Source organism: Streptomyces sp. NPDC051636, from assembly GCF_044453765.1.
Classification (GTDB): Bacteria; Actinomycetota; Actinomycetes; order Streptomycetales; family Streptomycetaceae; genus Streptomyces.
In genome coordinates, this window is record NZ_JBITDA010000019.1 from 1 (window position 1) to 57671 (window position 57671).

49 protein-coding genes and 2 pseudogenes (1 of these 51 running past the window's edge) are annotated in these 57671 nt (G+C 71.2%); 33 read left to right on the forward strand and 18 right to left on the reverse strand.

The features are described from left to right. The 3 genes and pseudogenes from ACIBBH_RS28110 to ACIBBH_RS28120 form a co-directional block, all read right to left on the reverse strand. A pseudogene (locus tag ACIBBH_RS28110) lies at positions 1-155 on the reverse strand (plasmid partitioning protein); the annotation flags it as partial. Continuing rightward, a pseudogene (locus ACIBBH_RS28115) lies at positions 151-344 on the reverse strand (hypothetical protein); the annotation flags it as partial. The pseudogenes ACIBBH_RS28115 and ACIBBH_RS28110, both read right to left, overlap by 5 nt. Before the next feature lie 357 nt (positions 345-701). Then, entirely contained in the window at positions 702-974 is a 273-nt protein-coding gene (locus ACIBBH_RS28120; RefSeq protein ID WP_399409261.1) for a hypothetical protein, read from the reverse strand. A gap of 181 nt (positions 975-1155) precedes the next feature. Between ACIBBH_RS28120 and tpg the strand changes: the two genes are divergently transcribed. Together tpg and ACIBBH_RS28130 are read left to right on the forward strand one after the other, a co-directional pair. Beyond that, entirely contained in the window at positions 1156-1710 is a 555-nt protein-coding gene (tpg, locus tag ACIBBH_RS28125; protein ID WP_399409263.1) for a telomere-protecting terminal protein Tpg, read from the forward strand. A gap of 190 nt (positions 1711-1900) precedes the next feature. Next, on the forward strand, positions 1901-2662 hold the full coding sequence (locus ACIBBH_RS28130; protein WP_399409521.1) for a VOC family protein: 762 nt from the start codon (positions 1901-1903) through the stop codon (positions 2660-2662). A gap of 365 nt (positions 2663-3027) precedes the next feature. Here ACIBBH_RS28130 and ACIBBH_RS28135 read toward each other — a convergent pair whose 3' ends face one another. Genes ACIBBH_RS28135 through ACIBBH_RS28145 form a run of 3 tightly spaced genes read right to left on the reverse strand, consistent with a single transcriptional unit; the run spans position 3028 to position 5846 of the window. Further along, positions 3028-5073 (reverse strand): NAD(+) synthase, encoded by a 2046-nt coding sequence (locus ACIBBH_RS28135; protein ID WP_399409265.1) that lies wholly within the window; start codon positions 5071-5073, stop codon positions 3028-3030. Positions 5074-5097: 24 nt separating this feature from the next. Then, positions 5098-5535, reverse strand: a complete 438-nt coding sequence (locus ACIBBH_RS28140) for an Lrp/AsnC family transcriptional regulator (RefSeq protein ID WP_399409523.1) — start codon at positions 5533-5535, stop codon at positions 5098-5100. 53 nt (positions 5536-5588) lie between these two features. Beyond that, the gene (locus ACIBBH_RS28145; protein ID WP_399409267.1) at positions 5589-5846 is read right to left on the reverse strand and encodes a hypothetical protein; all 258 of its coding nucleotides are present in this window, start codon (positions 5844-5846) and stop codon (positions 5589-5591) included. A gap of 226 nt (positions 5847-6072) precedes the next feature. Between ACIBBH_RS28145 and ACIBBH_RS28150 the strand changes: the two genes are divergently transcribed. From ACIBBH_RS28150 to ACIBBH_RS28185, 8 genes are all read left to right on the forward strand, one after another. Then, positions 6073-6780, forward strand: coding sequence for a succinate dehydrogenase (locus tag ACIBBH_RS28150; protein WP_399409269.1), 708 nt, complete (start codon positions 6073-6075; stop codon positions 6778-6780). 2 nt (positions 6781-6782) lie between these two features. Beyond that, positions 6783-8732, forward strand: coding sequence for a fumarate reductase/succinate dehydrogenase flavoprotein subunit (locus ACIBBH_RS28155; protein WP_399409271.1), 1950 nt, complete (start codon positions 6783-6785; stop codon positions 8730-8732). Then, positions 8729-9478 carry a succinate dehydrogenase/fumarate reductase iron-sulfur subunit gene (locus ACIBBH_RS28160; protein ID WP_399409273.1) on the forward strand — a complete coding sequence of 250 codons (750 nt, stop codon included), beginning with the start codon at positions 8729-8731 and terminating at the stop codon, positions 9476-9478. Before ACIBBH_RS28155 ends, ACIBBH_RS28160 begins: the two co-directional genes overlap by 4 nt. 1242 nt (positions 9479-10720) lie before the next feature. After that, positions 10721-11740 carry a bifunctional DNA primase/polymerase gene (locus tag ACIBBH_RS28165; RefSeq protein WP_399409275.1) on the forward strand — a complete coding sequence of 340 codons (1020 nt, stop codon included), beginning with the start codon at positions 10721-10723 and terminating at the stop codon, positions 11738-11740. After that, positions 11737-13272: a phage/plasmid primase, P4 family gene (locus ACIBBH_RS28170; RefSeq protein WP_399409277.1), complete on the forward strand. Its 1536-nt coding sequence runs from the start codon at positions 11737-11739 to the stop codon at positions 13270-13272. Before ACIBBH_RS28165 ends, ACIBBH_RS28170 begins: the two co-directional genes overlap by 4 nt. Before the next feature lie 190 nt (positions 13273-13462). Then, complete coding sequence (locus tag ACIBBH_RS28175; protein ID WP_399409279.1) at positions 13463-13900, forward strand: DUF6009 family protein; 438 nt, start codon at positions 13463-13465, stop codon at positions 13898-13900. Positions 13901-14059: 159 nt separating this feature from the next. Then, on the forward strand, positions 14060-14665 hold the full coding sequence (locus ACIBBH_RS28180) for a hypothetical protein (RefSeq protein WP_399409281.1): 606 nt from the start codon (positions 14060-14062) through the stop codon (positions 14663-14665). Positions 14666-14726: 61 nt separating this feature from the next. Then, complete coding sequence (locus tag ACIBBH_RS28185; protein WP_399409283.1) at positions 14727-15128, forward strand: DUF6009 family protein; 402 nt, start codon at positions 14727-14729, stop codon at positions 15126-15128. Between the two features lie 26 nt (positions 15129-15154). On the opposite strand, the gene ACIBBH_RS28190 is transcribed toward ACIBBH_RS28185, so the two are convergent. Continuing rightward, complete coding sequence (locus tag ACIBBH_RS28190; RefSeq protein WP_399409285.1) at positions 15155-15919, reverse strand: SDR family oxidoreductase; 765 nt, start codon at positions 15917-15919, stop codon at positions 15155-15157. 186 nt (positions 15920-16105) lie between these two features. Between ACIBBH_RS28190 and ACIBBH_RS28195 the strand changes: the two genes are divergently transcribed. Together ACIBBH_RS28195 and ACIBBH_RS28200 are read left to right on the forward strand one after the other, a co-directional pair. Then, positions 16106-16831, forward strand: a complete 726-nt coding sequence (locus ACIBBH_RS28195; protein ID WP_399409287.1) for an HAD family hydrolase — start codon at positions 16106-16108, stop codon at positions 16829-16831. 351 nt (positions 16832-17182) lie between these two features. After that, on the forward strand, positions 17183-17839 hold the full coding sequence (locus ACIBBH_RS28200; RefSeq protein WP_399409289.1) for a ScbR family autoregulator-binding transcription factor: 657 nt from the start codon (positions 17183-17185) through the stop codon (positions 17837-17839). 259 nt (positions 17840-18098) lie between these two features. On the opposite strand, the gene ACIBBH_RS28205 is transcribed toward ACIBBH_RS28200, so the two are convergent. Beyond that, positions 18099-19088, reverse strand: a complete 990-nt coding sequence (locus tag ACIBBH_RS28205; protein WP_399409291.1) for a ScbA/BarX family gamma-butyrolactone biosynthesis protein — start codon at positions 19086-19088, stop codon at positions 18099-18101. A gap of 354 nt (positions 19089-19442) precedes the next feature. Here ACIBBH_RS28205 and ACIBBH_RS28210 point away from each other — a divergent pair, with 354 nt between their 5' ends. From ACIBBH_RS28210 to ACIBBH_RS28255, 10 genes are all read left to right on the forward strand, one after another. Further along, positions 19443-19631, forward strand: a complete 189-nt coding sequence (locus ACIBBH_RS28210; RefSeq protein ID WP_399409293.1) for an acyl-CoA carboxylase epsilon subunit — start codon at positions 19443-19445, stop codon at positions 19629-19631. A gap of 117 nt (positions 19632-19748) precedes the next feature. Continuing rightward, positions 19749-21341 carry an acyl-CoA carboxylase subunit beta gene (locus tag ACIBBH_RS28215; protein ID WP_399409295.1) on the forward strand — a complete coding sequence of 531 codons (1593 nt, stop codon included), beginning with the start codon at positions 19749-19751 and terminating at the stop codon, positions 21339-21341. Between the two features lie 320 nt (positions 21342-21661). Continuing rightward, positions 21662-22543 (forward strand): BTAD domain-containing putative transcriptional regulator, encoded by an 882-nt coding sequence (locus ACIBBH_RS28220; protein ID WP_399409297.1) that lies wholly within the window; start codon positions 21662-21664, stop codon positions 22541-22543. Positions 22544-22841: 298 nt separating this feature from the next. Continuing rightward, complete coding sequence (locus ACIBBH_RS28225; protein WP_399409300.1) at positions 22842-23510, forward strand: ScbR family autoregulator-binding transcription factor; 669 nt, start codon at positions 22842-22844, stop codon at positions 23508-23510. A 265-nt stretch (positions 23511-23775) separates the two neighbouring features. Next, entirely contained in the window at positions 23776-24597 is an 822-nt protein-coding gene (locus tag ACIBBH_RS28230) for a BTAD domain-containing putative transcriptional regulator (RefSeq protein WP_399409302.1), read from the forward strand. 209 nt (positions 24598-24806) lie between these two features. Next, complete coding sequence (locus tag ACIBBH_RS28235; protein ID WP_399409304.1) at positions 24807-25559, forward strand: thioesterase II family protein; 753 nt, start codon at positions 24807-24809, stop codon at positions 25557-25559. Between the two features lie 92 nt (positions 25560-25651). Beyond that, entirely contained in the window at positions 25652-26605 is a 954-nt protein-coding gene (locus ACIBBH_RS28240) for an SRPBCC family protein (protein WP_399409306.1), read from the forward strand. Between the two features lie 674 nt (positions 26606-27279). Next, positions 27280-30645, forward strand: a complete 3366-nt coding sequence (locus ACIBBH_RS28245; RefSeq protein WP_399409308.1) for a condensation domain-containing protein — start codon at positions 27280-27282, stop codon at positions 30643-30645. A 134-nt stretch (positions 30646-30779) separates the two neighbouring features. Then, positions 30780-31991 carry a methionine adenosyltransferase gene (metK, locus tag ACIBBH_RS28250; protein WP_399409310.1) on the forward strand — a complete coding sequence of 404 codons (1212 nt, stop codon included), beginning with the start codon at positions 30780-30782 and terminating at the stop codon, positions 31989-31991. A gap of 267 nt (positions 31992-32258) precedes the next feature. Beyond that, positions 32259-32531, forward strand: coding sequence for a DUF6059 family protein (locus tag ACIBBH_RS28255; RefSeq protein ID WP_399409312.1), 273 nt, complete (start codon positions 32259-32261; stop codon positions 32529-32531). 118 nt (positions 32532-32649) lie between these two features. On the opposite strand, the gene ACIBBH_RS28260 is transcribed toward ACIBBH_RS28255, so the two are convergent. The 9 genes from ACIBBH_RS28260 to ACIBBH_RS28300 form a co-directional block, all read right to left on the reverse strand. Beyond that, complete coding sequence (locus ACIBBH_RS28260; protein WP_399409314.1) at positions 32650-33663, reverse strand: 3-oxoacyl-ACP synthase III family protein; 1014 nt, start codon at positions 33661-33663, stop codon at positions 32650-32652. A 231-nt stretch (positions 33664-33894) separates the two neighbouring features. Continuing rightward, a complete protein-coding gene (locus tag ACIBBH_RS28265) occupies positions 33895-35064 on the reverse strand; it encodes a hydroxymethylglutaryl-CoA synthase (RefSeq protein WP_399409316.1) in 1170 nt (389 codons plus the stop codon). Between the two features lie 3 nt (positions 35065-35067). Further along, positions 35068-36129: a hydroxymethylglutaryl-CoA reductase gene (locus tag ACIBBH_RS28270; protein WP_399409318.1), complete on the reverse strand. Its 1062-nt coding sequence runs from the start codon at positions 36127-36129 to the stop codon at positions 35068-35070. Then, positions 36126-37217, reverse strand: coding sequence for a type 2 isopentenyl-diphosphate Delta-isomerase (gene fni, locus ACIBBH_RS28275; protein ID WP_399409320.1), 1092 nt, complete (start codon positions 37215-37217; stop codon positions 36126-36128). Before fni ends, ACIBBH_RS28270 begins: the two co-directional genes overlap by 4 nt. Continuing rightward, the gene (locus ACIBBH_RS28280) at positions 37214-38341 is read right to left on the reverse strand and encodes a phosphomevalonate kinase (protein ID WP_399409322.1); all 1128 of its coding nucleotides are present in this window, start codon (positions 38339-38341) and stop codon (positions 37214-37216) included. The genes fni and ACIBBH_RS28280 overlap by 4 nt, the downstream gene beginning before the upstream one ends. Continuing rightward, on the reverse strand, positions 38338-39393 hold the full coding sequence (gene mvaD / locus ACIBBH_RS28285; protein WP_399409324.1) for a diphosphomevalonate decarboxylase: 1056 nt from the start codon (positions 39391-39393) through the stop codon (positions 38338-38340). The genes ACIBBH_RS28280 and mvaD overlap by 4 nt, the downstream gene beginning before the upstream one ends. Then, on the reverse strand, positions 39383-40384 hold the full coding sequence (gene mvk / locus ACIBBH_RS28290; protein WP_399409326.1) for a mevalonate kinase: 1002 nt from the start codon (positions 40382-40384) through the stop codon (positions 39383-39385). The genes mvaD and mvk overlap by 11 nt, the downstream gene beginning before the upstream one ends. A 597-nt stretch (positions 40385-40981) precedes the next feature. Further along, entirely contained in the window at positions 40982-41167 is a 186-nt protein-coding gene (locus tag ACIBBH_RS28295) for a hypothetical protein (RefSeq protein WP_053666114.1), read from the reverse strand. Then, entirely contained in the window at positions 41164-41715 is a 552-nt protein-coding gene (locus ACIBBH_RS28300; protein WP_399409329.1) for a hypothetical protein, read from the reverse strand. Before ACIBBH_RS28300 ends, ACIBBH_RS28295 begins: the two co-directional genes overlap by 4 nt. Before the next feature lie 476 nt (positions 41716-42191). Here ACIBBH_RS28300 and ACIBBH_RS28305 point away from each other — a divergent pair, with 476 nt between their 5' ends. From ACIBBH_RS28305 to metF, 8 genes are all read left to right on the forward strand, one after another. After that, the gene (locus tag ACIBBH_RS28305) at positions 42192-44243 is read left to right on the forward strand and encodes an FAD/NAD(P)-binding protein (protein ID WP_399409525.1); all 2052 of its coding nucleotides are present in this window, start codon (positions 42192-42194) and stop codon (positions 44241-44243) included. Continuing rightward, positions 44240-45679, forward strand: a complete 1440-nt coding sequence (pcaB, locus tag ACIBBH_RS28310; protein WP_399409330.1) for a 3-carboxy-cis,cis-muconate cycloisomerase — start codon at positions 44240-44242, stop codon at positions 45677-45679. Before ACIBBH_RS28305 ends, pcaB begins: the two co-directional genes overlap by 4 nt. 139 nt (positions 45680-45818) lie before the next feature. Next, a complete protein-coding gene (locus ACIBBH_RS28315; protein ID WP_399409332.1) occupies positions 45819-47348 on the forward strand; it encodes an FAD-dependent oxidoreductase in 1530 nt (509 codons plus the stop codon). 309 nt (positions 47349-47657) lie between these two features. Further along, entirely contained in the window at positions 47658-49379 is a 1722-nt protein-coding gene (locus ACIBBH_RS28320) for a cytochrome bc complex cytochrome b subunit (protein ID WP_399409334.1), read from the forward strand. Between the two features lie 171 nt (positions 49380-49550). Continuing rightward, positions 49551-49913, forward strand: a complete 363-nt coding sequence (locus tag ACIBBH_RS28325) for a DUF3099 domain-containing protein (protein ID WP_399409336.1) — start codon at positions 49551-49553, stop codon at positions 49911-49913. 194 nt (positions 49914-50107) lie between these two features. Further along, positions 50108-51037, forward strand: coding sequence for an RNA polymerase sigma factor SigJ (gene sigJ, locus ACIBBH_RS28330; protein ID WP_399409338.1), 930 nt, complete (start codon positions 50108-50110; stop codon positions 51035-51037). Between the two features lie 362 nt (positions 51038-51399). After that, positions 51400-52434, forward strand: a complete 1035-nt coding sequence (locus ACIBBH_RS28335) for a carbohydrate kinase family protein (protein ID WP_399409340.1) — start codon at positions 51400-51402, stop codon at positions 52432-52434. Then, positions 52418-53323, forward strand: coding sequence for a methylenetetrahydrofolate reductase [NAD(P)H] (gene metF, locus ACIBBH_RS28340; RefSeq protein ID WP_399409342.1), 906 nt, complete (start codon positions 52418-52420; stop codon positions 53321-53323). The genes ACIBBH_RS28335 and metF overlap by 17 nt, the downstream gene beginning before the upstream one ends. 233 nt (positions 53324-53556) lie before the next feature. Here the strand turns inward: metF and ACIBBH_RS28345 are convergent, their stop codons facing one another. After that, complete coding sequence (locus ACIBBH_RS28345; protein WP_399409344.1) at positions 53557-54318, reverse strand: sigma factor-like helix-turn-helix DNA-binding protein; 762 nt, start codon at positions 54316-54318, stop codon at positions 53557-53559. A 294-nt stretch (positions 54319-54612) separates the two neighbouring features. On the opposite strand from ACIBBH_RS28345, the gene ACIBBH_RS28350 reads away from it, so the two are divergent. The 3 genes from ACIBBH_RS28350 to aroC form a co-directional block, all read left to right on the forward strand. Further along, on the forward strand, positions 54613-55536 hold the full coding sequence (locus ACIBBH_RS28350) for an aromatic prenyltransferase (RefSeq protein ID WP_399409346.1): 924 nt from the start codon (positions 54613-54615) through the stop codon (positions 55534-55536). Between the two features lie 30 nt (positions 55537-55566). Then, positions 55567-56646 carry a polyprenyl synthetase family protein gene (locus ACIBBH_RS28355; protein WP_399409348.1) on the forward strand — a complete coding sequence of 360 codons (1080 nt, stop codon included), beginning with the start codon at positions 55567-55569 and terminating at the stop codon, positions 56644-56646. A 335-nt stretch (positions 56647-56981) separates the two neighbouring features. After that, positions 56982-57671, forward strand: the 5' portion of a protein-coding gene (gene aroC, locus ACIBBH_RS28360; protein WP_399409350.1) for a chorismate synthase. 495 nt of this gene lie beyond the right edge of the window; the window shows 690 of its 1185 coding nt (coding positions 1-690); its start codon is at positions 56982-56984; its stop codon lies off the right edge, out of view.

Consider the following 57671-nt stretch of genomic DNA (forward strand, 5'->3'; position numbering starts at 1 on the left):
ACCCAGCCCTGGGAACGGTGGAGGCGCTTGGCGAGGGCCGTTTGGCTGCCGTGGATGGCCAGGAGGCGGTTGAGGGCCTTAGCCTCGTCCAGCTCGTCGAGGTCCTGACGGTGGATGTTGGCCACCAGGGCTGATTCGAGGAGTTCCTCCGAGCTCGGGGATGCCCAGCTCGGCGAGCCGCCGTCCGGTCGCCGTCATGTGCAGCCGCATGCGTTCGGTGAACCGCCCCTGGTTCACCACGGTCACCTGGACGTCCTCGTGCCGCCTGACGCGGGCCAGGGCTGGACGGCCGCGGACAGGCCCGCGTAGCCGGCTCCCAGGATGGGAAGGGGCGCCGGGGCCAGGCTCGCTGCAAGGTGGCTCGAGTCGCTGCGGCCCGGCCCGGGACGTACAGGGGTGCGGCAGCGACTGAAGCGACCGAAGGTCCCGGTACCGGGAGACGCTGGCATGCGCGTGCGCGTGCGCGTGTGGAGGACTGACCTTCACCGAGCGGCTGAGCCCGCAGGCGATGACCGTTGACGAGCGGGAAGGAATTGCGGTTCGCCGCGCTCGAGGACCGACTCGGGTCGACCACCGGCTCGGTCACGCGCTCACCCGGGAGCGCCACCGCGCGGGCCGACGCAACGGCGGCCGGACCGCTGTGGGCCGGACGGGTGGAGAGGGCTGTCTCGAACGGCCCGTCGGGCGGGGAAGAGATCGGATCACTTGCCGAGCACCGGCCGCACCTTGCCCAGCATCAGCTCGAGGAACCGCTCCGGGTGCCGGAAGGACGCGAAGTGGCTGGCGTCCTCGATCAGGGCGAAGTCCTTCACCGGCGCGGTGACGTCCTCGAAGAAGCGTCGCGCGGGCTCCGGCGCGGTGAGGGCGTCGCGGTCGCCCTGGAAGAGGAGAACGGCTCCGCACCGGACGCGGAGCGCCGGTGCGCCGACGGCCGGCGCGCGGTGAGCGCCTGTCGCGCGGGTGAGACCGTCCATGGGGAGCACCGGGGACGGACACCGGCCTCGAACGGAGCCTGACCCCCGTGAGTGCCCGCCATGAGGACGGCACCGAACTGCCGGGGCGGCGACACCTGGGCGGTTCGCCGACCGGACCGGCCTGTAACGTCTTCAGCGGCACGCAGCACGACGGGACGAGGACAGGGAGCGGGACGCGCCGATGGTCGATATCGGGGACACTCTCGACGAGGCCGTCGCCGAGCACTTCACCCGCCCGCTCCCCAAGTCGGCGCAGGCCCAGATGCGCTTCCTGGTACGGCGGTTGAAGGGCACCAGGCCCGTGGCCGAGTTGCTGGGCATCTCGCAGCGCACGGTGGAGCGTTACCTCAAGGGCCAGCTCAAGCGCCCCCGCCGGGAGCTCGCCGACCGGCTCACGGCCGAGGCCCGCAGACGGTGGCAGCCGCGTGTACGGCAACGGGCCCGGCAGCAGGCGGCGGCCACCGGCGGCATCTTCGTGTCCACCCGTGCCCGCTTCGGCTTCACCGCCGCCCCCGGTACGACCGACGACCCGCGTGTCCGCCACATCAACCAGGCGCTGCCCCCCGAGTACGCGGCCCGCCTCTTCGCCGCCCAGGACGCCGGTGCCACCGAGCGGCAGCTGCGGGACATCCTGGCCGAGGGCCTGGGGGAGATGTACTTCCGCGACCGGGGCCGCCGCGCCCAGGGCCTGTCGGTGGAGTTCACGGACATCGAGGAACTGGAGCTGGACCTCTGACCGTCGTGGCGCCCCGGCCCGACAGGGCGAAACCGTGACTTAGCGCTTCACTTCTCGAGTGAGCAGTTGGCCTGGCGGGGGCTGAGCGCTCTGGTTGGCGAGCTGAGCATTGCGGCTGGTGAGCGTTGATCTCCGGGTGGCGACGGTACCTGCGGATGTCGTTGCAGAGCGGGTGCGTAGGATCGCCGGCATGTCGCTGCGACCTGTTCAGGTGAACATAAAGGCTCTTGATGACTCAGCGGTCGGCCGGTTCTGGGCGGAGGCGCTCGGCTGGGGTGTTCACGAGGGAGCCGTGACGACCTACGTTGGACCCGGGGTGACCAACGTGGGACCCGTCGGCGGCTTCGTTTGGCCGGACCCGGTCGCCGTCTGCGTCGACGTCGTTACCGTCCCGGAACCCAAGACGACAACGAAGAACCGTGTGCACCTCGATCTCGCCACCACCTCTGCGGCCCATCAGGCGGAGTTGGTCGCGCGTCTCCAGGCTCTTGGTGCGACGCCCGCCCACGTGGGCCAGGGCGACGTGCCGTGGACGGTCCTCGCCGACCCGGAGGGCAACGAGTTCTGCGTGCTGGAGCCTCGGGATATCTACCGGGACACCGGGCCGATCGCCCGGGTGGTGGTCGACTGTGCGGATCCGCGGGCCATGGCCCGGTTCTGGGACGAGGCGATGGACTGGACCCTGCATGAGGTGACCGGCGCTCATGCGGTGTTGCGCTCCGCCAAGGGTGTCGGCCCGTATCTCGAGTTCCGCCGCACGCCCGACGCGAAGACCGTGCCGGACCGCGTCCATCTTGACCTGCTGCCGTACCCCGGTGACGACAAAGAAGCGGAGGTGGCCCGGCTGCGGGCCCTGGGCGCCACCGACCTCGATCTCGGTCAGGGCGACGTCCCGTGGACATGCTTGGCCGACCCGGAGGGCCACGAGTTCTGCGTTCTCGCCCCGTCCTGACGCGGAGCCTCAACGACACCTCGACACGTGAGCCCTGTCTGCTCACGCGCCATGACCCCGGGTGGGCTGGGCTGCGGCGTCTCGGTCGATTCGGGCGGCGGGAGCTTGCGTGCCGGGGGCGAGATCAGCTCGCTCGCCGACCACAACGCTCAACTCGCCAACTGAAGTGCTCAGTCACAGAAACCCCGTCCCCGGTGACCCGGGGAACGGGGTTTCGCGTACGCGCGCCGGGCAGGCCTTGCAGCTGCGTTTCCCCGCAGGAAGCGGGGAGTCGATGGCGACCCACCGGTAGTCGACAGCGCGCCCGTCCGGCGGCAGGGTCGTACGACCCTGCCGGCACCGGGCGGCCCCGGCCGGAACACCGGCTACACACCGCCGCGCGGCACATCCCAGCGGGCGAGGTCCCTCAGCCAGGCCTCCGCCGTGCCGTCGGACGGCGCGCGCCAGTCACCGCGGGGCGACAGAGAACCACCGGCCAGGACCTTCGGCCCGTTCGGCATGGCCGAGCGTTTGAACTGCGCGAACGCGAAGAAGCGGCGGCAGAAGTACTCCAGCCAGTGCCAGATCTCCGGCAGGTCGTAGGCCATCCGCTTGTCCTCGGGGAAGCCCGGCGGCCACGGGCCGGTGTCCTTCTCGTGCCAGGCGTGCCATGCCAGAAAGCCGATCTTCGACGGCCGGAAGCCGTAGCGCAGGACGTGGAAGAGGGTGAAGTCGTGCAGCGCGTACGGGCCGATCTTGGACTCGGTGGACTGCAGTTCCTCACCGGGCACCAGCTCGGGGCTGATCTCCGTGTCGAGGATCGCGGCCAGCGTCTCGTTGGTCTCCTCGTCGAACTGGCCGCTGCTGATGACCCAGCGGATGAGGTGCTGGATGAGCGTCTTCGGCACACCGGAGTTGACGTTGTAGTGGCTCATCTGGTCGCCGACGCCGTAAGTGCTCCAGCCGAGCGCCAGTTCGGACAGATCACCGGTGCCGAGCACGATGCCGCCGCGCTGGTTGGCCAGCCGGAACAGGTAGTCGGTACGCAGTCCGGCCTGCACGTTCTCGAAGGTGACGTCGTACACCGGCTCACCGGACGAGAAGGGGTGACCGATCTCCTTCAGCATGAGCCGGGCGGTCGGTGTGATGTCCAGTTCGGCCGCGGTGACGCCGAGCGCACGCATCAGCTTGTGGGCGTTGCCCTTGGTGTGCTCGCCGGTCGCGAACCCGGGCAGGGTGAAGGCCAGGATGTCGGTGCGCGGGCGGCCCGCGCGGTCCATGGCCCGGGCCGCGACGATCAGCGCATGGGTGGAATCGAGACCGCCCGACACCCCGATGACGATCTTCGGGCCGCCGATCGCCGCCAGGCGGTGCTGCAGTCCCGCGACCTGAATGTTGTAGGCCTCGTAACAGTCCTGGGCGAGGCGGGCGGGGTCGGCCGGCACGAACGGGAACCGCTCGACCCGGCGGCGCAGTCCGAGGTCGGTGGCGGGCGGGTCGAGCCGGAACGGAACCTGACGGAAGCCGCTCGTACGCGCGGCGTGGGCACGGCGGTTGTCGTCGAACGTGCCCATCCGCTGCCGCTCCTGCCGCAGCAGGTCGAGGTCGATGTCGGCCACCGCGTACTGGTCGCCGAGCGGGAACCGGTCGGTCTCGGCCAGCAGCACCCCGTTCTCATAGATCATGGTCTGGCCGTCCCAGGACAGGTCGGTCGTCGACTCGCCCAGTCCGGCCGCCGCGTAGACGTAGGCGGAAAGGCAGCGCGAGGACGCCGAGCGGCACAGCAGCTTCCGGTCCTCGGCCCGTCCGACGGTGATCGGGCTGCCCGAGAGGTTGACGAGAACGGTCGCTCCGGCCAGCGCCGCCTCCGCGCTCGGCGGCACCGGCACCCACATGTCCTCACAGATCTCCGCGTGCAGTACCAGACCGGGCACGTCCTCGGCCGCGAAGAGCAGGTCCGTGCCGAACGGTACGGACTCGCCGCCGACGCGGATCGTCCCGCCGCGCTCGTCGTCGCCCGCGGCGATCTGCCGCTTCTCGTAGAACTCGCGGTAGTTCGGCAGGTAGGACTTGGGCGCGATGCCGAGAATCCGCCCGCGGTGCACGATCACCGCGCAGTTGTAGACGCGGTGGCGATGGCGCAGCGGGGCGCCGACGACGAGCACCGGCAGCAGCTCCGCCGACCCTGCCACCACGGCCTGGAGCGCCGCCTCGACCTCGTCGAGCAGCGCGTCCTGCAGCAGCAGGTCCTCGATCGAATAGCCGGACAGGCACAGTTCGGGGAAGACGGCGACGGCGACTCCCTCCTGGGCGCATCGGCGCGCCTGCCTCAGGACCGCCTCGGCGTTGGTGTGCGGCTCGGCGACGGCAGCGTGGCCGGTGCACGCGGCGACACGCGCGAAGCCGTGCTGGTAGATGGACCAGAAGTTCACGATTTCCCTTTCTCGGCGCCGGCATCACTCGGCGCGGACCGGCCGTTCGAAGAACGTCTCCAGCACAACCGTCGCCTGAGTCCCGCTCACGCCCTCGATCGCGTGGAGCCGCCGCAGGACGTCCTGCAACTGCTGCGTGCCGGCCGTGCGCACCTTCACGAGGACGGAGGCGGTGCCCGCGATGACGTGGGCTTCCTGCACCTCGGGGATGGCGGCGAAGCGTTCGGCGGCGTCCCCCATCCAGGCCGACGAGCCGACCATGACGAAGGTCAGCACGTCCCACCCGAGAGCGGCCGGGTCGACATCCACGGTCGTCCGCCGGATGACCCCGCGCTCACGCAGCTTGCGCACGCGATCATGAGCTGCGCCGGCCGACAGACCGACCGCCTTGCCCAGCGCCGCGTAGGCCTGCGTGGCATCGCGCTGAAGCTCCGCGATCAGCGCCCTGTCTATGTCGTCCACGATCCCGTTGATCATCCCCATGCCTGCGTCTGACTGGTCCGACCACAATATGATCATTCCGAATGGCATTCAACTGCATGCGGCCGGTGATCGGTGCTGTCGGGAGAACCGCCCGACAGTCCGTACCAGGTTCTGGACGGTAGCTTCCTCAGCGGCCGGCGGCGGCGCAGCAGCAGGACGGGCACCGCACCGACGGCGAGCACGGTCAGCGGCAGCACCGCGGTGGTGTGCGGTGCGGCGACGAGGGCGGCGCCGTAGGTCTCGCCGGCGGCCGGCTCCGCGGCGAGCCGTCCCTGCACCAGGGCGCCCACGGCCGCTTCCGGGTCGACCCGGACAAGCTCGGCGGCCTGCGTCCGGCCGACGGCTTTGCGGTGTGACGGGCCGCCCGGGCTGGTGCCGCGGTGAGGGGGCGCCCGCGGAAATCCTCGCGTGCCTTCGCGGCCGGGGCCGCGCGCGGGAAGAATAGGGTCTGTCTATCGAAACGAGCCTTTCCATGTCTTGGACCGATGGGGACTTCCGGCCCTAGCGTCTTGTGGCATGGCTCTGGCAACGCGGACGGACCGACGGCCGTCCATGGCACGCACCGTGTGGGACTCGACCGTCGGCAAGAAGACGGTAATGGCGGTCAGCGGCCTGGTCATGCTGCTGTACCTGGTCGCCCACATGCTGGGCAATCTCAAGATTTTCTTCGGGCCGGGCGACTTCAACGGATACGCGCACTGGCTGCGCACCATCGGAGAACCCGCTGTGCACCACGGCTGGACGCTGTGGGGCCTGCGGGCGGTACTGGTGGCGTCCGTCGTCGCCCACGGCGTGTCCGCGTACCAGCTCAGCCGCCGTGCCATCAAGGCACGCCCGAGCAAGTACGTGCACTCCAGGCCGCGGGCCGGCTACGCCACCCGTACGATGCGCTGGGGCGGGGTCATCCTCGGCCTGTTCGTCGTGTGGCACCTGCTCGACCTGACCACCGGCACCGTGCACTCCGGCGGCTTCCAGGAGGGCCACCCGTACCAGAACGTCGTGGACACCTTCTCCACCTGGTACGGCAACGTCGTCTACATCACCGCGATGCTCGCGCTCGGCCTGCACATCCGGCACGGCTTCCGGAGCGCGGCCCAGAGCCTCGGCGTCGGCAGCCGCAGTCGCGACCGCGCCCTGAAGACCGTCGCCAATGTCCTCGCGCTGCTGCTCACGGCCGGCTTCATCGCCGTACCCGTGAGCGTCATGACCGGAGTGGTGAGCTGAAGATGACTTCCTACGTCGACTGCACAACGGGCGAGCCGGTCGTCGACACCAAGGCCCCGTCCGGTCCGGTCCACGAGCGCTGGGACCGGCGCCGCTTCGAGGCCAGGCTGGTCAACCCGGCCAACCGGCGCAAGCATACGGTCATCGTCGTCGGCACCGGCCTCGCCGGCGGCTCCGCCGGCGCCACCCTGGCCGAACAGGGCTACAAGGTCGTCCAGTTCTGCTACCAGGACTCCCCGCGCCGGGCCCACTCCATCGCCGCGCAGGGAGGCATCAACGCGGCGAAGAACTACCGCAACGACGGCGACTCCGTCCACCGCCTGTTCTACGACACCGTCAAGGGCGGCGACTTCCGGGCGCGGGAGTCCAACGTGCACCGGCTCGCGCAGATCTCGGTGGAAATCATCGACCAGTGCGTGGCGCAGGGCGTGCCCTTCGCCCGCGAGTACGGCGGTCTGCTCGACACCCGCTCCTTCGGCGGCGTCCAGGTCTCGCGCACGTTCTACGCTCGCGGCCAGACGGGCCAGCAGCTGCTGCTGGGTGCCTACCAGGCGCTGTCGCGGCAGATCGCGGCCGGGAACGTGGAGATGCACCCGCGCACCGAGATGCTCGACCTGATCGTGATCGACGGCCGGGCGCGCGGCATCGTGGCCCGGGACCTGGTCACGGGCAGGATCGGCACGTACTTCGCGGACGCCGTCGTACTGGCCAGCGGCGGCTACGGCAACGTCTTCTACCTGTCGACGAACGCCATGAACTCCAACGCCACCGCCATCTGGCGGGCGCACCGGCGCGGCGCCTACTTCGCCAACCCCTGCTTCACCCAGATCCACCCGACCTGCATTCCGCGTACCGGCGACCACCAGTCGAAGCTGACGCTGATGAGCGAGTCGCTGCGCAACGACGGCCGGATCTGGGTGCCGAAGGCCAAGGGCGACGACCGCCCGCCGGGCGAGATTCCCGAGGACGAGCGCGACTACTACCTGGAGCGCATCTACCCGTCCTTCGGCAACCTGGTCCCGCGCGACATCGCCTCCCGCGCCGCGAAGAACGTCTGCGACGAGGGCAGGGGAGTGGGCCCCGGCGGGCAGGGCGTGTACCTGGACTTCGCCGACGCCATCAAGCGCATGGGCCGGGGGGCGGTCGAGGCCAAGTACGGCAACCTCTTCGACATGTACCAGCGGATCACCGACGAGGATCCGTACGAGGTGCCGATGCGGATCTACCCGGCCGTGCACTACACGATGGGCGGCCTGTGGGTCGACTACGACCTGCAGACCACCGTCCCCGGCCTGTTCGCGATCGGCGAGGCCAACTTCTCCGACCACGGCGCCAACCGGCTCGGCGCGTCCGCCCTGATGCAGGGCCTGGCGGACGGCTACTTCGTGCTCCCGGCGACGATCAACGACTACCTGGCCCGCAACCCTCACCAGGCGGGGATCACCGACGAACACCCGGCCGTGCAGGAGGTGCTGGCCGAGACCGAGGACCGGCTCAACCTGCTCCTGGCCGTCGACGGCGACCGCACCCCCGACTCCTTCCACCGCGAGGTCGGCGAACTGATGTGGCAGTTCTGCGGCATGGCCCGCACCGACTCCGGACTGCGCAAGGCCCTGGAGCGCATCCCGCAGATCCGTGAGGAGTTCTGGCGGCGCATCAAGGTGCCCGGAACCGGCCAGGAGTTCAACCAGTCCCTGGAGAAGGCCAACCGCATCGTCGACTATCTGGAGCTCGCCGAGCTGATGTGCCTCGACGCGCTGCACCGCACCGAGTCCTGCGGCGGCCACTTCCGCGAGGAGTCCCAGACCCCGGACGGCGAGGCGGCCCGCAAGGACGACGAGTTCTCCTACGTGGCCGCCTGGGAGTTCACCCGTACGGGCTCCGCCCCCGTCCTGCACAAGGAAGACCTGGTCTTCGAGTACGTCCACCCCACCCAGCGGAGCTACGCATGAAGCTCACCCTGCGCGTCTGGCGGCAGAAGAACGCCGACGCCGAAGGCGCCATGTCCACGTACGAGGTGGACGGCGTCTCGCCCGACATGTCCTTCCTGGAGATGCTCGACACCCTCAACGAGGAGCTCGTCCTCAAGGGCGAGGACCCGGTCGCCTTCGACCACGACTGCCGCGAGGGCATCTGCGGCGCGTGCTCCCTCGTCATCAACGGCGACGCACACGGGCCCGAGCGGACCACGACCTGCCAGCTGCACATGCGGTCCTTCGAGGACGGCGACACGATCGACATCGAGCCGTGGCGGGCCTCGGCGTTCCCGGTGATCAAGGACCTGGTGGTGGACCGGTCGGCGTTCGACCGGATCATCCAGGCCGGCGGGTACATCACCGCGCCGACCGGTTCCGCGCCGGAGGCGCACGCCACACCGGTGCCCAAGCCGGACGCCGACTTCGCGTTCGAGCACGCGGAGTGCATCGGCTGCGGGGCGTGTGTCGCCGCCTGTCCCAACGGGGCGGCGATGCTGTTCACCTCCGCCAAGGTCAACCACCTCAACGTGCTGCCGCAAGGGGCGCCGGAGCGGGAGACCCGGGTGCTGGACATGGTGGCGCAGATGGACGAGGAGGGCTTCGGCGGGTGCACCCTGGCCGGGGAGTGCGCGACCGCCTGCCCCAAGGGGATTCCGCTGATGTCCATCACCGGCATGAACAGGGAGTGGCTGCGGGCCACGCGGAAGGCGGCGAAGCGGTAGCGCCGCCCCCTCTGCACGAACGGCCCCGGAGTCCTGGCCCAGCCACCAGGCAACAGGTAACCCACTGGGAGCTTTCAGGGCTTCGTGCTGCCACTTCCCGCCTGCGGGTTCACGATCGCGGGCGCGAGTGCCAGCAGACGGCCGTTTCCCGACACCGCCGAGCTCGGTTCACGTGCACCTGGTGGGGATCAGGGGTGATCGGGTCCGACCATACGAGCCAACGCGCGCAGACCAGCAACGATGTCGGTGCCGGTGGAGGCCTGGCCGGGGGCGGTGAGCCATTGCGTCATCAGGCCGGAGAGCAGGGCCGTCTGGACGGCGCCCAGCGTGCGCGCCGCGTCGTCGCCGACCGCGTCCTCCTCGACTCCGTCCAGGACGGCCGCCAGGCCCCGCCGGCCCCCTGGGCCTGGCCCCCCGCCGCGGTAGCGGCGCGTCCTCGGAGTGCTCGGCCTGGGTGAGTGCCCCGATCGAGGCGAGCCATGGGGCGCGGTGCGTGGAGAAGGACTCGATGATCCGGTCCCACATCGCCTCGTAGCGCTCCGCGGGCGTGGCTCCCTCTCTGCCGAAGCCGACCAGGGTGCGCTGGGACTCCGGGGCCGTAGCCGACGAAGGACCGTACGTCGCTGCTCCAGCGGCGGGCCCGCGGACGGGTCCGGCGCGGTGTCTGAGCGCCTTTCGGTCCCTGAGCTTCAGTCCCTGACAAAACCGCAGGTCAAGCGGTTTTGGGCCTTGAGAAAGGGACTCAAGGGACTCAACTTCCCCATTATGAGCTCTTCGTGTGTGCGCGCGTATGTGCGCGCGCATATAGTCAGCTTTATGTACGTAGCTGGCTCATAATGGCGAAGTTGAGTCCCTTCGGTCCCTTGGGGACCCTTCATTGCCTATCTGACCTGCGGAAATACTCAGGGACTGAGGCGAGGGACCAAACCAGGGACTGAAGGGTTCGGTCCCTCGGTCCGCCCCTCACACGCTGCCAGGGAGAGGCTCAAGGTCCGCTAGGGACCGAACGGCTGATGGGCCGCCATGCGGGCAAGCTGCTCCCTCAGCAGCGAACCTGGGTCCTAGACTCTTCCGAAAACACAGTCCCTACAGTCCCTCTTCCTGGCTCCGGCAGGCGGTCACGCCGCCGCCGGTCCGGGAGGGCCCGACGGGATCAGAACCTGGCAGAAGGACAGACGCTTGCCCGGCCCCGGTGTGACGAGAGAGTCCGCAGCCCCAGTCCGGCCTGCCGCACCCCATGCCGTGGCCCGCTGGTGCGCGGAGCAGGGATGGCCGGTTCATCCCCTCGCACCGGGCCGCAAGACCCCCGTCGGGAACTGCCCCGCTTGCAGGGACCGGCCGCATCAGCCGACCGGCTGCGCCTGCCTCCCCGCCGGCCGCCCGTGCCACGGGTTCCACGCCGCGACCACCGACGTCGCACGGATCGACACCTGGTGGTCGCACACCCCCTCCCGGGGCGTCGGCATCGCCTGCGGGGGAGCGGATCTGATCGTCATCGACATCGACGCGCACTGCGCCCCGGTCCCGGACCGCAACCGCCTGCTTCCCGGCATCCCCATCCACGACTCCGTGAACCTGCGGGGCCTGGCGTCCGGCTTCGACACCCTGGCACTCCTCGCCGCGCTGCGAGGGCGGCCCAGCCCGGCCGAGGACACCGACACCCTGCGGGTGCGCACCCCTTCCGGGGGCCTGCACGTCTGGTACCGCAACCCCCACCCGGCCACCCGGTTTCGCTGCTCGACCGGATCCAGTGCCAAGGTCGCGCTGGCGTGGCAGGTCGACGTCCGGGCGGACGGCGGCTACATCGTGGCCCCCACCACCCGAACCGCCCAGGGGAGTTACCGGCCCGAGGGACCTGGGCGTCTGCCCGCCCTCCTGCCCGAATGGCTCGGCGAAGAACTCGTGAGGACCGGCCACCTGATCCAGCGGCAGCCCGCCCGTTCCCGGCCCGCCGTCCCCCGCCGCCGCCCAGGCCCCCCTTCCGGCCATGGGCATCGCGTCCTCGATCCGCTGCTGCTGGAGGTCGGAGCGTGCGCGACCACGCCCGAGGGCGCGGCCTTCACCGAGAAGCTCAACAAGGCCGCCTACACCGCCGGAGGGCTTGTCGCCGCCGGGCACCTCGACGAAGACACCGCGCGCACTCTGCTGCGTGAGGCCGCCGACACCGCGCGGCCCCGGCAGCGCACCCGCAACGAACGCATCATCGACGACGCCCTCGCCGCAGGGTCCGCCCGCCCGTTAAACCTCGAAGGACGTTTATGAGCAGCGCCGAAACCCCGCGCTTCGACGCCAGCGCCGCCGCTCAGCAGATGCTGGACCTTGACCAGGCAGCAGCCCCCCAAACGCCCGCCCTGCCCGCCCAGGCACACTCCTCCCCTCTCGCCACGCCGTCCTGGGCTCTGTCCGCGCCGCTGCCCAGCACCCTGAGCGATCGCGGCAACGCCAAACTGTTCGTCGAGCTTTACCGCGACCAGTTCCGCCACGTCGAAGGCCTGGGCTGGTTTTCCTGGGACGGCTACCGCTGGAAGCGCACCGGTGGGGAGAAAGCCGCCCTGTGGGCCGCGGGCGAGATGGCCGAGGAGATGCCGGACAGCGACCCGCGCGGCCTGTTCGGCGACCGCGAACTGCACCGTCACAAGAGGCGCACCCTCTCCACCACCGGCATGAAGGCCCTCCTCACCCAGGCGAAGGCCTCCCCGGACCTCTCCATGGACCCCGACACCCTCGACGGCGACCCCTACGCACTGTGCACCCCCGCCGGGGTCGTCGACCTGAACACAGGCCTGCTGCGCAAGCCCGACCCCACCAGGGACTTCCACTCCCGCGCCACCAGCATCGCCCCCCAGCGGAGCGAGACGCCGCGCTGGCACCGCTTCCTCAGCGACACCTTCGGCGACGACACCGAAGGCCAGGAGATGATCGAGTTCCTGCACCTGCTGCTGGGCTACTCCATCACCGGAGACGTCGGCGCCCAGGTCCTGCCGTTCCTCCACGGCCACGGCAAGAACGGCAAGAGCGTCCTCCTCGACACGATGATCCAGATTCTGGGGGACTACGCGGACGCCGCTCCGCCCGGATTCCTCATGGACCGAGGAGCCTTCTCCGAGCACTCCACCGAACTCACCGAACTCCACGGCCGCCGGCTCATCGTCTGCAGCGAACTCAAGCCCAACGACAAGTTCGACGAAGCCCGCGTGCGGCTCCTGACCGGCGGGGACAAGATCAAGGCCCGCCGGATGCGGCAGGACTACTTCTCCTTCACCCCCACCCACCACCTGTGGCTGCTGGGCAACCACCGGCCCGAAGTCACCACGGGCGGCTTCGCGTTCTGGCGCCGCATCCGCCTTCTGCCCTTCGAACGCACGGTCCCCGACCACCGCAAGATCGACAACCTGGCCTTCGAACTCGTCCGGGACGAAGGGCCCGGCATCCTGCAGTGGCTCATCGACGGCGCCCGCCGCTACCTCACCACCCGCGACAGCCTCGAAGGTCCCGACCGCGTCCGTATCGCGACCACCGCCTACGCCAACACCGAGGACCACATCGGCCGCTTCCTCACCGAATGCTGCACCCGCGACCTCGAGGCCCAGCCCGACCTGCGGGTCGAACAGGGCCTGCTCTACACCACCTACGCCGTCTGGTGCAGCGCCGGCGAAGGCATCCGCCCCGCCGGCGCCCGGGCTTTCGCCACCCGCGTCCGGCAGGAAGTCGGCCTCGCCTCACCCGCCGACATGATCAAATCCAACGGCCGCAAGTACTACCCCGGTCTCGCCCTGCTGGACACGCACTCATGAACCCACTGTCAGAACGTCACCCCGAGGCGCCCCGCGGCCGCCGGAGCCCGCAGGCCGCCCCGGCGCCCCTACACACTTCCCACCGCCCGGCCTACCATGAACCGGCAGCGCCAGGCCCCACAGCGGACGGCACACGACACCACGAGGCGGACCGCCGTCCAGCCCGGAACCCAAAGGAGGGGCAGCAGCCATGAGCTCGCTACTGACCGAGGGCGATCTCACCCACGAAGCGCACGTGGTGTGGCTGGAAGACCCCGAGAACCTCGACTACGTCCGCCAGGCCCTCGACAAAACCCCCCGCCGCCGCAACAAGCCCCGCTACGCCCGCGACGGCCGCATGGTCGGCTACGCCGAACTCGACGACCACGCCGAAGCCGACCCCGACAGCGGCCTGTACCGCCGCCGCGTCTTCTTCCTCCTGCCGCACGACCGGGACACCCAGCCCGAGGGCCTCTACCAGGAAGGCGCGCCCGGCGAAGCCGTCGACCCCCGCACCATCGACGTCCGGAAGGTCGGCGAGAAGACGCCCCGCTCACAGCGGGGGTCCTGCCGCCACAACGGGCACCCGGGCCTGACCCCCGGCGCTCCACGAACCGGGCGGTCTTCAGTCGCTTTTCCGTTGCTGTGACCGACCGGCCGACGGGGGCAGCAGCCGAGGGGCAGCGACGCAGGACAGCGGCAGGCGCTTGCAACCGGCGAGGAGAACCGCAGATCACAGCGGTTGTACGGCAGGACAGCGACTGAAGCGACCCAAGGGTGGGGTATATGAGGACACGGGCATGCGCGCATGCGTCATATAGCGACCTTGAGTCGCTTCAGTCGCTTTTTATCATCTTCGTACTTGCCGTGGGACAGCACCCGCTGGCAGATCGACGAGGACGAGACCGTGCTGTGGGCGGCCGGCGATCTGGCGGAGTCCAGCGCCACCACCGACCCCCGCGGTGTGCACAGCACCACCGCGTTACAGCACCACCGCCGGCGGGCGCTGAGTACCAGCGGCATGAACGCGATGCTCACCCAGGCGAAGTCCGCGCCGGGTATGGTGTTCAACGCCTCCCAGCTGGACGCCGACCCCTATGCGCTGTGCACCCCGGCCGACGTCGTGAAGCTGGTCGGCGACTACGCGGACGCCACGCCCCCCGGGTTCCTGATGGCCCGTCCCTACGACGGCCACCCCACCGACCTCCGCCTATGCCGAAACGGAGGACCACACCGGGCGGTTCCTGAGCGAATGCTGCCTGCCGGATCCGTCCTGGTTCGAGAGCGGAACAGGCGCAGCTCTACGCGGCGTACAAGACGTGGTGTCAGAATGAGGGAGCCCCGGCCGTCTCGTCCCGGGCGTTCGCGGCACGCGTTCGCGAGGTGGTGGGGCTGGCGTCGCCCAAGGAGATGATCCTGTCCAACCAGCGCAAGTACTACCCGGGCATCGGACTGGTCGCCGACGAGGAGACAGCATGAGTGCCCTCATCGCAGAGGACGAAATCGTCCACGAGGTCGACTTCGTCTGGCTCGAGGACGTCAGCAAACTGGACTATGTGCGCCAGAGCCTCGACCGGCTGCCGACCCGCCGCAGCAGACCCGCCTACCACCGTGACGGCCGGATGGTCGGTTACGCGCTGCTCGGGCCCGAGGCCAAACCGTCCCGCTTCTCGGGCACCTTCCGCCGCCGCGTCTTCTGGCTGCTTCCCCACGACCGCGACACCGACCCCGACGGTCTGTACGCCACCGGGGCGCCTGCGGAGGCCGTGGACCCGCGCACGCTCGCCCCGGGCACCAAGGGCCGCAAGACACCGCGTTCGGGGGGCGGGCCGCTGTCCCCGGCGGGGCAGCAGCTGGGCATCACGCTGCCGCTGTGACCCGGGCAGACGGCGGCCGGCGGGAGCTACAGGCCCGTGCCGCCGGAGGCGTCGATGCACTGCCCCGTCACCCAGCGGGAGTCCTGCGAGGCAAGGAAGGCCACGACGTCCGCGATGTCCGCCGGCCGTCCCATCCTGCCGAACACGGAGAACGCGGCATGGACGGCCTCGGCCTCGGGCGTGGCCCAGCGCTGCCGGTTCAGGTCCGTCCTGACGAAGCCCGGTGCCACGCAGTTCACCGTGATCTGCCTCGCCCCCAGCTCCTTGGCGAGCGTGCGGGTGAGGGCCTCGAGGGCTGCCTTGGCCATGGAGTAGGCGAGGGAGGACGGAAGGGCGACACGGGTGGCCGCAGAACTGATGTTGACGATGCGGCCACCCTCCCGCAGCCGCCGCAGCCCTTCCTGCACGAGAAACAGCGGCGCCCTGGCGTGGACGGCCATGAGCCGGTCGAAGTCCTGCGGCGTCACCTCGGACACACCGCCCCTGATGTTGAAACCGGCGTTGTTGACCAGGATGTCCAGCGAGGCCGGCTCTCCCAGTTCGCGCAGACCGGCGTCGAGCCGGTCGTACACCGTGGGGACGTCGTCGGGCACTCCGAGCGGGCCGTGCAGGGGGAAGGCGCGCCCGCCGCCACCGGTGATCAGTTCGACGGTCTCGCGGGCCGAGGCCTCGTCGCTGCCGTAATGCACGGCGACGAGCGCGCCGTCCGCCGCGAGGCGGCGGGCGATGGCCCGGCCGATGCCCCGCCCGGCGCCGGTGACCAGAGCCGTTCTGCCCTTCAGCGTGCCCATCGGTTCCCCCCATGTCATGAGCGGTGGCAGTCCAACGGGAAGAGGATACCTGTTGAAGAAACCGCATGTCCGGTTTAATGTCGTCTCGGTAGGGTTTCGCGGCCGGTGAGCGGGCGCGGGGCCGTTGCCTTGCCCCTCAGGCGCCGTGCGCCTCGGCCGTGCGGCTCGACGTTAGGCGGTTCTGTGATGACCTTGCGGCATCTGCGTCTGATCGCGGTGAACATCGACGGGGTATTGCTGAACGACACCTTCAGTCCGGTCATCCACCGGTTCGTGGTGCGTCGCGGAGGTGCCTACACCGCCGAGCTGGAGCGGGCGGTGCTGTCACAGCCGCAGCTTCGGGCCGCGGCGGCGCTGGGTGTGCCGGGGACGCCCGAGGAGCTGGTGGAGGAGTACTTCCGGGAGCGGAGGGCCTACCTCGAGGACCATCCGGTCCGTGTCATGGAGGGTGCCGGCGCACTGCTTGAGCGTCTTCGCGCCACCGGCGCGTCCATGGTGTGTTACGGCGGGCTCGGGCGAAGCCACTTCGAGCGTCATCTCGGCTCGTACACGGCGTACTTCGACGAGCCGCGCTATGTGTGCACCGACGCCTTCCGACCGGGTGTCCGGGAGATCGCCGAGGACGTCTTCGGGCTCCGGACCGACCAGGCGCTGTTCATCGACGACGTGGCGCGGGTGGCCGAGAGCGCGCGGGAGCTGGGGGCGGCGTTCATCGGGCATCCGGCCTCCTTCGAGCACAGCTTCCAGCGGCAGCTGATGCACCGGGCCGGGGTGCGGCACCTGGTGGAGTCGCTCGAGGGGATCGACGAGCGGCTGGTGCGGACCCTCGACGCCGAGGCCGCAGAGGGCCGCCTGTGGCCGGGGACGGCCGGGGCGGCCACCGCGGACAGGCAGGTCTTCGTGAACGTCTGAGCCGGCCGAGGAGACAAAAAGGGACAGCAAACCCTGCAAGCCGGATGGTTTTCAGCCCTGCTGCGGGCATCCGTTGCGCAGGACCGTGCCGCTGCAGGCCTGCGACGCCGGGACTTGCGGAGACCGCCGGACAGTTGCCCTGACCAGCACATTCCGCCGCGCAGCGAGGTGGCCCGGCAACCTTGTGGCCGGGCCACCGCAAGGAGCAAGGAAAGACAAAGGGTGAACTAGGTGGTGTCATTCGCCGCAGCTTGAGCATAAGGTACCTCGTGGACGGTTTGTTTGTTCTTGTGATCCGGTATGCGGCTCCGGCTCTGCGGCTCGGGTGCGGTTCAGGGAAAGGGAGGTCGAGTGGCCCAGCAGGAACGTGCGGTCAGGACCCGTCGCGCAGTACTGGAGGCTGCTGCGGTGGTGTTCGCGGAGCACGGGTACACGGCGGCGACGGTCGCCGACATCCTCAAGAGCGCAGGCGTGACCAAGGGCGCCCTGTACTTCCACTTCGAGTCCAAGGAAGCGCTTGCCAAAGGCGTCCTGGAGCTCCAGACGGGCCAGGCGCTGCCCGAGCAGGAGATCAAGCTCCAGGAACTGGTGGACGTCGCGATGTCGGTGGCCCACCGGCTGGTGCACGATCCCCTGGTGCGGGCCGGCGCCCGGCTCTCGGCGGACCCCATCGGCCGCAGGCACTACGGAAGCGCCTGGCCGTTGTGGGTCGACATGCTCACGGAGATCCTGGTCGAGGCTCATGAGCGGGGGGAGACCCTGGCGCACGTGGTGCCGCGCGAGGTTGCCGAGCTGGTGGTCAGCTCCTTCAACGGGGTGCAGCTCTATGCCCAGTTGGAGACCGGTTTCAGTGACGTCGAGTACCGGGCCTCGGTTCTGCTGAAGCACCTGCTGCCGTCCATCGCCTCGCCCGCGGTCCTGATGCGTCTGGACGTGGCCCCGGACCGGGGAACCCGCATCATTCGCGAAGCGGTCCAGATGCCGGTGCCGGTGCCGGCACCGGCCTGAGACGTGCGGCAGCGACCGGAGCGAGTCGCCCGGCCGCGTGCAGCACACGCTGCGGTCCGGCACCGGGCGGTCGGCGGACACCAGCCGTCCCCTCGTGTCCTAGTCGCTCCCCGTCGGTGCGCGGACATCGAGGTCACAGCATTTCCGGCAGGCAGGAAGCGACTGAAGCGACTCAAGGTCCGCGTCCCCGGAACTGCCGGAAGACCCGCGACCGTCCCGGCCGGCGTGGCGCCCCGCTCAGGCGGGGCGCCACCTCGTTTCATGCCGTGGCCGGTGCCACGGTGATGGCCGAAGTGAAGACGACGGCGCCGTCCTGCCGGCCGGTCACGAGCACGCGTTCCCTGCCCCTTGCGCACCGGGGAAGGGAACACGCCTCGATCAGGCACGGGGCGTCGAGCTCCGCATATCGGGTGAACTCGCTGGTGATGCCCACCGGCAGGCAGTCGCGCCCCAGGAACGCGACGGTGGCCTGGCGGGAGGCCTCCAGCAGCACCATGCCCGGCACGTGATCGACGGGGTGGTCGAAGAGCACGGGGTGCCTGGTGTCCACCCGCAGCTGCCAGCAGCCGGGTGCCGGTACGGGGGACAGGACGACGTCCGTGGGCGAGATGCGGCCGACGTCCTGCGGTGCCGTCGGGCTCGTCAGCGGGATCGGTGCCGCACCGCCGTCACCGATCCGGGGGGACCGAATGCGCTGGTAGACGGCCGGAGAGGCGCAGGTGAAGGTGGCTGATCCGGTCCCGGCCGGCTGCCCGTCGCGGTGGATCACGGCGTTGAAGTGGAGCCCCGCGAGGTTCTTGCCGCGGCGCTTGATGTCCGTACAGGCGACCTCGATGACCACGGACGCCGGCGCGGCGCCGATGCGGAGCCGGTCGGCGCTGACGTCGACCGCGAGATCCCACATCAGGAACTGGTGGCCGAGCGGGACGCCGAACTCCGCGTGCGCCAGCAGGAGTCCCGCCTGACGGATCGTCTCGGCGACCAGCAGCGGATCGTGATGGCCGCGGGCGGCGAAGAAACCGTGCAGACGTGGCCACTGGGCGCTCACCGTGAAGTGCTGATCATCCACGCGCGCCCAGTCGGTGAGCATCACCTCGGCGATACTGGCGCGGTGGACGAACTCCTTCGGGACCGTGGTGGTCAAAGACGGATAGTGAGGCTCGACGGTGTTCTGCGGGGTCTTGGTGTCGAGCTCCGCGTACCGGGTGGCGGGTAGGACGCGTTCGACGTGGAACGTGCTCGCAGACATGCCTATTCCCCCTGGGCGGCGTTGGCCTGTGGTTGCGGTGAGCTCTTCTCTGGCCAGTGAAGATACATACCAACCGGTTTAGTTTCCACCGGTAGGAGGCACTCCGCCTGCACAACTTCTGGAGCGTCGGATTCCTGTCGACTCCCGTGCGGCCTCGTGAGGGCGGCCGCCTTCGGCCTCTGGCTGCGGGACCTCGAACGACTGCGGTGGCGAGCTGCCGCCACGTGCATGGTCGTCTTTCGGTTCCGGACTGTCGTTGGGCACAGCCCGTGTCGAGCCTCAAGCGATTCCTCAGCACTTCTCGAGTATCCCGATCGACCATGGCCGAGGCTGTGAGGAGAGGGGACGTACCGGATGGAAAGCGCAGAAACCACGCTCCGCGTGGAACGCGGTCAGGCCGGTGAAGAGGAGCTGGCCGCTGTCGCGGCGGTGCTGCTCGCCCTGCGGGCACGCGACCAGGAGGAACCCGAGCAGCCGCCGTCACTCGGATGGAACTGGTGGAAGCGGCTGAAGGGCTACGAGCCACCCGGCAGTTGGCGGTGAGCAGACCGCCGCTTGAGGCGCCTTCCACCAAAGGAAACACAACCGTACAGGCGGTTTGGATTTGTTCATGGAAGCGGGGCGGGATCTCCTCAGTCTTGTCCCAGGAAGGGACCAGAGATGGCGATGACGACTGCCCCGGCACCGACCGGGACGGAGGCGACCGACATACGCGGTCAGGTGGCGGAGCTGCACGCGATACGAGCTCAGGCGTTGGCAGGTCCGAGTGAGAAGGCGACGGCGGCGCAGCATGCCAAGGGCAAGCTGACGGCCCGGGAGCGGATCGAGCTGCTTGTCGACCCGGGTTCCTTCCAGGAGGTCGAGCAGTTGCGCCGGCACCGGGCGACGGGGTTCGGGCTGGAGGCGAAGAAGCCGTACACCGACGGTGTCATCACCGGCTGGGGCACGGTCGAGGGCCGTACGGTCTTCGTCTACGCCCACGACTTCCGGATCTTCGGCGGTGCGCTGGGCGAGGCCCACGCCACGAAGATCCACAAGATCATGGACATGGCCATCGCGGCCGGCGCGCCGCTGGTGTCGCTCAACGACGGTGCGGGCGCCCGTATCCAGGAGGGCGTCTCGGCGCTCGCCGGGTACGGCGGCATCTTCCAGCGCAACACCAGGGCGTCGGGTGTCATCCCGCAGATCAGCGTCATGCTGGGCCCGTGTGCGGGGGGTGCGGCCTACTCGCCCGCCCTGACGGACTTCGTGTTCATGGTGCGGGACACCTCGCAGATGTTCATCACCGGCCCCGACGTGGTCAAGGCGGTGACGGGCGAGGAGATCACCCAGAACGGCCTGGGCGGCGCCGACGTGCACGCCGAGACGTCCGGCGTGTGCCACTTCGCGTACGACGACGAGGAGACCTGCCTCGCCGAGGTCCGCTACCTGCTGTCGCTGCTCCCGCAGAACAACCGCGAGCCCGCTCCCCGGGTGCGCAGCGGCGACCCCGCCGACCGGCGCAGCGACGTACTGCTGGACCACGTTCCGGCGGACGGCAACCGCCCCTACGACATGGCCAAGGTCATCGAGGAGATCGTCGACGACGGCGAGTACCTGGAGGTCCACGAGCGCTGGGCCCGCAACATCATCTGCGCGCTGGCCCGCCTGGACGGCCAGGTCGTCGGCATCGTCGCCAACCAGCCCCAGACGCTGGCCGGCGTCCTGGACATCGAGGCCAGCGAGAAGGCCGCTCGGTTCGTGCAGATGTGCGACGCCTTCAGCATCCCGATCGTGACCTTCCTGGACGTCCCCGGCTTCCTGCCCGGCGTCGACCAGGAGCACGGCGGGATCATCCGGCACGGCGCGAAGCTGCTGTACGCCTACTGCAACGCCACCGTGCCCCGGATCTCGCTGATCCTGCGCAAGGCGTACGGCGGCGCCTACATCGTGATGGACAGTCAGTCCATCGGCGCCGACCTCACCTACGCGTGGCCCACCAACGAGATCGCCGTGATGGGCGCCGAGGGCGCGGCCAACGTCATCTTCCGCCGCCGGATCGCCGAGGCCGAGGACCCCGAGGCCATGCGGGCCCGCATGGTCAAGGAGTACAAGGCCGAGCTCATGCACCCCTACTACGCGGCCGAGCGCGGTCTGGTCGACGACGTCATCGACCCGGCCGAGACCCGCGAGGTGCTCATCCGGTCCCTGGCCATGTTGCACAGCAAGCACGCGGACCTGCCGTCCCGCAAGCACGGCAACCCCCCGCAGTAAGCTACGCCCCTGCCACAGCAGGCCGAGCCAACCGCACACCAGGTTTGTTATCTCACCTGGATGCACCTGCTGCGCCGCGTGGCCGCCCGTTTGTCGGGGCAGACCTGTACAGGGATTCGATGGACACCCGGCGTGTCCTCATGGGGCGACGGCTTTGGATTCGTTGGACCCACAGCTCAGCGGCGTGCTCGGAAGATCACATGCATTCGGGTGTACGGTGCATAAAAACAGCACATCTGGTTTGCTATTGACAAACCGTCCGGCCTGTTTTGTACTCGTGACGTGCCAGATGACAGCACACTCACCTAGGGGGAAACGGCGTGCAGATCGATGTACTGGGCATATTGGACGTCAGGGTGAACGGGGTGTCCGTCGCTCCTACCGCGCCGAAGCCCCGGCAGGTGCTCGCCCTTCTGGCGCTGCACGCCGACCAGGTGGTGCCGGTCTCCGCTCTCATCGACGAGTTGTGGGCGGGCCGGCCGCCGCGCAGTGCGCGCACCACGCTGCAGACCTACGTCCTGCAACTGCGTGACCTCATCACCCTGGCGCTGGAGAAGGGGACGCCGGCCGCCGAACCCGCTTCGCCCCCGCGGCGCAGCGCCAAGGACGTCCTGGTCACCTCGCCCGGGGGGTACATGCTCGTCTCCGGTGGCGGCACCAGCGACGTCCGGGAGTTCGAACAGCTCGCGGGCCTGGGCTACCGTGCCGCCGACGCGGGAGACTTCCAGGGCGCCTCGCGCCTGCTGCGTGAGGCACTCGACCTGTGGACCGGCTCGGCCTTCGCCGACGTGCAGACCGGTGCGCAGCTGGAGATGGAGGCCCAGCGGCTGGAGGAGAGCCGGCTGTGCGCCCTCGATCAGCGCATCGAGGCCGACCTCCGGCTGGGCCGCCACCGCGAACTGCTCTCGGAACTCACCGTGCTGACGAGGCGTTACCGCGCCCACGAGAATTTGCACGCCCAGTTCATGCTGGCGCTGCACCGCTCGGGTCGGCGCGGCGAGGCCCTCGACGTCTACCACCGGCTGCGCAGCACCCTCGTACGGGACCTGGGCCTGGAGCCCTCGGCGCGGCTGCGCCGGCTCCAGCAGTCGATCCTGATGGCCGCGCCGGAGACTCCGCTGGCGGCGGAGCAGCAAAGGCCCGCCACGGTTCCCGTCCCCTCCGCCCGTGCGGGCAGCGGACGCCCGTCACACGTCAACTGACCCGTGAGTGGCGGGTCGTCGCCACAGCGGCGCAGGAGAGCATGGTCACTGACTGAGGGGCTGCCACGGGGCGGCCCCTCAGTCGTCTTCACATCACTCCGGCGTGCCGTGTTCGTTCCCCGCTATGTCATACCGTCTAAGCGGTTTGTTAGTCTGTGGGTACGACTCTGCGTGGCCGTGCCCGCACCGACCTGCGGTTCCGTGAGCACAACACCCTCACACTAGGTGTACGTAGCAAGGGGCATGAGATGTCGGTGTCCTGCCGGCTTTCGGCGTCCCGTTGCTCAGGAGGCAGCACATGGTCAAACAGGAGCGAGCCGTACGCACGCGGCGTTCGCTGATCCAGGCCGCGGCCGAGGTGTTCGCCGAGGTGGGCTTCGTCCCCGCATCGCTGGGCGCCATCAGTCAACGGGCCGGTGTCAGCAACGGGGCGCTGCACTTCCACTTCGCCAACAAGAGCATGCTCGCCGAAGCGGTCGAGGCGGAGGCCGCCGAGACCGTTCGCCGGCTCACCGAGGCGGCGCAGGCCCGCCAGCGCGACCCCCTGCAGTCGGTGGTGGACGCCACGCACGAGCTGATGGCCGTCCTGGACCAGGACGTCGTGGTCCGCGGCGGCTTCGAGCTCGCCGGTGACATCGCGCGCCGTACGAAGTCCCCGCTGCGGAAGGAGTGGCAGCGCTGGGTCGAGGACAGTCTGCGCCGGGCCGAGCGCGGCGGTGTGCTGGCGGAGGGGGTGTCCTGGGGGGACGCCGCCCGTGTCATCGTCGCCGCGACCGTGGGTCTGGAAGTGCTCGGCGGCCGGGATGCCTCCTGGCTGTCCCAGCAGAACGTCACCCGGTTCTGGGAGTTGTTGCTGCCGCGGCTCACCGGCCGGCGGGACCTGGGCGCGTCGGTGGGCTCCGGCTCGCGGCCGTCGACTGCCGTACCCGCACAGGCGCGGTCACGGCTGGCGTCCCCCGAGCGGTAGCGGGCACTCGGTCTGTTCACCACAGGCTCGCCTGAAGAGCCCGGGGCATGAGCAGGGACTTCCGAGTCGCCGGCGTGTTCTCCTGGCCGAATTCTCAGGGCTTTCTTCTGCGTTTCTCGAATGACGGCTTCCCTAATGTCTGTTCTTTGAGGATTGCTCAAATGCCACTGAAGGAACCGATACCTCCGGTGTGGGGAGGGCTAGCGTGTCAGTTCGCCGACGACTTTCGGCCATCGGGAGTGCCCGACGACGAACGGAGGGAACCATGGAGATTCAGGTTTTGGGTCCGCTGTGTGCCGCCGTGAACGGGGACTCGATCGTCCCGACAGCCGGAAAGCCCCGACAGATTCTCGCGCTGCTCGCGCTGTATCCGAGCCGCGTCGTGCCTGTGTCGACGCTGATGGAGGAGATCTGGCAGACGGAGTTGCCGCAGAGCGCGATGACCACGCTGCAGACGTACATCATGCAGCTGCGCCGCTGCCTCGGCACCGCGATGGGACCCGACGCGCCGGGTGCGGCGAAGAACGTTCTGGCCACGCGGCACGGCGGCTATCTGCTGCAGATCCCGCCGGAGTCCGTGGACGTGCACACCTATGAGCGCCTGGTTGCCGAAGGCCAGGAGGCCTTCGAACAGGGTGAGGACGAACGGGCTGCCCGCTGTTTCCGGCAGGCCCTCGCCCTGTGGCAGGGGCCCGCGCTGGTGGACGTACGCCTCGGTCCGATCCTGGAGATCGAAGTCACGCGGCTGGAGGAGTCCCGGCTGGTCACCGTCGAGCGGCGGATCGACGCCGATCTGCGGCTCGGCCGGCACGCGGAACTGATCGCCGAGCTCACCGACCTGATCGCCCGCCACCCTCAGCACGAGGGCCTGCACGCGCAGGCGATGGTGGCCCTGTACCGGTCCGGACGGCAGGCTTCCGCCCTGGACGTGTACCGGAAGCTGCGGACGCGGCTGATAGAGGAGCTCGGCGTGGAACCCTCACCGCAGCTGCAGCGCCTGCACCAGGCCATGCTCGCGGTCGATCCCGAACTCGACGTGATGGCCGGTCCGCGCCGCGGCTCCACCTTCGACCGGTACGCGGCCTAGGGGTGTCCTTCGGATCACCTCGGACCCGGGTGATCCGGCCGTGCCGGGCGTCGCGGGCCCGGGCCGGTCCGGGCGGAACCCCCGGTGCTTTCGCAGCGGTTCGCATCCCGAGCCGCCGCCTCGGCCCGGCCTCGAGTGCGATTCGAGGCTGTCCGGCGATGCTCGAACCCCGCCCCGTGGTACCAGGAGCGGACGTAGAGGAGGATGCCATGCCGGACGAACCGCCAGTGCGACTGCACTGTTTCGCGCACTCCGCTGAGGGCGTCTCCGTCTTCGACGGCTGGGCGGCGAGCGTCGGACCCGGCGTGCAGCCGGTCCCGGTCCTCCTGCCGGGCTGCACACCGCGGCTGAGCGAACCGAGGCTGACCACGCACGAGGCCCTGCTCGCCGATGTGCTGCCGCTGTTCACCGACGCGCAGCCCGGCCCGTACGTCCTGTACGGGCACGGTTTCGGTGCGATGATCGCGCTCACCGTGACGCGCGCCCTGCGCGAGGCGGGTCTGCCGGGCCCGGCGCTCCTTGCCGTCGGCGCCTGGTCGCCGCCGCACCTGCCCTCCGAGCTGCCGGATGCCCGCCGGGCCACGGATGCCGAACTGCTGCATGTCCTCAGCGGCACGGGCGCCGTGCCGCCCACCAGCGACGAAGGGATCTGGCTCCGGGCCGTGCTGCCGGTGCTCCGCGCCGACCTGCAGCTGGCCCAGGCCGTGCACGAGGCGGCCGGCAGGCCCTCCCCGGCCGGCCCGCTCACCACCCCGGTGCTCGTCGTCGCCTCGCAGGACAACCCGCTGGCCCCGCTCTCGACAACCGGCAGCTGGCGCCAGTGGACCGAGGGACCCGTCTGGTCGCGCACCGTCCCCGGGCGCCACTTCTTCGTACGCGGCGGCCGTGAACTGCCCCGGCTGCTGGGCCGGGCCTGCCGCGTCGCCCGCCGGCTCGTCCGGGAGCCCGTGCCCGTCGGCTGATCCCCGTGCTCCGGCCACCGGATCAGGGTCGTCATTGCGCAGTCCGGACTCTGTTCGCGTCCCGGCCGGCGAGTGAAGAAGGAGGTGCTCAGATGTCTGGTGAGCGTGTCGACAGGGCGAAGCGCCATGCGCATGTGTCCGCGCCCGCGGGTGTGGTCTACGCAGTGCTTGCCGATACGGCGAAGTTGCCGCTCTACTTCTCCCCGAGCGTCCATGTGGAGCGCCTGGAGTTCGACGGCGAGCGGGAGCGCCTGCGGATGTGGGTCCTCATGGACGGGCAGCTGAAGTCGTGGATCTCGTGGCGACACATGGACCCGGTGGAGCGCCGCATCGAGTTCCGGCAGGAGCTGCCCGCGTCCCCGCTGACCGCGATGGGCGGCACCTTGAACGTACGTTACGAAAGCCCGTACCGCTCCGAGCTCGAGCTGCTGTACGACTTCAGCGTCACCGACGACCTGCCCGACGACGCGGCGTGGGTGGAGCGGGTCGCCGACCTGGCCAGCCGTACTCAGCTCGCCGACCTCAAGAGCTTCGCCGAGCGGTGGACGCGCCTGGACGACCTGGTGCTGTCCTTCGAGGACTCGGTGCGCGTCAACGGCCCGGCCGAGCTGGCCTACGACTTCCTCTACCGGGCCGGGGACTGGCCCGAGCTGGTGCCCCACGTCACCCGGGCCGACCTCACCGAGGAGGCACCCGGAGTGCAGCGCATGACCATGGAGACGCAGACCGACACCGGAACGCACACCACCGCATCGGTGCGGATCTGCTTCCCGCACGCGGGCCGCATCATCTACAAGCAGACTGCCACCCTCCCGCTGCTGGAGGCGCACACCGGCGAATGGTCCGTCGTCCCGGACGAGACGGGGGTGACCCTCACGTCGAAGCAGAGCGTCGTGCTGTGCGAGGAGAACATCACCGCCGTACTGGGCGAGGGCGCGGGCCTCGCACACGCCCGACGGCATGTGCGTGAGGCGCTCGGCCGGAACTGCCTGGCCCTGCTCACCCTGGCCAAGCAGCACGCGGAGAGCGCCGTCCGCATGCTGTGACGGTCCCGCCTGCGTCGGATGGGCTGCCGGATTTCCGGCCGGCACACCGAGAGTTCGCACCGGACGCCGCGGGACCCGCCCTTCGGGCGGACGACGGGACTTTCGCGGCAGGCCCTGGTAAGCGGGTCGAGCCAGGACGGAATCAGCGGCAGTGCCGCGTCAGGTGCCGGTACCGTGGTTCCCGCCCGGCGCGGCCCTGCCGCTCCTCGGCCCGCCTCCGCGGCACTTCCGACCTGTGCGAGGCCTCGTCGGCCGGGACGACCGTCCGGCATTCGACGCAGACGCCACCCGGACGTCCCGCCACCGCTCCCACCGGCCCCCGGCGCGCGTGTCTCACCCACCGGACCGGCTCCTTCGCGCACACAGCCGCCTGCCCTTCTCGGGCCCGGCTCGGACACCGCTGCATACCCGCTCGGGGAAACGGACTTCGGGCGCGTACTGCCATTAGCGTGCTCATCCCGACCGTTGTGGACGCGGGCAAGCCAGGAGGCCGTCATGGGGGAGAGGCAGCACGGCCCGTCCCGGCCTCACCGGGCCTGCGCGCGACTCCCGGTCCGGACGGCGGCCACCGGGCACGGTGCCCGGGCCGTTCACGCGCCCATGCTCGTCCCGCGACCGCGGAAAGGAGAGAGGGTATCCGGCCACCCGCAGCGGACCGCACACCCCCGGACACCATGACTGTTCACCGCTTCCCGCACGCGCCGATCTCCGTGGTCGTCGACCCCGGGCCCCCTCCGTACCCAGCGCCGTGGGACCTCGAGCTGCGCGGGCCGCTCGACGCCGCCGCACTGGAACACCTCCTGGGCGAGCTCACCGCCGGTGACCCGGCCCGGCCCGCCTGGCGGCACCGGCTGTTGCGGCACGGCCCCGACCACCACACGCTGCGGTTCTCCGCACCGCAGGGAGCGCCCGCCGCCTTCGTCGCGGGCCGCATCGCCGACCGGCTCACCGAACCGCCGCCGGCCGCCGACCGCCCGCTGACCCCCGCGCAGCGCGCGGCCCTCGCACGCGACGGAGAACACCGTTACGAGGCGATGCTGGTCGAACCAGCGGCCCCCCTGGACACGGGCGCGCTGCGCGAGGCGCTGCGCGCCGTCGTGGCCGCCCACCCCCAGCTGCGCTCCCGCCTCGCCGCCGCGGACGGCTGGCGCACCGCGGCGGCCGGGGACGAGGCCGCGAGCGGCCAGGATCCGCTGGTGGAGGAGGAGTTCACCGACGAGGCCGGTTTCGCCGCGCTCCTGGCCTCGACCGGTCGCACGCTCGACGCGTACGCCGGCATCCAGCTGCGGGTCCTGCTCGCCAGGGACCGCCGTCCGGCCGAACCGCGTACCGACCGGCTCGCCGTGGTCACCCATGAGCTCGCGGTGGACGCCGGATCCTGGCGCATCCTGCTCGACGACCTGACCGCAGCCCTCGGCACGGCCGCCGGCAAGGCCCCGACGCGGCCGCAGCCCGCGCCGGACGGCCTGACCGACTGGGTCACCGAACTGCGCGAGCTGGCCCGTGACTCCGCCGAAGTCCAGCACTGGAGCCTTGTCGCCGAGCGCAGGTCCCGGTCGGCCGGCGTCCACCGGCCCGTTCGGGTGACCGGACCGGGCGACGGGCCCGACGCTGCCCCGGCACACGCCCCGGACACCGCGCCGGGGGAGGTCCGGCACAGCGGGTTCACCCTGGACGAGGGCCCGACCGAGCGGATCACCCACGGCCTGGCCCGACGGCTCGCGCTGACCACCGGACAGCTGCTGACCGGTGTGTTCGCCCTGGCCCTCACCCGCTGGCAGGGATCCGACGAGGCCGGCTTCGACGTACGCAGCGACCCGCGGGCCGGCCGCCGGAGCCTGCGACGCCACGTGGGCCGGCTCACCGACCCGTACCCGGTTCATCTCACCCCGGACCCCGGCGTCGACCCCCTCGGTCAACTGACCGCTCTGGCAGGTCCCCTGGCTTCCTGCGCCGGCCGCGCCGGGGGCGGCGCGGGCTTCGGGGCCTGCCGCGAGTGGAGCCCCGATCCGTCGCTGCGCCGTGCCCTGCGCGACCTGGCACCCGCCCAGGCCTGTCTGACCCTCGACGAACCCGGCGAGCCACTGCCATGCTCCGCCCGGCCCGTGTCCGGCGGCGCACCGGGCCGGCCCGCGCACCGTGTCGAGGTGCGGGCCCAGGTCCGCGACGGCAGGCTGCACATCGGTCTCGACTGGGTGACCGACCACGCGGCAGGCATCACCGACACCTCCGTGGGCGCCCTCGAGCACCTGCTGCGGGAGCTGCTGCAGGAGCTGGCCGACGCACCCGCCGCCCCGATCCCGCCCGCCTTCCGGGCCACCCCCCAGCAGTCGGCGCTGTACCGGGGCGGCGATGCGCAGCCCGGCACCGGACGCCATGTCGAGCAACTCGTATGGATCTGGCACGGCCCGCTCGACGTCGGACGCTTCACCGCCTCCTGGCAGTCGGTCTTCGACTGCGAGACGGTGCTGCGCACCGCGTTCACCGGGGGCCCGGAACCGCTGCTCGTGGTGTGCGAGCGGGTCGTGCCCGAGATCACCCGCCGGACCCTCCACGACGGCGACTGGTCCGCCCTCCTGGAGCGCGACCGGCTGCGCGGCTTCGACCTGCGCCGCCCCGGAGCACTGCGCCTGACGCTGCTGGAGACGGAGCAGAACCGGACCGCGGGCACCGTCGCACCCACCCGGATCCTGGTCACCTACCACCGGGCCCTGCTCGACACCTGGAGCGCGCACATCCTGCTGCGCGCGTTCTACCGCGCCTATCTCGCGGGCGGCACCCTGCCCGGTGGTGAGCGCCGCCCCGACCTGCGCGACTACACGGCCTGGGTCGCCGGCCAGGACCCGGAGCCCGCCCGGGAGTTCTGGACGCTCAGCGCGCCGCCCGACGGTGCGGCGTCCCGGCCGGTCCGGTCCGCCGGAAGGGCCGGCCTGACCGGCGTCGGCCGTGCCCGGCTGCGCCTGGACCTCGTGGAGACGACCCGTCTCGCGCACTGGGCGGGCATCTGGGGCACCGCGGAGAGCAGTGTGCTGCAGGCCGTCTGGGCCATGCTGATCCACCGTGCCTCCGGCGCCACCGGACCGGCCCCGGTCTGTTTCGCGGTGTCCGTGCCGGGGCGTGGCATCGCGCTCGACGGCGTGGCCCGGATGCCGGGGCCGCTGCGCAACCACCTGCTGATGACCGTCGAGGTGGACCCGGCGGGCACCGTGCCGCGTCTGCTGCGGCAACTGCGCGACCGCGCCCTGGACATGGCCGCCTACGAGTGGGTGCCCGCCGACTGGATCCGTGCCTGGAGCGGCGGCGGCGCGGACGCCTGCACCGTCATCGTCTTCGAGGATCCGCCGCATCCGCTGGACGGCCTGGAGGACCAGCTCGCCGCCCACGGCATCCGCGCCGAGCTTCTGGACGCCCTGCCGGCCCGCTCCGTGCCCCCCGTCGGGCTGCTCGCCCACCACGACAGCGCGGGCGGTCTGGTCCTCACGGGGGTGCACGACCGGGCCGTGCTCGACGAGGACGGGGTGGCCGAACTGCTGGCGCAGAGCGCCCTGCTGCTGCGGTCGCTGCCCTTGTCGGCGGACGAGTCCACGACCGTCGGGGAGGTCCTGGCCCTCCTGGAGGGCAGTGCCGTACCGCGCCTGGCCGAAGCCGCCGGGGACGGCCGGGGCACCCCGCTGGTCACCCTGCGCGCGGCGCGCCGGGACCGGGCGGGCACGATCTGCCTGATCCCGCCGCCGGGCGTCCCCGAGACCTGTTACGACCTGCTGGCCCGCACCTACCCGGGCCCGCAGGAGCTGCTGGTGCTCACCGCCGGCCCGGACGCCGACGGGGCACGCCCCGCCCTCGCGGCGCTCGGCACCGGCCGGTCCCTGCTGCTCGCCGGGTTCTCCGGTGCCGGTGTCCGCGCCTGCGACATCGCCCGGCGGATCGCGGCGGACGGCGGCCGCCCGCCGCGGGTGGTGCTCGCCGGCGCGTCCGCGGACGAGCGGGAACGGGCCCGCGCTCTCGCCCGGGCCCTGCAGGACGCCGCACCCGGGACGTGATGCCGGTCCACTGCTGTTCCGTCGCTGTTCGAGAGTCCCTCGTTCGCGGTTCTGCATCGTGGCTGTGGCACGGGTGACCTCGCCCGGGTCGCTGACGCCGTTCGTGCTGTGGGCCCGCAACCATCTGGAGAGACATGTCCCGTCGTCTGTTCACCTCGGAGTCCGTCACCGAGGGACATCCCGACAAGATCGCCGACCGGATCAGTGACACCGTCCTCGACGCGCTGCTGCGCGAGGACCCGTCCTCGCGTGTCGCGGTGGAGACCCTGATCACCACGGGGCAGGTGCACATCGCCGGCGAGGTGACCACGCAGGCCTACGCCCCGATCGCCCAACTGGTGCGCGACGCCATCCTCGAGATCGGGTACGACTCGTCGGCCAAGGGCTTCGACGGCGCCTCGTGCGGCGTCTCGGTGTCCATCGGCGCCCAGTCCCCGGACATCGCGCAGGGCGTCGACGCCTCGTACGAGCAGCGGGTCGAGGGCGAGGAGGACGACGCCCTGGACCAGCAGGGGGCGGGCGACCAGGGCCTGATGTTCGGCTATGCGACCAACGAGACGCCGAACCTGATGCCGCTGCCCATCGAGCTGGCCCACCGGCTGTCCCGTCGCCTCACCGAGGTCCGCAAGGACGGCACCATCCCCTACCTGCGCCCCGACGGCAAGACACAGGTCACCATCGAGTACGACGGCGACCAGCCCGTGCGGCTGGACACGGTCGTGGTCTCCACGCAGCACGCCTCCGACATCGACCTGGAGTCGCTGCTCACCCCGGACATCCGCGAGGAGGTCGTCGGTCACGTCCTGAGCCGGCTCGCGCGGGACGGTATCAAGCTGCAGACCGAGGGCTACCGGCTGCTGGTCAACCCCACCGGCCGCTTCGAGATCGGCGGCCCGATGGGCGACGCCGGCCTGACCGGCCGCAAGATCATCATCGACACCTACGGCGGCATGGCCCGCCACGGCGGCGGTGCCTTCTCCGGCAAGGACCCGTCCAAGGTGGACCGCTCGGCGGCGTACGCGATGCGCTGGGTCGCCAAGAACGTCGTGGCGGCCGGCCTGGCCTCCCGCTGCGAGGTCCAGGTCGCCTACGCGATCGGCAAGGCCGAGCCGGTCGGTCTGTTCGTGGAGACCTTCGGCACCCACAAGGTCGAGACGGAGAAGATCGAGAACGCCATCACCGAGGTCTTCGACCTCCGTCCGGCCGCCATCATCCGCGACCTCGACCTGCTCCGCCCGATCTACGCCCGGACCGCGGCGTACGGCCACTTCGGCCGCGAGCTGCCCGACTTCACCTGGGAGCGCACCGACCGCGCCGAGCTGCTCAAGGCGGCCGCGGGCCTGTGAGCCCGGCGCCCGGACGGCCGGCCCGGCGCGCGCTGCCGGCGGCGTGCGCCAGGCCCGCACCGGGGACGGGCCCACGCACGGGGAACGGGCGGAGACCGGGGGCCGGCCGCGCCTGCGCGGTCTACGGCTGCTTCCCGTGTGCTGCTTCAAGCACCTTTACGAGAAGGCCGCCCGGCGGCCCCGGCGCAGCCGTTCTCCACTGAGCCACGAGCGGACCTTGGGAGCCTGTGGAGGAGGCTACGAGCGAAGGGGCAAAAAGGGGGGGACATGAAACGGTTGCCGTGGGACGGCCGGCGGGCGTTGGCGGACTGTCTCGTGCGACGGCTCTGGGTGTCCCTGGTGGCCTTCGGGGCCGCACACGATCCCCTGGTGCACTTGGCCGGGGAAGAGCTGCCGCCGCGACAGCGCCCCGCAGGGCCGCCGCCCGCCCACCCCGAGCGCCTGCGCGAGGACGTTCCGCTCTCCCGGGAGGAGCTGCGGATCCTGCGCGAACTGTGGCCGGCGCGCTACGCCGAACACCGGGCCCTCGACGGCAGGTGAGGTGCCGGCAGTGGCCGGCACCTGCCCGGGGCCGGATGGTCGTGACGACCTCGTCGCAGCCGAGGCGCGGGGCGCACTCGCCCCAGGCGTCACTGTGAGGGGGTCCCGTGCCGGCCCTTCACCACTCGACCAGCGCGAAACTGGCGGCCATGCCACCGCCGAAGCCGGCCAGGAGGATCAGCTCGCCCGGACTGAACTCGCCCGCACGGACGGCCGCGTCAAGGGTGATCGGGATGGAGGCGGCTCCCGTGTTGCCGTAGTGCGTCACCGTCCGGTGCATGGTGGCGCGGGGCATGCGCAGGTCCGCGAAGACCTCGTCGAGCATGACACCGTTGGCCTGATGCGGGATGAAGTGGCTGATGTCCGCGGCTTCCACACCGGCCTCGTGGAGGAACCCCTTGACCAGCTGCGGCAGTTGCTCCACGACGAAGCGGCGTACCTCTCGCCCGTCCATCGCGAAGTACTGCAGCCCGGCATCGAGGCCGGCCTGGTCGAGGGGCTGCCGGCTGCCGCCCGCGGGCACCCGGATCAGGCTCGAGAACTCGCCGAAGGTGTGCAGGGCGACATGCCGGACGACCGGGCCCTGCGTGGCGGGCGCGAGGATCATCGCACCGGCGCCGTCCCCGAACAGCACGACCGTCCTGCGATCGGCCGGGTTCAGGATGCGCGAGTACACGTCCGCGCCGATGACCAGCGCGTAGCCGCCCCGGCGCAGAATCACGCTGCCGACCGCGGAGAGCCCGAACAGCGTGCCGGAACACACCGCGTTGACATCGAACGCCGCGGTGCCGGACGCACCGAGGTTCTGCTGGACGTATGCCGCCGTCGGCGGCTGCGGCCGGTCCGGTGTGGACGTGGCGACCGCGATCACGGACAGCTGCTCGGCGGTGATGCCGGCCGACTTCATCGCGGCCCGGGCCGCGGCCGTGGCCAGGTCCGACGTGGCCTGGTCGGCGGCGGCCCAGCGGCGCTCCCGGATCGCGGTCTTGCGGATGATCCAGGCGTCGTCTACTCCGGCCGGCGCACCGACTTCGTCGTTGGAGACGAGCCGGTCCGGCACATAGGCACCCGTACCGACGATCCTGACGTCTCTGATGGGGCTACCCGTACCGAGGATCGCTGCGTCGTTCATGCGGCTGCCCTCCCCTCACATGGTCGGTGAATAGCTGTGCGGCACGTACGGCACGTGCGACATGGCCGGCGGGTGCGCGGCCGGGACGGGCCCGTACGCGGGCAGCCCGCAGGGGCCGCCCGCGTACGGGCCCGGCAGCGCCCGAAGGGGCGCGGGGAACTGCGCGACCAGCCACGACGGCGCCGCGGACGATGGACGGCCACGGCCCGTCGCGGCACTTCCCGCGGAGCGCTAGCGCTTCTCGTAGATGCGCTTGTGGCCGCTGATCCCGGCCAGCCGGAAAGGCCCGCTGGTCTGCGCCGGAGCGCAGTGGTCGCCGCCGTCGGCCGGGAGCTTGTGCTCGTGCAGGATCCGGTACTCGGCGTACTCGACCGGCTTGCGCCGGTCGATCGCCTCGCGGTTCGCCTCCGTCCGCAGGTGCTCCTGGTACCCGGCGACGACGGTCCCCGCGAAGAACTCGGCGACGGAGCCGGAGCCGTAGCTGAGGAAGCCGATGGACCGGCCGGTCAGGTCGTCGGCCTGGTCGAGCAGCGCCGCCAGGCCCAGGTACACCGACGCGGTGTAGCTGTTGCCGATCACGGTGTTGTACGCCGTGGTCTGCCCCAGCGCGCGCGCGATGGCGTCGTTGTCGGTGTCGTGGCCGCAGTAGTTCAGCAGGTGGCGGTGGGCCTTGTAGGCCATCTTGGTGAACGGCTGGTGGTAGCAGAACGCGGCGAACTCCTGCAGCGAGCGGCCGCCCTGCTCGGTGTAGTCCTTCCAGGTGCCCTCGACGGCCTGCAGGTAGGCGCCGATGGACTCCTGCCCGTCGACCAGGGCGGTGTCACGGTAGTTGGGCCGCCAGAAGTCCATGACGTCGGCGGTGAACAGACCGGACGGGTCCTCGATGCGCACCAGGGCCGGGTCGACGCCGACCAGCATGGCCACCGCCGCGGCGCCCTGCGTCGCCTCCCCGGGGCTGTCCAGGTCGTACTTGGAGACGTCGCCGGCGATCACGAGGACCTGCTGCGCGGGGTCGCGCCGCACCAGGCCGATGGCGAACTGCAGGGCCGCGGTCGCGCCGTAGCAGGCCTGCTTCAGTTCGACGACCCGGGTGGCCGACGACAGCCCGATCAGCGAATGGACGTAGATGCCGGCCGACTTGGCCTGGTCGATCGACGACTCGGTCGCGAAGACGACCGTGCGGATCCGGTCCGTGCCGTGCCGGGCGATGATGGGCGCGGCGGCGGCTGCCCCCATGGTGACGATGTCCTCGTCGGCGGCGGGAACGCTCATCGACTCCTGGCCGATGCCCACGTGGTACTTGCCGATCTCGGTGCCGTTGTACGCGGCGAGCGCGGTGTGCGGCAGGACGAACTCGGTTGTCGCGAACGACAGATCGTGGATTCCGATGGAGATGGACATGCCCTATGCACCAACCTTTGCGGTCTTGTTGTCGCGTTCCAGCTGCACGTGCGCGCGCATGAGTTCGCCGGGGTTCGTCTGTGCCGCGAGCAGGGAGAGTTCGCCGCACAGCACGGTCGCCGCCGCGATGACGGCGAGCCGGCGCGCGTTCTCCCCGGGCGCCCGGTCGGCCCGGCAGCCGAGCCGGGTCAGGTTCGTCTCCACGAAGCCGAGGCCCTTTCCGTTGCCCACCGTGCCCACGATCAGGTTGGGCAGCGTGCAGGCGAAGTAGAGGTCGCCGTCGCGGTCCTCGGCCATGACGACGCCCTGGGAGCCCTCGACGATGTTGGCGGCGTCCTGGCCGGTGGCCAGGTAGAAGCCGAGCAGCATGTTCGCGAAGTGGGCGTTGGCCGAGCGGATGCCGCCGGCGAGCAGGGTGCCGAGCATGTTCTTGCGGATGTTCAGCTCGACGACCTTGGCCGCCGTGGTGTGCAGGACGTTCTCGACCACGTCACGCGGCACGAGCAGTTCCGTGACCACGTTCTTGCCGCGGCCGAGGATGCCGTTGATCGCGGTGGCCTTCTTGTCCGTGCAGTAGTTTCCGGAGATCGACCCGTAGGAGATGCCCGGGATCGTCTCCAGCAGGTGCCCCAGGAGCACGTCGGAGGCGAGGGTGGCCATGTTGTGGCCGGAGGCGTCGCCGGTGGAGAACTCGAACCGGATGAACAGCAGGTTGGCGTTGATCTCGTGCCGGATGCCGATCAGCTGGGCGAACCGGCTGCAGCCGCGCACCACCTCGCGCAGCTCGTCGATGCGCGCCTCGATGGTCCGCGCGGCCGTGTACGCCGTCTGCGCGTCCGTCGCCTCGACGAGCACCGAACGCGTCATCCGCTCGTCGACGAGGGTGGCGACGATGCCCTTCTCGGCCAGCATGGAGACCTTCGCGCCACGGCCCACCGACGGCCACAGCGGCGACTCGTAGGTGGCGAGCGGGACGTGGGTCTCGGTGGTGGTGACGTTCCCGGAGATGCGAAGGGGTCCCACCCACCGCATCGGGACCCCGGCTATGGCGTGTGCTTCGGTCATCGTGTGCTTCCCGTCGTCTCGTGGGAGGTCTCGGCGGAGCTGGAACGCCGGGCGAGCGGCCCCGTCTCGATGCCTCGGTCGGCGCAGAAGGAACGAAGGGAGCCGTGGATCAGCAGATCGCAGCGCGTCAGGTCGGCGGGGGTGCGCGCGCCGAGCATCGTCTGCAGCGCCGCCAGCTGGTCGAGCCAGGTGGTGAGCTGGTCGACCAGCGCGGATACGCCGCCGTCGAGCAGGGTGCGCAGGAATCCGCCGGAGGCTCCGACGCCGCAGGCGCCGAGCGCCAGGGCGCGGGCGACGTCGAGCGGGTCGCGGACGCCTCCGGAGGCGAGCAGGGGCAGGCCGACGCCCTGCGCGTCCAGGAGGCAGGCGGGGGCGGACTGTCCCCAGCCGTGCAGGAAGGCGTACTCGCCGAGCTCCCGGCGGTCGTTCTCGATGCGGGCGAAGTCGGTGCCGCCCCGCCCGGCGACATCGGCCACCCGCACGCCGAGGTCCCGCAGCGTCAGGACGGTCTGCCGGCTCAGGCCGTTGCCGACCTCCTTGACGATCACGGGGATGTCGACGGCCGCCGCGATCTTCTCGATCTGCGGGATCCAGGACGAGAACGACCGGTCGCCCTCCGGCATCGCCGTTTCCTGCGCGGTGTTGATGTGGATCTGCAGGGCGTTGGCCTGGATGAGCTCGATGGCGCGCCACACGTTCTCGACCGACGCCGTCGCGTTGACGTTCGCCATGACGAACCCGTCCGGGTTCTCCTTGCGCAGCACGCTGAACGTGTCCGCGCACGACGGGTCCTTGAAGTACGCGTTCATGGATCCCGACGCGATCGGCACCCCGGCCTCCCGGGCGGCGATGGCCAGGTCCCGGTTGATGACACCGGTCTTGGCGCTGCCGCCGGTCATCGCGTTGATGTAGACCGGCACCGGCCAGGAGATGCCGGCGAAGGCCGTGGCCAGGGACACGTCCGGGCGGTCGATGCCGGCCAGGGCGTGGTGGACGAACGACACCTCGTCGAACTGGTTGACCCCGCGGGGTACGTCCTGCTGCTCGATGGCGAGCCGGACGTGGTCGTCCTTGCGTTGTGCGCTCATTCCTCGATCCCTTCCAGGGCGGGACGAATGGGCAGGGGAAGCACCCCGGCCGTGGCCCACCGTTGCCGTACGTGTGAGATGTCCCGTGACGCCTCGGCGTCCAGCAGGGCGATACCGCAGTCGCCGCCCCCCGCCCCGGAGGGCTTGGCCGCGCCGCCGACGGCCTCGGCGGCGTCGCAGAGCCGCGTCAGTTTGGTCGTGAAGATGCCGAGGCCGACCTCGCCGTCCAGGCGGGCCAGCTCCTTACGGGCCCTGCGGATCTGGTGCAGCAGGCCCTGGCGGTCGCCGGCCTCGAGCGCGGTGACCGCGGCACGTACACAGCCGTTGGTGGTCTCGACGAACCTCTGGTGGGAGGCGCTGCCCCGCCAGGTGCGGCGGTGCAGGCCGGACACGAGGGACGCGGTGGAGACGGGCTCTCCGGTCCAGCCGACCTCCAGGGACAGGCCGTCGGGCGCGGGCAGCCGGCGCACCTCGTGACCCGGCCAGGGCGCGCTCAGCGTCCGGTCGACGCCCACGCGCCGGGCCAGGTCGAGCACGAAGGCCCGGTCGGGCGCCTGGTAGGCGATCCAGCCGCCCCAGGTGCTGGCGGCGAGGTCACCGCCGGAGGCCTTGGGGTCGAGCTGTGCCGTGGCGAGCATGGCCAGCCGGTACCGGTCATCGGCCGACAGCTGGAGCCCGCAGAAGGACGCCACGGCCGCGACGGTCGCCACGGTCACCGCGCCGCTGGAGCCCAGGCCGTACTTCCTGCCGTTGTCGTGCAGCCGGCTGCTGACCGATACGCTCAGCACGGGCACGGGCAGGCCGCGTTCGGTCAGCAGCCGGCCCACGGTCTCGACCGCCGACACCACGTGTGCCAGCGTCCCGCGCGCCCGCCGTTCGTCGTCCGCGCCGCAGATCACGAGCCGGCCCTCGTGCCAGCGCCAGGGCACCGCCTGCGGACCGAGGTCGGAGGAGATCACGACGGCGGCCTCGCCCGGTCCGGCGTCGGTGCCGGACACGGTGACGGTGACCTGCCGGTCGACCGCCACCAGGATCGCCGGGTTCCCCGGCTCCACCACCGCGTACTCGCCCGCGACGAACAACTTGCCCGGGGCGTGCCGGACAACCGTGCGCCGCGGCGTCATCGTCCGCCCTCGTTCAGCAGGCGGGCGCCGCGTCCTGGCCCGGCGACGAGCACCGTGCCGTCCGGTACGGCGCCGCGGACGGCCTCGGCCACCCGCTCGGCATCCGCGCGAGAGCACAGCACCTTCACGTTCGGCCCGGCGTCCATGGTCGCGTAGGCCCCGACTCCGTCCCGCCTGAGCTGCAGCACGCGGTCGAGCACGGTGACCGTGGCCGGCGACAGGTACCGCACCGCGGGGCGCGCCGCCAGCATGGTCGCGTGCATACCGAGCGCGTTGCGCTCCGCGATCTCGCCGACCGCCTCGAGGTCGCCCCGTCGCAGTGCCGCCCGCATGTCCGCCAGGTCGTCCTTGCTGGAGGCGGCCCATGGCCGGTACAGCGGTGAGGTGTCGACGGTGCGGCGCATGGCCTCCCGGCTGGAGACGGCCTTGGGGCCGGCGTTGACCACGGCGATGACCAGCGCGGGGTCGAGGTCCGCCGTGGGTACCGGCTCGGCGTAGGAGCCGAGGTCCGCGTCCGCGGCCGTGCCGGTGTCCGGGCCGGCGTGCCAGACGGCGAAGCCGCCGAAGACCGACCGCGAGGCCGATCCGGACCCGCGCCGGGCCAGGCGGGACAGCGCCGCCTCGTCCAGGTCGAGCCCGTACGCGGCGGCGGCGGCGACGGCGAGGGCGGCGAACCCGCTGGCGGAGGAGGCCAGTCCGGCCCCGGTGGGCACGGTGTTCCCGGTGTCCACGACGGCCCGCTCGGGGCGCCCGGCCAGCTCCCGCACCAGCTCCAGGAAGGCGGTGATGCGTCGCCGTGCCTCGCCCGTCGCGGGCACGCCGTTGAGGATCGCCTCGTCGTGCCCGGCCTCGGCGTCGAGCCGGACCCGGGTGGTCGTCGGGAAGACGTCCAGCGTCATCGACAGGCTGCCGGTCCAGGGCAGGACCAGGCGTTCGTCGCGCTTGCCCCAGTACTTGATCAGCGCGATGTTCGGGTGCGCGACCGCGGTGGCGGTTCCCGCGGTGTCCTGCTCCGGCGGTCGGAGCACAGTGGTCGGGTGTTCACGGCGCATGTTTGTCGAGCCCCTTCAGCGGTACGACCCAGGTCTGTACGGCGCCGGCCTCGTGCAGCTGCCGGGTGACCTCCCGGCCCCGCTCCGGCTGGGCCAGTGCGATCACGCAGCCGCCCAGACCACCGCCGGTGATCTTGGCGCCGAGGCCGCCGGCCCGGAGCGCGGCGTCGACCAGTGCCTCGATCCGGTCGGTACTGAGACCGGCCGCACGCAGCAGTGCGTGATAGTCCGTCATCCGCGTGCCGAGTTCCTCGGGCTTGCCGTCGGCCAGGTCCTGCCGGGCCGCCTCGGTCAGCTCGGCCGCCCGGTCCACGAACCTCCGCTGCGCTCCGGCATGCCGGTGGAAGCCGTTCCGCAGCAGCTCGACGGCCTCCTTCGTGCTGCCCGGCTCGCCGCTGTCGGCGACGATGAACAACCCGTCGCAGCCGAGCTTCAGTTCCCGGGTCCGGCCCGCCTGGAACAGCAGCGGGCGGGAGGCGCCGACGGTCATGGCGTCGACACCGCTGGCCCTGCCGTGTGCCATGTTCTCGGCCGTCTGCACCAGCTCGAACGCGGTGGTCTCGGTCAGTTCACGGCCGAACAGGTCGGCGAGCGCGAACGCGATCGCGCGCGAGCTCGCCGCGCTGGAGCCGAGGCCCCGGCCGTGCGGGATCGCACCGTCGAGGATCACGTCGAGGTGCGGCCTGCCGGTCACGCCCATCCGCGCCTTGAACTCCTCGGTCAGCCGGCGCAGACCGTCGGAGGCCTGGGTGACCAGGGCCCGCGAGGCGGAGCCGGTCATCGTGTACGACAGGTCGCTGTCGCGGGAGTGGGAGGACCACCCGGCGCTTGCCGTGACCGCGAGCTGCGGAATCGGAAGAGCGAGCGCCGGAGCTCCGTAGACGACCGCGTGCTCCCCGAGCAGGATGGCCTTGGCGTGAGCGCGGCCGATGCCGACTGAGCGGGTCCGGTGGCTTTCTGAGACCCGCTCCGCTGAGGTCGGTGGTGTCAACGCACTCAGCTCCCTTTGTCTTTTTGTGCACGGAGATCGGATGGTCATGAGACGGCGATCGGATGGTGGTGCGGGATCGCGTCGTCCAGAGTTCTGGGATGAGGAATGACGCAGGGCGTCATGTGGCACGGAGCGTCAACCACCGCACGTGGCAGGGAGCTTGATCGGCTGGGCATCGACGCGGAGCACCCAGGCAAGTGGCTGGTCCGATGCGGTAAGAGCGGGTGCCGTGCGCGTATGGATCCGGTCTGTCTTTGCGCAGACGGGCGGCGGCGACACGCGGTCCACTGCCTCGTAGCAATTTTTGGGCAGGGTGGACGTGGGTAAATAGTGACACCGGGACTGTCGCCATGCCAACACTGAAGGGAAGTGACGTGGGTCACTTCCGGCGGGGGTGGTCCCACCACGGACGGGAACGGCACCTTCGGGTGGGTGCGGGAAGGCAGCACAGGCCAACGCGGGTGCACCGACGGGGACTTCGGACGGCCGGGTCCGCAACGCGCGCAACCGCGGCTGCCAGGGCAGCCGCGGCGGGCACGTCGGGTATGTCGCGTACGTTGGGTACGTCAGGCCCCAGACCGGGGCAGGGGGGCCGGGTCAGGGCCGGCGCTGCAGGGCGATCTCCGTGAGCTCCTCGATGTCGAACTCCGAGCGGCGGTGCGGCGCGCCGTAGCGCGTGATCTTCCCGCGGCTCACCCACTTGCGGATCGTCGCTTCGGACACACCCACGGCGAGTGCGGCCACCTTGGTGGGGACGAGCCGGTGGCTCGGTGGCTTGATCATGCGTTGAGACCCTTTCGCTGCCGCTCCATGAGTTTCCTGAGACCGAGCCACTCGCGCATTTCCCATGAATGTCCTGAAGAGCAGGTGATGCTGCTGCTTCCGGCGCGTCCGCTGCTCCGCGGCGCAGCGCTGATCGTCCCCGGGCAGTTGTCCACGACGCACTGTCTGATGAGCGTGTGGAGATCGCTGGGTTCGGGATCGATGGTCTGGCGCAGTTCGACGACGAGACCCTCGATTTCGTCCGCGAAGTCGACCGCCGGAGGCTGGCCGGTGAGCCATTCCAGGTGCAGCCTGAGGAACCGTGCCAGGGAGGGCACGGTGCGTGGCGGGGCAGTGGTTCCGAGTTTGTCCACGACCATTCCCGACCACGACTCGAGAACGGCAAGAATGTGGTGGCGGGCGTCGAGTACGGAGATGTCCAGGGAGTCCCTGGTGCGGCTTCCCGAGACCTTGGTCGGGTTCGTTCGCCGACCCGTCGGCGACACCTGGTGCAGGCATTCCTGGTGGAGAACGGGGAGTGCGCGCAGATTGCGTTCCACCCCCTTCATGCAGGGAGCGCAGAGGGGGGATCCGGTGGCGGTGCGGCTTTCCTGAGGGTGCTTTCTCGGACATGGATGAGACTTCATCGAAACTCCTTCACGAGGCGTCTCGCCCCCGCAACCGCTGTCATCACTCATATCCCGTGCCGATTGCGGCAGTTAACTCTGTGCTCCGGTCCGGCGAGGCTGCTGCGCCGACCCCGGGTGAACAGTCCTATTACCTGACCGGCGACTCGAGTCCCGATACAGCCTCGTTCGGGGCCTGCATCCGGAACTGTCCCGAACCCGCTTCTCGAGGCCGCTTCCACCCGGAACCGAGGCCTGATTGAGCGCCTGCACCGACGGTGGCAGCGGAAGGAGGAACTGTGGACGGTACGCACGGAGGCGAACGCGCAGTAAGCGCCGCACTTCCCGCAGGGCCGCCCGTGACGGCGGCCGCTCAGTTTCCCCCGGGTGACACCTTCTCATCCGGACGCCCAGGCACCCTGGAATCCGCTCCGCCGGCCGGGAACGGCACGGCGGCACACCTGGAGGTGTGCCTCGTCGGCGCCGGCCCCCGGGGGCTTTCCGTACTGGAACGGCTCTGTGCGCAGGAACGGAAGTCGCCCCGCTGGGACACCGTCACCGTGCATGTCGTCGACCCGGACCCGCCGGGCTCGGGACGGGTGTGGCGCCCTGCCCAGTCCCGGCACCTGCTGATGAACACCGTTGCCTCCCAGGTGACGGTCTACACCGACGCCAGCGTCCGCATCGACGGTCCGCTGGAGGAGGGGCCGAGCCTGTACCAGTGGGCCAAGGCCCTGGAGTCGGGCACGGTCGAGACCGGCCCGGAGGCCGGCTACGACGACGGCTTCCTCGCCGAGGCGCGCGGTCTCGGCCCCGACTCCTATCCCACGCGCGCGCTCTACGGCTGCTATCTGACCTGGGCGTTCCAGCGGGTCGTCGCGAACGCCGCCGCGCACGTGACGGTGCGCACCCACGCCGTACGGGCGGTCGCCCTCGAGGACGCCGACGCCGCGAACCCGCACGCGGGGCCGCAGACCGTCACCCTCGAGGACGGCACGCGGCTGACCGGTCTGTCCGCGGTCGTCCTCGCCCAGGGCCATGTACCGGCCCGGCCCTCCGACACCGAGCGACGGCTGGCCGGCTTCGCCGCCCGGCACGGGCTGACGTACGTCCCGCCCGCCAACCCGGCCGACGTGGACCTGTCGTCCGTCCGGCCCGGCCAGAGCGTGCTGCTGCGCGGGCTCGGGCTCAACTTCTTCGACTACATGGCGCTGTTGACCCGCGGCCGGGGCGGTGTCTTCACCCGCGTCGACGGCCGCCTGGTCTACCGGCCCTCGGGCCGTGAGCCGCGCCTGTACGCGGGGTCCCGGCGCGGTGTGCCCTACCAGGCGCGTGGCGAGAACGAGAAGGGCGCCCACGGCCGCTGCTACCCCCGGCTGCTGACCGCCGGGTACATCGCGGCCCTGCGCGCCCGGGACACCCGCAGCGGGGCCATCGACTTCGCCGCCGACCTGTGGCCGCTGATCTCCAAGGAGGTGTGCGCCGTCTACTACGCGGCCCTGCTCACGCAGCGCGGTGAACCCGCCGGTGTCACCGAGGAGTTCACCGAGCGGTATCTGCACGCCGAGCCGGGCCGGGCCGAGGACGGCCTCCTCGGCGAGGCCGGGATCGCCGCGGCCGACCGCTGGGACTGGGAGCGCATCGCCCGCCCCTACGGCGGCCACGTCTTCGACGACCTGGCCGCCTTCCGCAGCTGGCTGCGCGGCCACCTCGAGGAGGACGTCCGCCTCGCCCGCCAGGGCAACGTCAGCGGACCGGTCAAGGCCGCGCTCGACGTCCTGCGGGACCTGCGCAACGAGGTGCGGCTCGCCGTCGAGCACGCCGGCCTGACCGCCGCCTCCCACCGCGACGACCTCGACCGCTGGTACACACCGCTCAACGCCTATCTGTCCATCGGCCCCCCGGCGTCCCGGATCGAGGAGATGGCCGCGCTCATCGACGCCGGCGTCCTCGACGTGACCGGCCCCGGGCTGCGCGTCACCGCAGACGCGCACGATCCGCTCGGCCCCTGCTTCACCGGCACCTCCGGCGCGATAGCCGACGTGCGGGTGCGGGCCACGGTCCTCATCGAGGCCCGGCTGCCCCAGATCGACCTCAGGCGCACCGCGGACCCGCTGATGAGCCGGCTGCTGCGCACCGGGCAGTGCCGCCCGTACCGCATCCCCGGCGGCACGGCGGACGCCGCCGAGGACTACGAGACCGGGGGGCTGGCCGTCTCCGAGCGGCCGTACCACCTGATCGACGCCCAGGACGTGCCGCATCCCCGGCGCTTCGCCTACGGCGTGCCCACCGAGTCCGTGCACTGGGTGACCGCCGCGGGCATCAGGCCCGGCGTCGGCTCGGTCACCCTCGAGGACTCCGACGCCATCGCGGCGGCGGTCCTCGCCGTGCCCGCGGCACCCGCCGCCCAGCCGGCCCGCGCCACGGGCGCCACCCCGATCACCATCCCGAGCGCGAAGGCGGACGCATGACCTCCCTGCCGGAACCCCCGCGGCCCGGAACCCTGCACGCCCACCTGGACGCCGGGCTGCTGTCACCGGTGCGGGCGGGCACCCCCGTCGAGGCGGCCGTGGGCGACAGCGCGTGGCTGCAGGCGATGCTCGACGCGGAGGCGGCCCTGGCCCGCGCCCAGGCCCGCTGCGGCACGGTGCCCGCACACGCGGCCGAGGCCATCACGGCCGCCGCCCGCGCCGACCTGCTCGACGTGCGCGAACTCGCCCTGGCCGCACGGGAGACCGCGAACCCGGTCGTGGGCCTGGTCAAGGCGCTGACCGCGGTGGTCGCCAAGCGCTCCCCGGCGGCCGCCGAGTACGTGCACCGCGGCTCCACCAGCCAGGACGTCTTCGACACCGGCGCGATGCTGGTGGCCGCACGCGCGCTGCGCCTGATCGTGGCGGATCTGCGGGCCGTGGCCGCCGCCCTGGCCGGCCTCGCGGCCGCGCACCGGGACACCGTGATGGCGGGCCGCACCCTCGCCCTGCACGCCGTCCCGACGACCTTCGGGCTCAAGGTGGCCGGCTGGCGCCAACTGGTCCTGGACGCCGTCGACCGGCTCGAACGGGTCGCCCGCGGCGGGCTTCCGGTCTCGCTCGGCGGCGCGGCCGGCACACTCGCCGGCTACCTGCAGTACGCGGGTGAGGGCGCCGACCCCGCGGCCGTACTCGACGAACTCGGCGCCGCCTTCGCCGCCGAGACGGGCCTGGCCGCCCCCGTACTGCCCTGGCACGCCCTGCGCACCCCCGTCGCCGACCTGGGGGCCGCCCTCGCCCACACGACCGGCGCCCTCGGCAAGATCGCCGCGGACGTGCTGGTGCTCACCCGTACCGAAGTCGGCGAAGTGGCCGAGCCCGCGGTCGCCGGCCGGGGCGCCTCCTCGGCCATGCCGCACAAGCGCAACCCCGTGCTCGCGACCCTGATCCGCTCCGCCGCCCTCCAGGTGCCCGCCCTGGGCGCCGTACTGATGCAGTGCCTGCCCACCGAGGACGAGCGCTCGGCCGGGGTGTGGCACGCCGAGTGGCAGCCGCTGCGCGAGGCCCTGCGGCTCACCGGCGGCGCCGCGCACACGGCCGTCGAACTCGCGCGGGGACTCACCGTGCGCCCGGAGCGGATGCGCGCCAACCTTGCGGCCACCGGCGGACAGCTCGTGTCCGAGCGGGTCTCGGCCGTCCTGGCGCCGCGCATCGGCAAGACGGCCGCCAAGGAGCTGCTGACCCGGGCCTCGCTGCTCGCCGCCACGACCGGCCGGCCGCTGGCCGCGGTGCTGGCCGAACTCCCGCAGCTCGCCGGAGTGCTCAGCCGCGGTGAGGCAGCCGCCCTGCTCGACCCGGACGGCTACACCGGTGTGGCCGGACCCCTGGTGGACCGGGCGCTCACCGCAGCGGACCGCGCGTCCACCGCGGCGCAGTGACGGCGAACAGCCGGCAGCCCGCCGGTCGAGACCGCCTCGAGTCCCCCTCGAAGTCCTGTTGGCGACTGCCTGAGCCACTGCCGTACGGACGGCGCCTGCGCGCATGATGCAGGAACAACGTACGGGCACGGGAGGGGTGTTGACTCTGGACGCACAGGCTGCCGGCGGACGTCGCGGCGGCCACGGCCACGCCGTGGTCCTCGGCTCGGGTCTCGCCGGGCTCACCGCGGCCCGGGCCCTGGCCAACTTCATGGACCGGGTCACCGTGATCGAGCGCGACTGGGTGCCCCGCGGCCCCGGCCGGCGCCGGGGTGTGCCCCAGGCGCGGCACACCCACAGCCTCATGACGGCCGCCCAGCAGGGCCTGGAAGAGCTGTTTCCCGGCATCGGCCAGGACCTGACCGGCGCCGGAGCGGTACGCGTCCGGATGCCCGAGGACATGCTGCTGCTCGGCCCGGGCGGCTGGCTGCCCCGGGCCGGCTCGGAGCTGTCGATGCTGAGCGCCGGCCGCGATCTGATCGACGCGGTGATACGGGACCGGCTGCGCGCCGACCCCAAGGTGGCCTTTCTGCAGGAGCACGAGGCCGTCTCGCTGCAGCCAGGCCGCCACGACACCGTCACCGGCGTATGGGTGCGTGGGCGGGACCGGAAGGCGCCCGGCGGATGGGGCACCCGGCGCCTGATACCCGCCGACTTCGTGGTCGACGCCACCGGACGCGGCTCGCGCGCGCCCCAGTGGCTCGCCGAACTCGGCTACGAGCCTCCCGGCGAGACAGTGGCCGACACCCGCACCGCTTTCGCCACCGCCGTGTTCGCGCCGCCCGTCGGCCATGTCGCCGACTGGAAGGGCCTGTGGCTCATGCCCTCGCCCGGCAACCCGGCCCAGGGCATCCTCAACCCCATCGAGGGCGGCCGCTGGTCGGTGTCGGTCTGCGCCGGTGACGGCAGGCGCTCGCCCGCCGACCACGAAGGGCTGCTGCGCGCCGCGGGCGCCCTGCGCGACCCGCTGCTGCGCGACGTCATCGAGACCGCCATGCCGCTCGGCCCGGTCTACACCTGCGGTCCCACCGCGAACCGCTGGCGCCACTACGAGAAGCTGCGCCGCTGGCCCGACCAGTTCCTCGTCGTCGGCGACGCCTTCGCCGCCGTCGACCCGGCCCACGGCCAGGGCATGACGATCGCGGTGCAGTCCGCCCTCGTCCTCGATCACCTGCTGGCCGGCCACGGTACGGCCGTCGGCCTCGGCTACCGGTTACGCCGGGCCCTCGCCCACCGGCTGGCCCCCGCCTGGCGCACGAGCACCCGCACGCTGCGCGCGGCGAACGGGGACCAGGACCTGCGGGCCGGAGCGCGCGCCCGGCTCAGCGGGCGGTACGCGGCCCGGATCGCGGCAGCCGCGACCACCGACCCGCATGCGGCGACCCTGCTGCTCGAACTGCTGCAGTCGGCCGCCCCGTCCGCAGCGGCGCTGCGGACGCGGGTGCTGTGGGCCGCGCTCCGCGGCGCGCGCGGCCCGGCCCCGGCGGCGCCGCCCAGCACCACCCATGGCCCGGACGCGCGCCGGCGCCGCTCCGTCGCGCCGGACGCACCTGCCGTCGCGGTCTCCACCGCGCGGCACGCTGTACCCGGCCGCGGCCGGCCGGAGCGCGGTCATACGCTTCACCTGTGACAAAAGCAGATCAACTGGCGTCTGCGGCAGTCTGTGCACTTGTAATCTGCCCGCGAATCCGGATGAGTTGAGACCGAAGAAGGTCGGCATGCACTGTGTTGACTCGCAACTCGCTCAAGAATTACATGACTTGAGACTCGAATCCGGCTCGAGCGCGGTTGTGAAGCCGCGTCACGCGTCGATAGCGTTCGAGCTGCTCAAGGGCACGGGCCCGCTTGCGCCGCGGCAGGCCGCCTCGACCACCGACCGCTTGCCGGCCGGACCGGGTGTGCCTGTGACGGCCGAGCGGCGAGGGGAGGGTGCGCGGGTATGAGCACGACCGAAACGGCGCCACCGGGTGCCCGCACCGAGGTGCCGAAGGGCGAGCGCATCGCCGACTGGATGGACGGGCGGCTCGGGATCTACGGCTTCCGGTCCCTGGTCCGCAAGGTGTTTCCCGAACACTGGTCCTTCATGTTCGGCGAGATAGCCCTCTACAGCTTCATCGTCCTGCTGCTCACCGGCGTCTGGCTGACGATGTTCTTCGATCCGGGGATGTCGGAGACCGTCTACCACGGACCGTACGTTCCGCTCCAGGGCGTGCAGATGTCGCAGGCCTACGCCTCCACGATCCGCATCAGCTTCGAGGTGCGCGGCGGTCTGTTCATCCGCCAGCTGCACCACTGGTCGGCCCTGATCATGATCGCCGCGATGTGCGCCCACACGCTGCGGCACCTGCTCCACGGCTCGTTCCGCAAGCCGCGCGAACTCAACTGGCTGATCGGCTTCGTGCTCCTGGTCGTGGTCACCCTCGAGGGCTTCGTCGGCTACTCGCTCCCCGACGACCTGCTCTCCGGCACCGGCCTGCGCATCGCCGAGGGCGTCACGCTCGCCGTTCCGCTGGTCGGCACGTATCTGACGATGTTCCTGTTCGGTGGCGAGTTCCCGGGCCACGACGTGATCGGCCGGTTCTACAGCATCCACATCCTGCTCATCCCGGGCATCGTCGTGGCGCTGCTGGCCGTGCACCTGCTCCTGGTCTTCTACCACAAGCACACCCAGCACCGGGGTCCGGCCCGCACCGAGAACAACGTCGTCGGCCAGCCCCTGATGCCGCACTACGCGGCCAAGGCCGGAGGCTTCTTCTTCCTCATCGCCGGTGTGCTCTGCCTGCTCGCGGGCCTCGCCCAGATCAACCCGGTGTGGACATACGGTCCCTACCGGCCCGACCTGATCTCCCAGGGCTCCCAGCCCGACTGGTACATGGGCTTCCTCGAAGGCGCCCTGCGGGCCATGCCCGCCTGGGAGTTCACGGTGGCCGGCTACACCGTCAGCATGGGTGTCCTGATCCCCGCCGTCATCCTGCCCATGGTGATGATCCACGTGGCCGCCGGCTGGCCGTTCCTCGAGGCCTGGGTCAGCGGGGACAAGCGTGAGCACCACCTCCTGGACAAGCCGCGCGACCATCCCACGCGGACCGCGTTCGTCACCGCCTTCGTCGCCTTCTACCTGGTGCTCTTCTTCGGCGGCGCCAACGACGTCCTGGCCGAGAAGTTCCACCTGTCCCTGAACCAGATCACCTGGGCGGTGCGGATCGGTGTCTTCGCGGTCCCGGCCGTGGCGTACTTCGTCACCCGGCGGGTCTGCCTGGGCCTGCAGCGCCGCGACCGCGACAAGCTCCTGCACGGCCGCGAGACCGGCCGGATCAAGCGGCTGCCGCACGGCGAGTTCGTCGAGGTGCACGAGCGCCTGGACCGCCGGCGCGAGTACACCCTGCTGGCCCGCGAGGAGTACAAGCCGCTGCCGGTGCCCGTCGCGGACCACGACGGCGTGCCCAACCCGAACCTGCGCGAGGAGAAGCGGCGCTACCGCCTCAGCCGCTGGCTCTACGGCAACCAGGTCGCCAAGCCGACCGAGCAGGAGATGCGGGAGGCCCTGGCCCATTTCGGCGATTCGGTGAACGGCCACGGCCCGGCGGGCGGGCACCTGCCCGCGCAGGCCGGAGCACAGCACGCCGTCGAGGGACGGGAGCCGGACCAGGAACTGCTCTGACCCGGCGGGCACGACGCAGAGGGCCGGGACAGTGAGGGCGGCGCGGGTGATCAGGGGACGGTCACCCGCGCCGCCGCCTTTCCACCGTCCTTCGTGACGTGGCCGGTTGCGCACCTCCCCCACCCCATCCGCTCGTCCGGCGTACCTGCCGGGAGTGTCCACGGAGGCCCGATGAGCACAACGCCCTGGCGCGGGGACGCACCCCCGGCCGAGTCCATCACCCGGGCGCGCACCGGCCTGACACACGACCTGCGCCGTCGCCAGCGCCGCTACCTGATGTCCATGCTGGTCCGCACGGCCTGCGTGGTCACGATGGCCGCCACCTGGAACCACTGGCCCGTCGTCGCGGTCTGCGCCCTGGCCGGCTCGGTCGTCATCCCGTACGTCGCCGTGGTGGTCGCCCAGGCCCACTGGCGCCAGCAACGAGGCACCCGGCACGCGGTGACCTGGACCCGCGAGGACCCCGCCCCACCCGTCCGCGTCGTCCTCGAACCGACCCTGATCCTGCCGCCGGAGAAGAACACGGTGGGCTGAGGGGGCACCGCTTCGGTCTCCGGGGCACCGGACGACGACGCCGCTGAGGATCGTCACACACAGCTACGTGGCGCTTCGCGGCCCGGGGTGAACCGGTCGATGCCGACTGTGAGACGACGCCCTGGCCTGACAATCGGAGGTGCTGTCTCGTCCAAGAGGTGACGGCAGAGGCGTTCCGAGGAGATGTCGACACCATGAGCACCCGATCCCCGCAGGGAGACGACCGGCTGGATCCGAGCCTGAGCGCGGTCATGAGCGAGCGGCGTGCTCTGATCAATCTCGCGTACCGGTTGCTCGGTTCGCTGGCCGATGCCGAGGACGTCGTGCAGGAGACCTACGCCCGCTGGTACGCCATGACGCCCGCGCGGCAGGAGGCCATCGCATCCCCCGGCGGCTGGCTGACCAAGGTCGCCAGCCGTATCTGCCTGGACCAGCTCGGCTCGGCACGCGCCCGCCGCGAGAGCTACGTGGGCGAATGGCTGCCCGAACCCGTACCCGACCGCACGGAGTGGATCAGCGGCCGCTCCGGCAACGTCGCCGACCCGGCGGACCGGGTCACCCTCGACGAGTCCGTCACCATGGCCTTCCTCGTCGTCCTCGAATCACTCACCCCGGCCGAACGCGTCGCCTTCGTCCTCCACGACGTCTTCCGCTACCCCTTCAACGACATCGCCGACATCGTCGGCCGCACACCGGCGGCCTGCCGCCAGCTCGCCTCCTCGGCCCGCCGCCGTATCCGCGACGTGCGGCCCGCCACCAGCACGACAGCCCAACGCGCCGCCGTCGTCAGCGACTTCAGACAGGCGTGGGAGGCCAAGGACATCAAGGCCCTCATCGGTCTGCTCGACCCCGACGTCCTGGCCATCGCCGACGGAGGCGGCATCGTCCCCGCCGCGCTCGACCCCGTCCGGGGCGGCGAGCAGGTCGCCCGGGTCTTCGCCGACATCATGGGCAAGGAAACCGGGCTGTCGATCCAGGAGCGCAGCGTCAACGGCCAGCCCGGACTGGTGATGCAGCGCGAGGGGATCACCTTGTCGGTCCTGGCCTTCGACGTGACCGACGGCCGCGTCCAGCGCATCTGGGCCGTGCGCAACCCCGACAAGCTCCGGCCGTGGACGGTGTGACCGCAGCCTGACCCGGCCGGCGCCGTCTCCTCCCGGGAGGCGTCGCTGCACGCTGCCCCGGATCGGCCGCCCCGGCCTGTGCCGCCACGTGGGCCGGCTCACCGGTCCGTATCCGGGTCCGTCCCACCGGGGCCGCCGGGTGCACGCCGAGCACGGAGCCGGCCCCGGCACCTGCCGGGGACCCTGCCGCGCCGGACACCTGAGGCGGCTGCCGTGCCCTGCACGCCGGCTCCGTCGTGTTTCGAGCTGGGCTCGTCCGGCGCTGTGCATCGTGACGGTGACCGCGACGTCTCGCCGTGCCGGCCGTGAGCTGCCCCACCGCACCGGCGAACGGAGCGACCCAAGCGACCGAAGGAGTCCTCGTGCGCATCGCGGTGACCGGATCCATCGCCACCGACCATCTGATGGTCTTCCCCGGGCGGTTCACCGAGCAGCTGCTCCCCGACCAGTTCGCCCACCTCTCGCTCTCCTTCCTCGTCGACCGGCTCGAGGTGCGCAGAGGCGGGGTCGCGGCGAACATCGCCTACGGGCTCGGCGGCTTCGGACTGTCTCCGCTGCTGGTCGGAGCGGTCGGCACCGACTTCGCCGAGTACGAGGTGTGGCTGAAGGACCACGGCGTCGACACCGCGGGGGTGCGTGTCTCCGGTGAGCGCCAGACGGCGCGCTTCCTGTGCATCACCGACGACGACGCCAACCAGATCGCCGCGTTCTACGCGGGCGCGATGGCGGAGGCGTACGACATCGGCCTGGGCGCGCTCCTCACCGGAGGCGAGCGTCCCGGGCTCGTCCTGGTCTCGCCCGACGATCCGTCGGCGATGCTGCGCCACACCGCCGAGTGCAGGGCCCTCGGCCTACCCTTCGCGGCCGACCCCTCGCAGCAACTGGCGCGCCTGGACGGCGAGCAGGTCCGCGACCTGGTGGAGGGCGCCGCCTGGCTGTTCACCAACGAGTACGAGGCCGCCCTGCTGAAGGAGCGCACCGGCTGGAGCCACGGCGAGGTCCTCGCCGCCGTCGGCGCCTGGGTCACCACCCTGGGCGCGAGGGGAGTGCGCATCGAACGCGCAGGATCGGCCCCCCTCGTCGTCCCCGCGGTCCACGACGCCGAGACGGTCGACCCGACCGGGGTCGGCGACGCCTTCCGGGCCGGATTCCTGGCCGCCGTCAGCCACGGGCTGCCGCTCGAGCCCGCGGCCCGCCTGGGCTGCGCGCTGGCCTCCGTGGCGCTCGGCGCGGTGGGTTCGCAGTCCCACGAGGTCGACCGGGCACAGCTGTCCGCTGTCGTTGAGCGGGCCTACGGCCCCGGCGCGGCCGCGCCGCTCGCGCCCGTCCTCGCCGCCCCGGCCGCCGGCACCCCGTGCACCTCGATGCCGGAGGCCGGACGTGACGACCCTGCGTGATGTCCTCGCCCGTGAGACCCCCTCGTTCTCCTTCGAGTTCTTTCCGCCGAAGACGGACGCCGGCCAGCGGAACCTGTGGCAGGCGATCCGCCGGATCGAGCGGCTGGTACCGGACTTCGTCTCGGTCACCTACGGCGCGGGGGGTTCGTCGAGGGACCGCACCGTCGAGGTGACGAAACGGATCGCGACCGAGACGACGCTGCGTCCGGTCGCCCATCTCACCGCGGTCGGACACTCGGTGGCCGAGCTGCGCCACATCATCGGCCAGTACGCCGACGCCGGCGTCCGGGACGTCCTCGTCCTGCGCGGGGATCCGCCCGGCAACCCGAACGGACCGTGGACCGCGCATCCCGAAGGCTTCTCCCACGCCCACGAACTGGTCTCCTTGGTGAGGGAACTGGGCGACTTCAGCATCGGGGTCGCGGCGTTTCCCGAGCGTCATCCGCGCTCGCGCGACTGGGACAGTGACATCAGGCACTTCGTCGCCAAGTGCAGGGCGGGCGCCGACTACGCCATCACCCAGATGTTCTTCCACGTCGAGGACTATCTGCGGCTGCGGGACCGGGTGGCCGCCGCGGGCTGCGACATCCCGATCATCCCGGAGATCATGCCGGCCACCGACGCGCGCCAGATCAGCCGCTTCGCCGAACTCAGCGGGGCCGCCTTCCCCGAGGAACTGGCACACCGCCTGGACGCCGCGCGGGACCACCCCGCGCAGGGGTATCGCATCGGCGTCGAATACGCCACCGCCATGGCCGAGCGGCTCCTCGCCGAAGGGGCTCCCGGCCTGCACTACATCACGCTCAACCGTTCCGCAGCGGCGCCCGAGATCCACCGGGCCGTACGGAACACAAGGAGTGCCCGGCACGTTCTCGCGGGGCACCGCTGACTCCACCGACCTTCGCCGGGCGGGAGGACCCAGGTGGACGGCAGCACGTACGAGAGCGCCCGGCCGCTCACGAAGGAGCGGACGCCGACCCGGGCGCTGTCCCGCCGCTGCGGCTCGCCGGAGTCGACGAGGACGAGACGGGGGAGCCCGACGTCGTGCGCGGCATCGAATAAGGTCACGGTCGCCGTCACCGGCGCGCCGCCGTTCGGCCCCGCCGGCCGACGGGGGAGGCCTCAGCGGGCCCGGTTCGCCGCACGGACAATCGCACAGGCCTCGGCCACCGGGTCGGCGTAGGCGGGTTCGCCGGGGTTGACGACCAGGTGGATCCGCTCGATCCGGCCGTCGCAGAGATCGAGCGACACGGCGTGCAGGAACCTGCCGTCGCGGTCACGGAAGACCGAGCCGGGCCGGCCGCCGACCTGGCACTCCTCCCTCGTGACCCCCACGCGCAGCAGCGGCGGGACGATCGCCGTGAGCAGCCTCGTGACGTTCTCGGCGCCCGCCACGCACGTGGGCCAGGGCAGCGGCTCGCGGCCACCGTCGCTGACATCCGCGACAGCGGCGAGGAACTGGCGGCACGCCTCCTGCGAGCAGCCGAGCGCCGACGCGATCTGCATGTCACTGCACCCGAAGGCCTCCCGCAGCACGAAGACGGCGCGCTCGAGCGGCGACAGCCGCTCCAGCACCATCAGGGCCGACAGCGACAGTGATTCCGCCAGGTCCGCCGGCCGGGCCGGGTCCGTCAGGTCGCCGGCGAGCAGCGGCCCGACGAGCTCGCCCCGCGCGATACGGGCCGACCGCAGGGCCTTGGCCGCGATCCGGGTGACTTCGGCCGCCAGATGTCCCTCGGCCGACGCGGGCGGCGTCGGCGCGACCATCCAGCGCAGCCGGGCCGCCTGCACCGCGTAGTGAGCCGCACGCGCATCGCCCACGATCCGGAAGGCGATCGCGAACAGCAGGGGCCGCAGCTTCGCGAACTCCTCGGCTTTGGTCACACCGGCTCCTCGGGAACGACTGCGGGTGGCCGTCACCCGGTCCGCCCACCGGCAGGCGTGCCCGCCGCCAAGGGGGACGGTGACGAGCGGGCACGCCCGGGTTTGGGGGCTCACGGCGCATCCTAGGAGCGGCTGATCGCCAAGTCCCCTGCAAGCAGCGGAAGTTCGAGTTCGCCTGCAGTGAGGTTCCAGCACCGGTGGGCAGCGCGGCACGGGTGATCGGAAGTCGACCGGCGCTCAAGGCCGGTCGTCAATACTCGGCCCTGTACCCAGGACGCAACGCACGGAGGAGTAATGCCCGAGACCTCTGAGTTGGCAGACCTCTACTCGGCCATCGAGAAATCTGCCGGACTGCATGGGGTGCCTTACTCGCACGACAAGGTCCGGTCGGTCCTGACCGCGTACAAGGACGCGGTGACAGCTCCCCACACGATGATCGCCTTCCGGATGGGGACCGGCCGGCGCTACGAGAGCGACGTCGACTGGCGCTTCTCGGTTCCCCAGGAGACCGATCCCTACGCCGTCGCACTGGCGAACGGCCTCACCGAGAGCACGGACCACCCCCTTCACTCCCTGTTCGCCGAGGTCGTCGAGCGGACCGACGCCGTCGGCCACGGCATCGACTTCGGAGCCTCCCACGGCTTCAAGAAGATCTACGTGCTCTACTCGCCGAACGACATGGAACCGCTCTCCACGCTGGCCGACCTCCCGTCCATGCCGAAGAGCCTGGCCGGGAACTACGACTTCTTCGCCCGGCACGGCATGGGCGGCAAGCAGCTGATGATGTTCGCGCTCGACTACCAGCACCGCACGGTGAACGTGTACATCAACGGGCTGTCCGCCGAGTCGCTCACGGAACAGAACCTCCGCTCGGTCTTCCGCGACCTGGAACTGCCGGAACCGAGCGAGCGGTTGCTCAAGCTCGGTGAGCGGGCGGCCGGGGTCTACGCCACCTTGAGCTGGGACTCCCCGAAGGTCGAGCGGTTCTGTTTCACCAACGTGGCCAAGGACCCGGGGGATCTTCCCGTTCCGATGGAACCGAAGATCAAGAAGTTCCTGGCGAGCATCCCGCGCCGGACCCCGGACGACACGTTCCTCTACTACGTCGCCATGTCGTCGACCGGCGAGGAGCTCTACAAGTTCCAGTGGTACTACCGGTTCCCGACGTGGCTGAACCCGATGCTGCAGTCCGACACAGCCGAGAACCAGGGCAACTGATCCCGGTCGACCCTGCACCGAAGGGACAGCATGACCAGCACCCGAACCAACCCCGTGGAAGCCGTCGAGGACGCGCTGCGCCGGTTCTTCGCCGACCGCCGCAGCGAGGCAGTGGAGATCGGTGCGGCCTGCGCCGACGCGGTCACCGAGTTGGAGACCTACGTACTGCGCGGCGGCAAGCGCGTGCGCCCGGCCTTCGCATGGCTCGGCTGGCTCGGTGCCGGGGGCGAGGCGGAGGGCCCCACGGCCGATGCGGTGGTGCGTATCGGCGCCGCGCTGGAACTGTTCCACGCCTCGGCTCTCGTCCACGACGACGTCATCGACGCGGCCCCGACCCGCCGTGGCGCCCGCGCCGCCCACGTGATGTTCGCCGACCGGCACCGGGACCGGTGCTGGAGCGGTGACGCGGAGCTGTTCGGCACGGGCGCCGCGATCCTGATCGGCGACCTGGCCCAGGGCTGGGCCGACGACCTGGTCCACACATCCGGGCTGCCGGCGCCGGCGCAGGCGCGGGTGTCCCCGGTGTGGTCGGCCCTGCGCGCCGAGGTCCTGCACGGTCAGCTGCTCGATCTGACGGCCGAGGCGGCGGGCGACGAGGACATCGACACACCGCTGAGGGTCAACCAGTACAAGACGGCTTCCTACACGGTGGCGCGCCCGCTGCACATCGGCGCCGCGATCGCCGGCGCGGACGCCGGACTTGTCGGCGTCTACCGCACGTTCGGGCACGACATCGGCGTCGCGTTCCAGCTGCGCGACGACCTGCTCGGTGTGTTCGGCACCCCTGAGGAGACCGGCAAGCCGTCCGGCGGCGACCTGATCCAGGGCAAGCGCACGGTGCTGTTCGCGGCGGCGCTGAAGTATGCCGACGAGCGGGACCCGGACGCTGCGAAGTTCCTCAGGACCAGGATCGGGACGCAGCTCACCGACGACGAGCTCCGTGCGATGCGCGCCATCATCACCGACGTGGGGGCGGTCGGCCACGTGGAACGCGACATCGCCCGGCTCACCGACCGGGCCGTCGCCGCGCTACGGGCGAGCAGTGCCACCGACTACGCGAAGGACCAGCTGACCGCCATGGCGATCAGCGCGACACAGCGGACCTCCTGACCCGGTGTCTGGCCCGACTCCCGCTGTACACAAGCCTCTTGGGGTGACCCAGGTCACTCCAAGAGACTCTTGTCGAGAACAATCCGTATATGTCACTATTTGTGCACGTCTTTCCTGCCCGGAACATGAACCGGCAGTGAGTTGACGTCGTATCTGCCGCCCGTACGGGCAAGCCCGCGTCGCTGCCCTCCCGGCATCCAGCCCTCCTTTCCGCATCCCGGCACCGCGCACGGTGAACCGGGGATCAGCGCCGTATCGATCCGTGGAGGAAGCATGTCGAAAGCCGCTCGGTCAGCACAGCTCCACGCCGCCGGCGAGAAGCACCACGGTGCCGCATGAGCAGGCTGCGCTGGCTGACCGCGGGGGAGTCCCACGGTCCCGCTCTGGTGGCGACGCTGGAGGGTCTCCCGGCGGGGATCCCGGTGACGACGGCGATGGTGGCCGACCATCTGGCTCGGCGGCGTCTGGGGTACGGGCGCGGGGCGCGGATGAGGTTCGAGCGGGACGAGGTCACCTTCCTCGGTGGCGTCCGGCACGGCCGCACGCTCGGTTCGCCGGTCGCGGTGATGGTGGGCAACACCGAGTGGCCCAAGTGGGAACAGGTCATGGGGGCCGACCCCGTCGACCCGGAGACGCTCGAGAACCTGGCGCGCAACGCCCCGCTGACCCGCCCGCGGCCGGGGCATGCGGATCTCGCCGGGATGCAGAAATACGGCTTCGACGAGGCCCGCCCGATCCTGGAGCGCGCCTCCGCGCGGGAGACGGCGGCCCGCGTCGCGCTGGGCGCGATCGCCCGCTCGTACCTGAAGGAGACGGCCGGGCTCGAGATCGTCAGCCATGTCGTCGAGCTGGCCTCCGCCAAGGCGCCGTACGGGGTGTACCCGACGCCGGCCGACGTTCAGCGGCTGGACGCCGATCCGGTGCGGTGCCTGGACGCGGACGCGAGCAAGGCGATGGTCGCCGAGATCGACCAGGCCCACCAGGACGGCGACACCCTGGGCGGCGTCGTCGAGGTCCTCGCCTAC

Coding starts and splice junctions, on each gene's coding strand:
- ACIBBH_RS28210 (WP_399409293.1), top strand. CDS start 19,443: ATGGAAAGCGCAGAAACCACGCTCCGCGTGGAACGCGGTCAGGCCGGT.
- fni (WP_399409320.1), bottom strand. CDS start 37,217: ATGAGCGCACAACGCAAGGACGACCACGTCCGGCTCGCCATCGAGCAG.
- ACIBBH_RS28235 (WP_399409304.1), top strand. CDS start 24,807: ATGCCGGACGAACCGCCAGTGCGACTGCACTGTTTCGCGCACTCCGCT.
- ACIBBH_RS28265 (WP_399409316.1), bottom strand. CDS start 35,064: ATGTCCATCTCCATCGGAATCCACGATCTGTCGTTCGCGACAACCGAG.
- ACIBBH_RS28160 (WP_399409273.1), top strand. CDS start 8,729: ATGAAGCTCACCCTGCGCGTCTGGCGGCAGAAGAACGCCGACGCCGAA.
- pcaB (WP_399409330.1), top strand. CDS start 44,240: ATGACCTCCCTGCCGGAACCCCCGCGGCCCGGAACCCTGCACGCCCAC.
- ACIBBH_RS28155 (WP_399409271.1), top strand. CDS start 6,783: ATGACTTCCTACGTCGACTGCACAACGGGCGAGCCGGTCGTCGACACC.
- mvaD (WP_399409324.1), bottom strand. CDS start 39,393: ATGCGCCGTGAACACCCGACCACTGTGCTCCGACCGCCGGAGCAGGAC.
- ACIBBH_RS28300 (WP_399409329.1), bottom strand. CDS start 41,715: ATGAAGGGGGTGGAACGCAATCTGCGCGCACTCCCCGTTCTCCACCAG.
- ACIBBH_RS28130 (WP_399409521.1), top strand. CDS start 1,901: ATGTCGCTGCGACCTGTTCAGGTGAACATAAAGGCTCTTGATGACTCA.
- ACIBBH_RS28180 (WP_399409281.1), top strand. CDS start 14,060: ATGCGTCATATAGCGACCTTGAGTCGCTTCAGTCGCTTTTTATCATCT.
- ACIBBH_RS28350 (WP_399409346.1), top strand. CDS start 54,613: ATGCCCGAGACCTCTGAGTTGGCAGACCTCTACTCGGCCATCGAGAAA.
- ACIBBH_RS28225 (WP_399409300.1), top strand. CDS start 22,842: ATGGTCAAACAGGAGCGAGCCGTACGCACGCGGCGTTCGCTGATCCAG.
- ACIBBH_RS28120 (WP_399409261.1), bottom strand. CDS start 974: ATGGACGGTCTCACCCGCGCGACAGGCGCTCACCGCGCGCCGGCCGTC.
- ACIBBH_RS28190 (WP_399409285.1), bottom strand. CDS start 15,919: ATGGGCACGCTGAAGGGCAGAACGGCTCTGGTCACCGGCGCCGGGCGG.
- ACIBBH_RS28215 (WP_399409295.1), top strand. CDS start 19,749: ATGGCGATGACGACTGCCCCGGCACCGACCGGGACGGAGGCGACCGAC.
- ACIBBH_RS28260 (WP_399409314.1), bottom strand. CDS start 33,663: ATGAACGACGCAGCGATCCTCGGTACGGGTAGCCCCATCAGAGACGTC.
- ACIBBH_RS28295 (WP_053666114.1), bottom strand. CDS start 41,167: ATGATCAAGCCACCGAGCCACCGGCTCGTCCCCACCAAGGTGGCCGCA.
- ACIBBH_RS28170 (WP_399409277.1), top strand. CDS start 11,737: ATGAGCAGCGCCGAAACCCCGCGCTTCGACGCCAGCGCCGCCGCTCAG.
- ACIBBH_RS28255 (WP_399409312.1), top strand. CDS start 32,259: ATGAAACGGTTGCCGTGGGACGGCCGGCGGGCGTTGGCGGACTGTCTC.
- ACIBBH_RS28150 (WP_399409269.1), top strand. CDS start 6,073: ATGGCTCTGGCAACGCGGACGGACCGACGGCCGTCCATGGCACGCACC.
- ACIBBH_RS28205 (WP_399409291.1), bottom strand. CDS start 19,088: ATGTCTGCGAGCACGTTCCACGTCGAACGCGTCCTACCCGCCACCCGG.
- tpg (WP_399409263.1), top strand. CDS start 1,156: ATGGTCGATATCGGGGACACTCTCGACGAGGCCGTCGCCGAGCACTTC.
- ACIBBH_RS28230 (WP_399409302.1), top strand. CDS start 23,776: ATGGAGATTCAGGTTTTGGGTCCGCTGTGTGCCGCCGTGAACGGGGAC.
- ACIBBH_RS28270 (WP_399409318.1), bottom strand. CDS start 36,129: ATGACCGAAGCACACGCCATAGCCGGGGTCCCGATGCGGTGGGTGGGA.
- ACIBBH_RS28245 (WP_399409308.1), top strand. CDS start 27,280: ATGACTGTTCACCGCTTCCCGCACGCGCCGATCTCCGTGGTCGTCGAC.
- ACIBBH_RS28240 (WP_399409306.1), top strand. CDS start 25,652: ATGTCTGGTGAGCGTGTCGACAGGGCGAAGCGCCATGCGCATGTGTCC.
- ACIBBH_RS28195 (WP_399409287.1), top strand. CDS start 16,106: ATGACCTTGCGGCATCTGCGTCTGATCGCGGTGAACATCGACGGGGTA.
- ACIBBH_RS28175 (WP_399409279.1), top strand. CDS start 13,463: ATGAGCTCGCTACTGACCGAGGGCGATCTCACCCACGAAGCGCACGTG.
- ACIBBH_RS28185 (WP_399409283.1), top strand. CDS start 14,727: ATGAGTGCCCTCATCGCAGAGGACGAAATCGTCCACGAGGTCGACTTC.
- ACIBBH_RS28325 (WP_399409336.1), top strand. CDS start 49,551: ATGAGCACAACGCCCTGGCGCGGGGACGCACCCCCGGCCGAGTCCATC.
- ACIBBH_RS28355 (WP_399409348.1), top strand. CDS start 55,567: ATGACCAGCACCCGAACCAACCCCGTGGAAGCCGTCGAGGACGCGCTG.
- metK (WP_399409310.1), top strand. CDS start 30,780: ATGTCCCGTCGTCTGTTCACCTCGGAGTCCGTCACCGAGGGACATCCC.
- sigJ (WP_399409338.1), top strand. CDS start 50,108: ATGAGCACCCGATCCCCGCAGGGAGACGACCGGCTGGATCCGAGCCTG.
- ACIBBH_RS28320 (WP_399409334.1), top strand. CDS start 47,658: ATGAGCACGACCGAAACGGCGCCACCGGGTGCCCGCACCGAGGTGCCG.
- ACIBBH_RS28280 (WP_399409322.1), bottom strand. CDS start 38,341: ATGACGCCGCGGCGCACGGTTGTCCGGCACGCCCCGGGCAAGTTGTTC.